The 43,350-nt window shown below is 38.8% G+C and carries 32 protein-coding genes (1 of these 32 running past the window's edge); 20 read left to right on the forward strand and 12 right to left on the reverse strand.

Annotated features, from left to right (window positions below; genetic code table 11):
- From ACFSKV_RS07600 to ACFSKV_RS07635, 8 genes are all read left to right on the forward strand, one after another.
- Positions 1–2,170, forward strand: the 3' portion of a protein-coding gene (locus ACFSKV_RS07600) for a YfhO family protein (protein WP_380801344.1). The gene continues 263 nt to the left of window position 1, outside the view; the window shows 2,170 of its 2,433 coding nt (coding positions 264–2,433); its start codon lies beyond the left edge, outside the window; the stop codon is at positions 2,168–2,170.
- On the forward strand, positions 2,167–3,210 hold the full coding sequence (locus ACFSKV_RS07605) for a glycosyltransferase family 4 protein (protein ID WP_380801345.1): 1,044 nt from the start codon (positions 2,167–2,169) through the stop codon (positions 3,208–3,210). The genes ACFSKV_RS07600 and ACFSKV_RS07605 overlap by 4 nt, the downstream gene beginning before the upstream one ends.
- Before the next feature lie 19 nt (positions 3,211–3,229).
- A complete protein-coding gene (locus tag ACFSKV_RS07610) occupies positions 3,230–4,069 on the forward strand; it encodes an FkbM family methyltransferase (protein WP_380801346.1) in 840 nt (279 codons plus the stop codon).
- 11 nt (positions 4,070–4,080) lie between these two features.
- Positions 4,081–5,559, forward strand: coding sequence for a lipopolysaccharide biosynthesis protein (locus tag ACFSKV_RS07615; RefSeq protein ID WP_380801347.1), 1,479 nt, complete (start codon positions 4,081–4,083; stop codon positions 5,557–5,559).
- A 583-nt stretch (positions 5,560–6,142) separates the two neighbouring features.
- Positions 6,143–7,066: a universal stress protein gene (locus ACFSKV_RS07620; protein WP_380801348.1), complete on the forward strand. Its 924-nt coding sequence runs from the start codon at positions 6,143–6,145 to the stop codon at positions 7,064–7,066.
- A gap of 98 nt (positions 7,067–7,164) precedes the next feature.
- Positions 7,165–7,713: an RNA polymerase sigma factor gene (locus ACFSKV_RS07625; RefSeq protein ID WP_380801349.1), complete on the forward strand. Its 549-nt coding sequence runs from the start codon at positions 7,165–7,167 to the stop codon at positions 7,711–7,713.
- Positions 7,714–7,748: 35 nt separating this feature from the next.
- Positions 7,749–8,123 (forward strand): hypothetical protein, encoded by a 375-nt coding sequence (locus tag ACFSKV_RS07630; RefSeq protein ID WP_380801350.1) that lies wholly within the window; start codon positions 7,749–7,751, stop codon positions 8,121–8,123.
- Between the two features lie 11 nt (positions 8,124–8,134).
- Positions 8,135–8,584, forward strand: coding sequence for a Spy/CpxP family protein refolding chaperone (locus ACFSKV_RS07635; protein WP_380801351.1), 450 nt, complete (start codon positions 8,135–8,137; stop codon positions 8,582–8,584).
- 25 nt (positions 8,585–8,609) lie between these two features.
- On the opposite strand, the gene mscL is transcribed toward ACFSKV_RS07635, so the two are convergent.
- On the reverse strand, positions 8,610–9,026 hold the full coding sequence (gene mscL / locus ACFSKV_RS07640; RefSeq protein ID WP_380801352.1) for a large-conductance mechanosensitive channel protein MscL: 417 nt from the start codon (positions 9,024–9,026) through the stop codon (positions 8,610–8,612).
- Between the two features lie 226 nt (positions 9,027–9,252).
- Between mscL and ACFSKV_RS07645 the strand changes: the two genes are divergently transcribed.
- Positions 9,253–9,627, forward strand: a complete 375-nt coding sequence (locus ACFSKV_RS07645; RefSeq protein WP_380801353.1) for a methylglyoxal synthase — start codon at positions 9,253–9,255, stop codon at positions 9,625–9,627.
- Positions 9,627–10,613: a 6-phosphofructokinase gene (pfkA, locus tag ACFSKV_RS07650; protein ID WP_380801354.1), complete on the forward strand. Its 987-nt coding sequence runs from the start codon at positions 9,627–9,629 to the stop codon at positions 10,611–10,613. The genes ACFSKV_RS07645 and pfkA overlap by 1 nt, the downstream gene beginning before the upstream one ends.
- A 26-nt stretch (positions 10,614–10,639) precedes the next feature.
- On the opposite strand, the gene ACFSKV_RS07655 is transcribed toward pfkA, so the two are convergent.
- The 4 genes from ACFSKV_RS07655 to ACFSKV_RS07670 form a co-directional block, all read right to left on the reverse strand.
- Positions 10,640–12,193 (reverse strand): alpha-amylase family glycosyl hydrolase, encoded by a 1,554-nt coding sequence (locus tag ACFSKV_RS07655; protein WP_380801355.1) that lies wholly within the window; start codon positions 12,191–12,193, stop codon positions 10,640–10,642.
- Between the two features lie 69 nt (positions 12,194–12,262).
- Positions 12,263–13,324: a class II fructose-bisphosphate aldolase gene (fbaA, locus tag ACFSKV_RS07660; protein WP_380801356.1), complete on the reverse strand. Its 1,062-nt coding sequence runs from the start codon at positions 13,322–13,324 to the stop codon at positions 12,263–12,265.
- Positions 13,325–13,341: 17 nt separating this feature from the next.
- A complete protein-coding gene (locus ACFSKV_RS07665) occupies positions 13,342–16,131 on the reverse strand; it encodes a DUF4961 domain-containing protein (RefSeq protein WP_380801357.1) in 2,790 nt (929 codons plus the stop codon).
- Positions 16,132–16,208: 77 nt separating this feature from the next.
- The gene (locus ACFSKV_RS07670) at positions 16,209–17,276 is read right to left on the reverse strand and encodes a SusE domain-containing protein (RefSeq protein ID WP_380801358.1); all 1,068 of its coding nucleotides are present in this window, start codon (positions 17,274–17,276) and stop codon (positions 16,209–16,211) included.
- A 352-nt stretch (positions 17,277–17,628) separates the two neighbouring features.
- On the opposite strand from ACFSKV_RS07670, the gene ACFSKV_RS07675 reads away from it, so the two are divergent.
- The 4 genes from ACFSKV_RS07675 (at position 17,629) to ACFSKV_RS07690 (ending at position 23,595) form a co-directional block, all read left to right on the forward strand.
- Entirely contained in the window at positions 17,629–18,666 is a 1,038-nt protein-coding gene (locus ACFSKV_RS07675; RefSeq protein WP_380801359.1) for a LacI family DNA-binding transcriptional regulator, read from the forward strand.
- A 205-nt stretch (positions 18,667–18,871) separates the two neighbouring features.
- The gene (locus ACFSKV_RS07680) at positions 18,872–21,298 is read left to right on the forward strand and encodes a glycoside hydrolase family 31 protein (protein WP_380801360.1); all 2,427 of its coding nucleotides are present in this window, start codon (positions 18,872–18,874) and stop codon (positions 21,296–21,298) included.
- A gap of 26 nt (positions 21,299–21,324) precedes the next feature.
- Positions 21,325–22,659: an MFS transporter gene (locus ACFSKV_RS07685; RefSeq protein WP_380801361.1), complete on the forward strand. Its 1,335-nt coding sequence runs from the start codon at positions 21,325–21,327 to the stop codon at positions 22,657–22,659.
- Positions 22,660–22,722: 63 nt separating this feature from the next.
- Positions 22,723–23,595 carry a substrate-binding domain-containing protein gene (locus ACFSKV_RS07690; RefSeq protein WP_380801362.1) on the forward strand — a complete coding sequence of 291 codons (873 nt, stop codon included), beginning with the start codon at positions 22,723–22,725 and terminating at the stop codon, positions 23,593–23,595.
- Here ACFSKV_RS07690 and ACFSKV_RS07695 read toward each other — a convergent pair.
- From ACFSKV_RS07695 to dnaG, 6 genes are all read right to left on the reverse strand, one after another.
- Positions 23,549–25,525 (reverse strand): tetratricopeptide repeat-containing sensor histidine kinase, encoded by a 1,977-nt coding sequence (locus tag ACFSKV_RS07695; RefSeq protein ID WP_380801363.1) that lies wholly within the window; start codon positions 25,523–25,525, stop codon positions 23,549–23,551. The two genes, ACFSKV_RS07690 and ACFSKV_RS07695, sit on opposite strands and share 47 nt — an antisense overlap.
- Positions 25,526–25,556: 31 nt before the next feature.
- Positions 25,557–26,816, reverse strand: a complete 1,260-nt coding sequence (locus ACFSKV_RS07700) for a S8 family serine peptidase (RefSeq protein WP_380801364.1) — start codon at positions 26,814–26,816, stop codon at positions 25,557–25,559.
- Positions 26,817–26,948: 132 nt separating this feature from the next.
- Positions 26,949–27,734 carry a 5'/3'-nucleotidase SurE gene (surE, locus tag ACFSKV_RS07705; protein ID WP_380801365.1) on the reverse strand — a complete coding sequence of 262 codons (786 nt, stop codon included), beginning with the start codon at positions 27,732–27,734 and terminating at the stop codon, positions 26,949–26,951.
- 5 nt (positions 27,735–27,739) lie between these two features.
- A complete protein-coding gene (locus ACFSKV_RS07710; protein WP_380801366.1) occupies positions 27,740–28,378 on the reverse strand; it encodes a hypothetical protein in 639 nt (212 codons plus the stop codon).
- A 117-nt stretch (positions 28,379–28,495) separates the two neighbouring features.
- Positions 28,496–29,713, reverse strand: coding sequence for a bifunctional 3,4-dihydroxy-2-butanone-4-phosphate synthase/GTP cyclohydrolase II (locus tag ACFSKV_RS07715; RefSeq protein WP_380801367.1), 1,218 nt, complete (start codon positions 29,711–29,713; stop codon positions 28,496–28,498).
- 85 nt (positions 29,714–29,798) lie between these two features.
- Positions 29,799–31,736: a DNA primase gene (gene dnaG, locus ACFSKV_RS07720; protein ID WP_380801368.1), complete on the reverse strand. Its 1,938-nt coding sequence runs from the start codon at positions 31,734–31,736 to the stop codon at positions 29,799–29,801.
- Between the two features lie 331 nt (positions 31,737–32,067).
- Here dnaG and ACFSKV_RS07725 point away from each other — a divergent pair, with 331 nt between their 5' ends.
- The 6 genes from ACFSKV_RS07725 to ACFSKV_RS07750 all read left to right on the forward strand — a co-directional run bounded on the left by ACFSKV_RS07725 (position 32,068) and on the right by ACFSKV_RS07750 (position 39,571).
- Positions 32,068–33,162, forward strand: a complete 1,095-nt coding sequence (locus ACFSKV_RS07725; RefSeq protein WP_380801369.1) for an Mrp/NBP35 family ATP-binding protein — start codon at positions 32,068–32,070, stop codon at positions 33,160–33,162.
- A 9-nt stretch (positions 33,163–33,171) separates the two neighbouring features.
- The gene (locus tag ACFSKV_RS07730) at positions 33,172–33,420 is read left to right on the forward strand and encodes a NifU family protein (protein ID WP_380801370.1); all 249 of its coding nucleotides are present in this window, start codon (positions 33,172–33,174) and stop codon (positions 33,418–33,420) included.
- Between the two features lie 10 nt (positions 33,421–33,430).
- A complete protein-coding gene (locus ACFSKV_RS07735) occupies positions 33,431–36,478 on the forward strand; it encodes a choice-of-anchor J domain-containing protein (protein ID WP_380801371.1) in 3,048 nt (1,015 codons plus the stop codon).
- A 171-nt stretch (positions 36,479–36,649) separates the two neighbouring features.
- Complete coding sequence (locus tag ACFSKV_RS07740) at positions 36,650–37,414, forward strand: PASTA domain-containing protein (protein ID WP_380801372.1); 765 nt, start codon at positions 36,650–36,652, stop codon at positions 37,412–37,414.
- A 43-nt stretch (positions 37,415–37,457) separates the two neighbouring features.
- The gene (locus ACFSKV_RS07745; protein ID WP_380801373.1) at positions 37,458–39,254 is read left to right on the forward strand and encodes a T9SS type A sorting domain-containing protein; all 1,797 of its coding nucleotides are present in this window, start codon (positions 37,458–37,460) and stop codon (positions 39,252–39,254) included.
- Positions 39,255–39,259: 5 nt separating this feature from the next.
- Complete coding sequence (locus ACFSKV_RS07750; RefSeq protein WP_380801374.1) at positions 39,260–39,571, forward strand: rhodanese-like domain-containing protein; 312 nt, start codon at positions 39,260–39,262, stop codon at positions 39,569–39,571.
- A 106-nt stretch (positions 39,572–39,677) separates the two neighbouring features.
- Here ACFSKV_RS07750 and ACFSKV_RS07755 read toward each other — a convergent pair.
- The coding region (locus tag ACFSKV_RS07755; protein ID WP_380801375.1) for an HYR domain-containing protein at positions 39,678–43,350 on the reverse strand (3,673 nt) is incomplete at its 5' end.

Consider the following 43,350-nt stretch of genomic DNA (forward strand, 5'->3'; position numbering starts at 1 on the left):
TCTATTGACTAAAATCATCACGCTGGGACTCCCACATCCTGTCAATTCACTTTTTTTTGGCATGGTATCCATGTATATCCTTTTGCTGAGTTTTAAAGTCCGACCTGAATTTTCTATAGGCGGTGCCATTGCCTTTGCATTCAATTCTTTTCATATCATCAGCCTGGAAGCAGGGCACAATGCAAAAATCTGGGCAATTTGTCTCATTCCATTGATTTTGGCTGGAATTCATCTCGCTTTTCAAAGAAAATACCTCCTTGGCTTGGCCTTGTTTACCTTTGGATTGATGCTGCAGCTCAAATTCAACCATCTCCAAATTACCTATTATACCGTAATTATAGTGGTGATTTATGGATTAGGGGAATTGATCTCCACTTTTAAATCCAAAGGATTTGTATATTTTGGAAAAGCGGCATTGGTTCTTATACTTGGCTTACTGCTGGCTGTGGGAGCAAATCTAAGCAGGTTCTTATCTGTTTTGGAATATAGCCCTTTCTCCACCAGGGGTCCTTCCAACATCAGCTCAGTTGAAAAATCCCAAGGAGGATTGGACAAAGATTATGCCTTCAATTGGTCACAGGGCAAATTAGAAACACTTACCCTTTTGGTGCCCTACCTATATGGTGGGGGAAGCACAGAACAATTGCCCAAAGATTCAAACACAGAAAATGCACTGAGAGCAAATGGAATTGATGCCAATCAAAGCAGGGATTTCATTTCCAATGCCAGAACCTATTGGGGGGATCAACCTGGTACAGGTGGCCCTATTTATGGTGGTGCTGTGATGCTTTTTGCATTAGTAGTGGGAATTATATTTGCACCCAGAAAATTAAAAATAGTATTTCTGACCATTACACTTCTTTCAATTCTGCTTGCATGGGGAAAAAATCTGGAATGGTTCAATTATACTATTTTCGACCATTTACCAGGCTATAACAAGTTCAGGGCAGTAACAATGGGATTGGCAATGGCCCTATTCTCCATCCCTGTGCTGGGTAGTTTGGGAATGGAGTATTTGTTCAGAACACGGCAAAAAGATCAGATCAATAGGGGATTATTTATCGCTTTGGGCTGTACTGCCGGACTAGCTGCCCTGATTTGGCTCTTTGCGGGCATGTTCAGTTTCAGGGCACCTGTTGATTCCAATTTTCCAAACTGGTTGGCAGAGGCCTTGATGGATGACCGAAAATCCATGTTGAAAAACAGCGCATTAAAAAGCCTGATATTCATCACTTTAGCGGCAGCTGCTGTTTGGGCAGCACTTAAAAACAAAATATCCACTGAATTGGCAGGAGCCACAATAGCTTTGCTGTTGATCATTGATCTTTGGAACGTCAACCGAAGATACCTAAATGAAGAATCTTTTAAATATAATCCATCAGAGCAATTTTTTACCAAAAGCCCTGCAGATGAAAAAATATTGTCCGACAAGGATTATTACAGGGTGTTGAATTTGGACAATCCTTTCAATGAGGCCAGGACAAGTTATTACCACAACAGCATTGGAGGGTATCATGGGGCCAAAATGAAAAGGTACCAGGAATTGATCGAAAATGTTCTGGGACCTGAAATGCAGGTTTTCATCCAAAAAGCCCAGGAAGGGGAATTTGACTGGGAAAGCCTGAAAGGATTGAATATGCTCAACACCAAATATATTCTGGCAGGCAGAGGCGAAAATGCAGTATTCCAAAACCCGGAGGCCAATGGGGTGGCCTGGTTTCCAACTTCAATTCAACCTGTGATGACCAATGATGATGAGTTGAAGCAGATTTCAAATTTAGATACCAAAACAATAGCCACTGTAAATGAATCTGAGTTTGGGAAACAAACAGTAGGCTCTGGTAAAGTGACCTTAAGTCAAAGGGAACCCTATGAATTGGCTTACCAAGTAGATGCAGAAAAAGGTGGATTGGTGGTGTTTTCAGAAATTTACTATCCAAAAGGCTGGAAGGCCTTTGTAAACGGAGAAGAAGTACCCATCCTCAGAACCAATTATTTATTGCGGGGAATTCAGGTTCCTGACGGTAAATCTACAATTATCATGAGATTCGAACCTTCAAGTTATCTGAAGACAAAGAATATCGTGGTAATAATTCAATATTTGATCAGTCTATTGTTAATTGGAGCTATCAGTATTACCCTCTTAAAAAACAATAATCCTAAGAAATGACCAAGCCAAAAATATTATTGGTCACTCCCTCATTCCAAACCTTTATCCTACAGGATATTGCTGTTTTATCAGAAAAATATGAGCTGATAATCAATACCTACAATTGGAAAGTTAAAGAGTTTGCACCAATCTATATGGTCATGCAATTTTTCCATATTTTGGCACATATCAATCAGGTCAGTTTTGTATTGGTTCACTTTGGTGGATATTGGTCCTTCTTCCCAAGTTTGCTTGGAAAGATCTTCAGAAAGCCTGTTTATATCGTACTCCATGGCACTGATTGTGCTTCAATTCCTGAATTGAATTATGGAAGTCTTAGAATACCTTTGTTGAAATGGTTTTGTGAAAGATCATATGATTGGGCCAGTATGTTGCTTCCAGTGAGTGATTCTTTGGTCAATTCCAGTAACGATTTTTATCAGCCCGGCAAACAATTGCCCAATGGTTTTCTTTATCATTTCCCTTTTATAAAAACTCCTTACCGGGTTATTCCTAACGGATTTGATGAATCCTTTTGGAAACCGGATGGGTCCATTCTTAAAAATGGAAAAACATTTATGGCGGTCATGTCGGCTGAACAGTATATTTTAAAAGGTGGGGATATGATCACTGAATTGGCAAAAAGATTTCAGGATTGCAATTTTTTCATCGCAGGGATGGACAAACCTAATGGTCTTCAAATTCCGGACAACCTGAAATTTTTGGGAAAAATAAAACCCCAGGAAATCAAAACTTATTATCAAAAGAGTGACTATTATTTTCAATTATCCATTTTTGAAGGATTTGGTTGTGCCCTCTGTGAAGCTATGCTTTGCGGTTGTCAGCCCATTGGTAGCGACGTCAATAACATTCCAAAAATAATTGGGGACACAGGAATACTTTTAAAGAAAAGAGATGTGAATCTATTGGAAAAAAACATCAAATCAATAATGGAATTGGCCAAGGGAGGACATATGGATTTAAATCCCAGAGAAAGGATTATTCAAAATTACAGTTTAGAAAACCGAAAAAAATTACTCTTTTCAGTCCTTCCTGATTAATATTGATGCAATTGATTCTATGGAAATATTAGCGGCCACCATTTCAAGATACCTTTATATAATCCCTGGAGGTTATTTTTTGGTACAGGTATTGAAAAAACTGTTTTCAAAAAAATATGAAAATCCTGAATGGAGAACTTTTTCCTTTAGAGGTATTACTATGAAAGTGGATATCTCAAAAAGTATGGGTTTGGCTATTTATTGGAGGGGCGCCCACGACTGGAGACCAATTTTTGCTATGGAAAAATTATTACAGAAGGGAAATACCGTGGTGGATATTGGGGCAAATCAGGGGGAGTATAGTCTTTGGTCTGCCAGAATAGTGGGAAAAGAAGGGAAAGTTTATGCATTTGAACCCCTTTCATCCATTTTTGGTAGGCTACAAGAAAACATTGCATTGAATCCGGATTTACAGAAAACCATAATTCCGGTACATTTGGGGCTTTCTGATAAAAAAGGAACCCTAAAATTATACTCATCTGATCTATCCAATGAAGGTGTCAATACGCTTTATAAAGAGGAAGGAAGTGTATTCCTGGAGGACATTGAATTAAGCACCTTGGATCAGGAATGGGAAAAAATTGGAAATCCAAAGTTGGACTTGCTTAAAATTGATGTGGAGGGAGCAGAGTTACCAGTTTTATTGGGAGCGGAAAAAACCATTGCTAAATTTTTACCGATCATCTTTCTTGAAATTAACCAAGAAGCTTGTAAAGCAGCAGGATATAAGGCAAGCGATATTTTAGAGTTTTTGACCAAATTCGGATATTCATTTGAGCTGATCGGCTTAAGGGGAAAAACCACGAAGGTTATCTCAGAAAAACTACCGGGTTTTTGCAATATCATTGCCAAAAAATAAAAATTTGTGACATGAAACCAATTGCCCGTCAAAGTGTCCTCACCACCATTTCATCCTATCTGGGAGTTTTGATCGGGTATTTCAATGTTCTATGGCTTCTCCCCTATGCCTTGGATCCTGAGCAAATCGGCCTTTTCAGAACCATTCAGGACCTGGCACTTCTTTTGGTTCCCTTCGCCCAATTGGGTCTTGGAAACGGAATTACAAGATTTTATCCTCAGGTAAAAGAAAAGCAGTTTTCTTTTTTCAGTTTAAGTTTGTTGCTGAGTCTTCTGGGCTTTTTATTGGTTTCTATTTTGTTTTTTGTTTTCAGGGAATATCTTGTTTCAGCATTTGCACAAAATTCTCCTGAAGTAATTGACTTTTTTGGGGTGGTGTTGTTAATCACATTGTTTTCAGTCATAAACACCATTTTGGATTCCTTTTGCCGCTCTTTTTTAAAAGTGGCAATTCCAACTTTTTTTAGGGAAGTTCTACTACGCTTATTGGTCTCCATTTTAGTGCTGCTTTATTTTCTCAAATGGATTGTGTTTATACAGCTTATGTGGGGCCTGTCCCTTGTTTACCTTTTGGCCCTTCTGGGCATGATAATTTATATGAAGAAAATTGGGATTTTTAAAATTGAGCTAAATTTCAAATCTTTTCCTGAATTCTTTCTAAGGGATTTTATCAAATACAGTCTGATCACATTATTGGGAACTACGGGTTCCCTTTTAATTATGAAGATCGACAGTTTAATGGTCTCTTCCATGGTGGGACTGGATGCCAATGCCATCTATTCCATTGCCTTTGCCATAGCCATTGTAATAGAAATGCCTCGAAGGGCAGTTTCCCAAGTGGTGATGCCGGTGATAGCGGAACATTTTGCCCGGAACCAGCCTGAAAAAATCAATGTATTGTACAAACAGGTCGCTGTACACCAATTGTTGATTTGCCTCTTACTTTTTTTGGGTATTTGGTCCAATGTCGACAACCTCTACCATTTTGTCCCTAACAATGCAGTATATGAAGCGGGAAAATGGGTTGTTTTATGGATTGGATTGGGAAAAGTGATTGATATTCTATTTTCGGTAAATGGAGAAATCATTGTCTATTCCAAATATTATATATTTAACATAACGGCTACCTTAATTATGAGCATCACTGTCATTCTGCTAAACCTGTTGCTTATTCCGCTTTATGGTATCGAGGGTGCTGCCATCGCATCCCTATTGGCTATGGGGCTCTATAATATTATAAAATATATTTATGTAAAATTAAGGTTGGATTTGGATCCATTTTCATGGGATGTGGCAAAAATAATTCTTTTAGGTATCGCGGTGTATGTCATTCAATATGTAGTTCTGCTAAAAATGGAATCAGGCTTAACGGACTTAATCATCCGTTCAATTTTAATTTCTGCTATCTATTTAGCCGGAATATATTTTCTTAAAATTGCAGAAAAAAGCCAGAAGGAATTAATCCAAAAAGTAAAAGGACTCAGGCCTTAGAGTGTTACCAAACCTCTTTATTGACAAGATTTGAGCTGCCTGGATTCCGCAAACTTCCACTGTTATCCTGAATCCGAAGAGACGAGGTCTCTCCCAATTGGTTTCGGGAGGGATGAGGCCTGTTTTTGGAAAGGGCTTCACTCGGGATTGTTTTTAAATTGTGAAGTCGGAACATGTCAGCGACCTGAGCCTTTTGACAAATATACGGATAATGAAATGAATGGTTGGTTAAATTTTCGGATCATTTTTAAGGTTTGAAAATTTTAAGATGCCGGAATTTGAATTTTATCCCAAATTTGAATCTCAGGAAAAACGAGTCTTTCCCGATAAAAGAATAATTCTAATCAGAAATTATTTTGTAAAGGTTAAGATTTCGCTATTTTTAGTAAGTAAACTGTAGGGGTATAAGATGGAAAATCTCCCTTCCTTACATTAGGGGAAACTTGAAAAAATAAGGGGTTTTCAAAATAAAAAATTGGTTTTTAGAAAATAAAACGCAACCTTACAAAATAATATTCTAAGTTTATCAACTTTTCAATCCCATAATCGTTAATTTTGCATTACGAAAAAGCGCTATAGAAAAATGTATCAAATTAAAAAGCTTATCGTTTGTCTGGACCAAAGTTCTCTTGATGAAACTCTTGTAAAATTTGCTTCATTTATTGCCAAAGCGAATCAAACCAAGAAAATTTATTTTACCAATATCATAAGGAATCTCAATATTCCAAAAGAAGTTTTGGCTGAATTTCCAAACCTGATTGAAAATATGGTGGAAGAAAGAAAAGCACAAATGAAAGAGGTGGTGGAAAATAACTTCACAAAACATGACGATGTTGAGTTTTCCTATGTGGTAAAAGAGGGGCAGTTATCCAAGAAAGTCCTCAAGCTTGCCCATGAAAAATCTGCCGATATGATTCTCGTAGGTAGAAAGGTTTCCTTACCTGGCACGGGAGTAATTTCCCAAAGATTGGCAAGAAGGGCAAGTTGTTCGCTATTGATCATCCCTGAAAATTCCAATCCTAAAATCAATAGGTTATTGGTTCCTTCAGATTTTTCCGACTATTCAAAAGATGCAATGGAAGAGGCTATCCTTATCGCTGAAAAATATGGGAAAAAAACCGAAATAGTCTGTCAAAACGTATTTACTGTACCTTCAGGATACCACTTTACAGGTAAAAGTTACGAGGAATTCACTTCCATCATGCAAATGCATGCTGAAATTAATTTTAAGAAATTTATAAGGAAAATAGATACCAAAAACATCCAGATCACTCCCGTATACACCCAGGATGAGGATGATGATCCAGTGGAGGATATCCTGGCCAAGGCAAAAGAAATAAACGCTGATGCTATCATCATAGGTGCAAAAGGAAGGACTGCCGCAACTGCTTTATTTATAGGGAGTATGGCAGAACGTCTTATCCAGTTAAATGATGAATTTCCCCTACTGGTTACCAGGCCAAAAGGTAAAAATGCAGGTATTCTGGATTATATTCTTGAAATTTAAATTTCATGAGTAAAAGGGCTTAAGGCCCTTTTTTTCTTTGGTAAAAAGTTTCAGGAAAGAATTTAAACCTCTTATGGACTAAACTGTCTAAGGTCTGAATGATGTCATTAAGTGATTTAGAACTTTTAGGTTTAATCCGGGATCCTAACTCTAAAGAGAAAGGATTTCGTTTTTTGGTTGAAATGTATCAGAAAAGAGTTTACGGCTTGATCAGAAAAATGGTCATTATTCATGAAGATGCAGATGACCTTACCCAAATGACCTTCATCAAGGCTTTCAAAAACATCCATAAATTTCAGGGGAATTCCTCCATATTTACCTGGCTATACCGGATTGCCACGAATGAAAGCTTGAATTTTTTGGAAAAAAAGAAGAAAAGGTTCTTTTTTAACATCCAAGATCATGAAGAGGTATTGGTCAATTACCTGAATTCATCTTCACTCATCAGTGGAGATGAAATTGAAAAAAAGCTTCAAAAAGCCCTGATTGGTCTTCCTGATAAACAAAGGTTGGTCTTTAACCTTAAATATTTCGAAGACATGGGATATGAAGATATCAGTAATATCACAGGCACATCAATAGGGGCACTTAAGGCTTCCTATCATCATGCGGTAAAAAAAATTGAAATCGAATTAAAAGATGAATAAACCATTGGTAATGAATCTTGTCTAACCATTGAATCATGAAAAATTTATCAAATAAAGAAATTTTCAAAACCCCAACAGGATATTTTGAGGAATTGCCCCAAAAAACCCTCTTGAGGTATGAAAATGAAAAATCAAGATCCTTATCCCTTATCCGAAAAATTGCAGCAGCTGCTGTAATTGTAATCGGCTTAGGCATTTATTCCTTTTATAAAAACAACCAGGAGGAACTGCAACTTGAGGCTAATCTAAACAATGAAATAGATTTATACATCAATTCCGATCATTGGCAGGCAGAAGATATTTTGATTCTATCTGAGAACCCCAATTCAATTCTTGATGAGATCTTACTGGCAGAATGGGAAACGTTGGATATGGATGAAAATGATGATGAAGTAGATCAATGGTTCTAATCAAAAGAAAAATGAAACAATTTATATTGATATTATTTTATTTCACCTTCACTCTTGCTACTTATGCCCAGGATAGGGAACAGCAATATGATAAGGAAAAACTTGACGCTGCAAGGATAGCATTTATTACAAATCGTTTGGACCTTAAACCTCCACAGGCTGAAAAATTCTGGCCTATTTTTAATCAATATCAGGAAGACAGAAAAGCTTTAATGGAGGAAATGTCTACTTTGAACAAATCATTTATGCAAGAGACTGATAATGATCGGGCTCTAGAGAAAATTGGTAAGCGATTTGAAATACAACAAAAATTATTGGACAGAGAAAAAGTCTTCATGAATGAGATCATATCAGCAATTACACCTGTTCAGGCTTTAAAATTAAATGGGGTAAACAGGGAATTTACCAGGCAGGTTTACCGAATGCAACAGGGCAGGGAAAGAGGAAACCGAAATAATTAAAAAAGCAGCCTTCTGGCTGCTTTTTTTAACTCTTTTTCAGAAGATCCCTGATTTCTTCCAATAAAACCTCTGATTTTGGAGGAGCTGGTGGAGGGGCCGGGGCTTCTGCTTCTTTCTTTTTAAACTGGTTCATTCCTTTAATTGCCATAAATATTACAAAGGCGATGATCAAAAAGTCAACCACATTCTGAATGAAATTACCATAACTCAAAACAACAGCAGCCATTTCAACACCTTCATCTGTAGTAAAAGGTTCCCGAAGGGTGACAGCAAGATCTTTAAAATCAACTCCTCCAAGTAATACTCCTAGAGGAGGCATGACAATGTCATTTACAAATGAGGAAACGATTTTTCCGAATGCTCCTCCAATGATAACTGCAACAGCCAGATCGACAACATTGCCTTTGACCGCAAATTCTTTGAATTCCTTTAATAAGCCCATATGGTATGATTTAAAATGAAGTATTAAACATTTTACTAAAATAGGTAAGTATTTAAAAAATCATAATATAATTCCATAATTTATGTTTAAATGTAAACATTATTTCCTTTTTGAGTTATTTAAACTTTATATGTTTTTTGAGGCCAGAAAAATATTATAAGAGATATTTTCAATGGAAATCTATAAAAATTCCTAACTTTCGACTGCAAACCTATTGAACAATACCATGAAAATAGCCTTAATAGCCCATGATGGAAAAAAGGCCGATATGGTCCACTTTTTGAGTGGATTTAAGGACGAACTGAAACATGTGAATATCGATTTGGTCGCTACAGGGACTACTGGTCTTCATATTGAAAGAGCGGGTTTTAAAGTTCAAAGATTGTTATCTGGACCGCTGGGAGGTGATGCCCAAATTGCGGCCATGGCTGCTGAAAAACAGTTGGAAATGGTGATTTTTTTTAGGGACCCTCTTGACAAGCACCCTCATGAACCGGATGTACAGATGCTTATGAGAATTTGTGATGTGCACAATATCCCTCTTGCAACAAATCCAGCCGCTGCCAGTTTGATGTTTCAACAATTAACCTCAAGATTTTAATGGAAGTAAAAACTATAAAGAAAATTGCTGTATTGACTTCCGGTGGTGACGCGCCAGGGATGAATGCAGCTATTCGTGCAACCGTAAGAACCGGATTTTATTATAACCTGGAAATGTATGGAGTTTACAGGGGATATGAGGGGATGATACAAAATGATATCAAAAAACTCGAATCCAAACACATAAGCCATATTCTGGAAAGAGGGGGTACGTTCCTTAAATCTGCCAGAAGTCAGGATTTCCGTACAACTGAGGGAAGAAAAAAGGCGTATGAAAACCTAGTCCAGCATGGAATAGATGCTTTGGTGGTAATTGGGGGTGATGGCTCCCTTACAGGTGCCCACCTTTTTTACAAAGAATTCGGAATCCCGGCAATCGGGATTCCAGGAACAATTGATAATGACTTGGCCGGAACCGATCTAACAGTTGGCTTCGATACTGCCTGCAACACAGCCATAGAAGCTATTGACAAAATAAGGGATACCGCTACTTCACATGACAGGCTTTTCTTTGTGGAAGTAATGGGAAGGGATGCAGGTTTTATCGCTATCAATGCCGGCATTGGTAGTGCAGCAGCTGCTACATTGATCCCAGAAAAGAAAATGCCCATTGAAAGATTGGTTGAGCGCTTAAAAGCCCGAACAAAAGCAAAGAAACAATCCAATATAGTGATTGTAGCGGAGGGCGGAAAAAGTGGCGGTGCTGCAGAAATTGCTGATAAAATCAAGAAGCAACTTCCTTACTATGACATTAAGGTGACAATTTTAGGCCATCTTCAACGTGGAGGAGCTCCTTCTTCTCTTGATAGGGTTTTGGCAAGTAAATTGGGAGTTGCAGCCGTGGAAGGACTTCTTCAAGGAAAATATGATGTAATGGCAGGAATAATCAATAATAAAGTGGTTTATACCCCCATTGCTAAGGCCATTGTTGGCGACAAAGAAGTGGATGAAGATGATTTCAGGGTAGTGAAAATCCTTTCAACATAAAAAAGGAGGTTTAAAAACCTCCTTTTTTAATTTGTACCGATCACTATGCTGGAATACGCCGGCAATCTTACTTTTTCCATTTCAAAATCTGCCATTCCATAAGTGTAAATTACCTTGTTGTATTCATCAGGTATTTCAATACTATGCTCAATATCGCTGAGGTTATGGACAACGATAACATTCTGGTCTTTGTGCAATCTGAAATAGGCCATAACGGGATTTGGCAATTCTCCTTCATAAAGCTCTAAACTACCTAAAGCTAAGGCTCTATTGGTATTCCGCAACTTAATGATGTCTTTATAATGATTGAAGTAACTTGTACTCATTGATTTCTGGATAGCCAAAGGGGTAACCGTTTCATCAATGGAATAAATCGGATCTATCCAAGTGGCCCTTCCTTTATCATTTGCTTTGATATCCCAAAGGAAAGGCTCTCTGATCTGTTCATCCGGTTTTTTGCCCAACATCCCGATCTCTTCACCATAATATAGATAGGGTGCTCCGGGCATTGTCATCAAAATAATAATTGCCTGTTTTAATTTCCGTGGATTTTCATCCAATGAATTCAATAACCTAGGTTGGTCATGGTTTGATGAAAAAGTAGCATCTGTGAAGTCCTTTGTAATACCTTGGTAGAAATCAATTACCTCTTTTTGTTTTTTTGCAAGTAACATCCCATCCTCTTTTTGAAAGGCTTCAATCAGGGTATAATGGAAATCAAAATTGAATAAGGTAGGTAAGCCTGGAAGGTAAGGGGCTACTATTTCCTTTTTATCATAAACTTCTCCAACCAGATAAACATCTGATTTTATTTCTTTCATTTTACTCCTGAATTCCTTCCAGAATTCATGGTTATCCTCTGGTCTATCATCAGGGTAAATATGTTTGGCCGCATCCAATCTAAATCCATCCACTCCTACTTCTTCCAGCCAAAATCTACCTATTTCATAAATCTCTTCTCTTACTTTGGGATTGTCATAATTCAGGTCGGGCATACCTCCGATAAAAAAACCATAATAGAAATCCTCACCGGATCCAGGGTCATGCCACTGTCTGATATTATCAGAGTCCAAAGTAATGGTCTTCTTGTTAATGTAATCTGCAATGGTATCTTTTTGTGCCCACACATAATAATCCCTGTATGGATTGTCTCTGCCCTTCTTAGCTTCAATAAACCAGGGATGTTCGCTACTGGTATGATTGATAATCAAATCGATTACAATTTTGATGTCTTTTTTGTGAGCTTCCTCTATCAGTAACTTAAAATCATCCATGGTTCCGTAATCAGGATGGATGTTTTTATAATCTGTTACATCATATTTATGATAACTGGGTGAAGGCATTATGGGCATAAACCAAATGGCATTTGCTCCCAACTCTTTCACATGCTCCAGCTTTTTTGTCACACCATTGATATCACCTATACCATCCCCATTGGAGTCATAGAAAGATTGAATGAAAATTTCATAGGTAATTCCTGCATGTGGCCAGTGATTTTCTATGGTACCACTTTTTTGACCAGTACAGGCAAATGTTAAAGTCAAAACCAATAAAATAAATTGAGATAAATATTGTTTCATTCGTATTCGTTTAATTAAATGGAAAAAGTCACTAAAAAGTGACTTTTTATTCAATTCAATAAGTCTGTATTAATTTCTGCCCACAGCGTTGAGCATCTCAAATGCAAGTTCCAATCTTTTAATAAAAGACTCCTCTCCTTTCCTCAACCATACCCTTGGGTCATAGTACTTTTTGTTCGGGCTATCCGGTCCTTCAGGATTTCCCAATTGACTTTGGAGATAAGCTTCATTGGATTTATAATAATTTTTCACTCCTTCCCAAAATGCCCATTGCTGATCAGTATCAATATTCATTTTTATAGAACCATAGCTGTTGGCCTCCCGAATTTCGGCCTCAGATGAGCCAGATCCTCCATGGAAAACGAAATAAACCGGTTTTGACCCTGTATTGAATTTCTTGGCTATATAATCCTGGGAGTTTTTCAGGATTTTAGGTTTTAGACTCACATTTCCAGGCTTATACACCCCGTGAACATTCCCAAATGAGGCGGCAACAGTAAACAAATCACCTACTTGTTTTAGGTGTTCATAAGCATATGCTACTTCTTCAGGCTGGGTATATAATTTGGAACTGTCCACATCAGAATTGTCCACTCCGTCCTCTTCCCCACCTGTTATACCCAATTCAATTTCAATTGCCATTTCAAGCGCTTTGAATTTTTTGAAGTATTCTACTGATATCTCAATATTTTCATGAACCGGTTCTTCTGAAAGATCAAGCATATGAGAACTGAACAATGGTTTTTTATAAGCCGCATAAAAGGCTTTTCCTTCTTCAAGCACACCATCTATCCACGGCAGTAATTTCTTGGCACAGTGGTCAGTATGCAAAATAACCGGAACACCATAAGCCTCTGCCATTCTGTGAACATGCAGTGCTCCTGAAATGGAACCTAATATGGCACCTTTTTGATTTTCATTTCCTGCACCCTTTCCAGCATAGAATTGCGCTCCTCCATTAGAAAACTGAATAATTACCGGTGAGTTAACCTTTTTGGCTGTCTCCAATACCGCATTTACCGTGCTGGTGTTGATCACGTTTACTGCCGGCATGGCAAATTCACTCTCTTTAGCATAGTCCAATAGGTCTTTGAGCTCTTCACCGTACTTTACTCCTGGTTTGAATTTCATGATATTTTAATAGGTTGTTATTGCTTTATAAATTTTTTTCTAAGTACCTGACGGTTATCAAAGATTTCAAAGATATAAAGACCTGCTTTAAATTCCGCTATATCCAATTGCAAAATATTATTTACTGTTATCGAATTCCCCTCTTTCATGATTTTCCCGGAGACATCTGTAATTCTAAAATTAGAGCTTAAGAGTGCTTCAGGAACAACTATATTTAACCTCGATTGGGATGGAACTGGGTATATAGCAAATTCTGAAATATCAATTTTCTCTTTATCAATAGAGGTAATCAAGTCTTCCATCAGAATATCTCCTTCAGGTGTTGGCAATTTTCTGTTTATAAATAACATAAACTCATTGGCACGCAATCTAAAAGCCATGGAATTTCCGGTTACATTGATTTCCTCTCCGGTAAAGTAATTGTACCAGGTACCAGGATTGGGAAATGAAAGCGACGCATTGTTCAGATCGGTCAATCCAAAATTCCCATGCAGTACAACCTGAAAATCCCCATCGATCAATCTGATCGTTTTTAAAGTCTGAGTAAGATTTAAAATAGCATTTTGTGGTCTATTGAAAGCATTATGCTCATTTTTAAGTTCAATCATCGCCTTATACAACCTCCAAAGTCTCTGTCTTTCAGGGTCATCCAAATATTCCCAACGTGTGGGTTTAATCCCCAAACGGTCATTGTTCAATTCAAGATCATAACCGAATTCTTCAAATTGCCAAAGCATTTTGGGACCTGGAATGGCAAAAAAGAAAGCAGCAAGCAATTGATTTCTATTGACTGCGTTTTTCAGTTGTCGGATATTCAAAGGAGAGGTTTGGCCCCAGGTCAAAGATTCCCACATGGTCCTTTCTTCATCATGACTTTCCATGTAGCTTACGAGGTTGTTTTTGGACCAGCCTCTTGTCTCATAATATCCCCAATCAAAATTTCTGGAACCTCCCTTGGCCATTTCCCTGAAATCAAAATTCATATTTCCCCAGAACATCAAGCCATAATCAGCCAATTCCCTTTCTTCTGAATTATCGGCAAAATGTTCTAATATCACATATGCATCAGGATGGTTCTTTTTGATCTGATCATGGATATTTTTCCAGATGGCAATTCTGGTTTCATCTCTCTGACTCCATAAACCAACATTATCGCCCGAATTTACCTGAGTAAACCCTTTGCTTAAATCAAACCTGTAACCATCCACTTTATATTCTGTCAACCAATAATTATTCACAGAGTCTACAAATGCTTGGGTGTAAATGCTTTCATGATTAAAATCATAACCCACATTGAAAGGATGTTTTGCCTGTCGGTTCAACCATGGATTATCCAATGTAGGTGCTCCATAATCTCCATCATTATATAATCGGACAAATGGATTTTGGCCAAAGGCATGGTTCAATACCATATCCAGGATGACTACAATATTCCGCTTATGGGCTTCATCAATCAATTCTTTCAGATGGTTTTTTGGACCATAAAACTTATCTACCGCAAAAAAGAAAGAGGGATTATAGCCCCATGAAAGGTTACCCTCAAATTCTTTTATCGGCATCAATTCAATGGCATTAATCCCCATATCTTTTAAATAATCCAACCTCTCTATCACCGCTTTAAAAGTCCTTCTTTCGTCAAAATCTCTTACCAAAAGTTCATAAACTACCAACTCTTCAATTGCCGGTTTTTCATAGTCAAGGTATTTCCATTGGTATGCTTCCTGGGCAGTCTGAAGAAAGGTTGCCTGAAACTCAGTTTTCCCATGGGGATAAGGTTTCAAACCTGGGTAACGGTTTTGCTGTATGATTTCTTCATCATGAAAGGGATCTGAAACTTTGTCTGCATAGGGATCCCCTATTCTCAGACTACCATCAATCAAATATTGAAAAATATATTCTTCTCCGGGTGTTAATCCCGAGAGACGATACCAAAACATTTCTCCATCATAGGTTTGGTTCATCTGGTACTCAGGTAAAACATTCCAGTCATTGAAATCCCCGATAACAAATGCATTCTTTTTGTTGGGTGCTTCCAAAACCAATACCACTTCAGTATTGGAAATATAATTGATCCCTTTTCTCACCCCTTGTGGTAAATCGGCTTTTGGACTCGGTCCTACCACATTAATATTGATTTCATTTTTTGATTCCTCTTCCCCTCTTTTTGCCAGCGCTGTGATTTTAAAATTCCCTTCGGTTAGGGCCTGAAAAGTATAACTCAGGTCTTCTGTATTGGAAGCAGCAGCAACTTCTAAATCATTCACTAAAATAGATAGATCTGCTTGTTCTGAAGCTACTATTATGATTTCCTGAGATTCACCAATCTCCAATAAGGTTGAGTTGGTACTTGGATTTTGAAAAACTACCTGAAAACCCTGACTGATTTCAATGAAAAAATCCTGATTGGTATCTGTTTTTCCCTCCTTGCTTCCATCAACATTTCTAAATACCACTCCTAACCTGTAGATAGTCTGGTTAGGCTGTGGATTAAAAAAATCATTTGGGGTCAATTCCCATTCCCAAATATCAGTTTCTCCTTCAACTTTGGTCATTTTAGCCTTCGGGTCATCTACTCCCCAGTTTGTTGGAACTATTGCCCAAGCGGTTGAGGTAGGTCCGGCTACCACAGCGCCAATGTGGATATAAACCTGGTCTACACCCTGAAGCCCTGAAGTTCCTTTTGTGGCATCATATATGATTTTAATATTCTGATCTGCCCTTGGAAATCCTGGAACAGTAGTAATTTGGGAAAATGAATAAGTCCAGAAAGCAAAAAAGCAAAACAGGAAATTAAGTAATTTTTTCATGGAGTTTACTGAAAATGAAAGTATCAATGAAAAGGGCTACTTTTTCAAGCAGCCCTTTTCATCTTATGGCAATTTCTTTAATTTTCGATGAGAATATACCTTCCATCCAAGGAATTGAACCAGATATTGTAAGTTCCTGCTGAAACAGGAATATTTGGCCCATCCTGCGTTCCAATACCACTTATTTCTGTATTGGAACCCCAGTTTACATCCCATGCATCATTTGCTCTGAATTTCATTTCTCCATCACTTAAGGTGGCGGTAATGTTCCATATATGTCCATCAAATTGTAGGGCAGTCATTGCTGTACTGGCATCCCAACCTTCTGCTGTTCCACTTCCAATAATTCCTACCGTAGTGAAAGTGATTGTTTCTGCTTCCAAAGGTTCAAGGTTGAAAGTATTAGTAGATAGGTCAAAAGTAAAAGTATAGTATCCATTGCTTGGAACGTTGAACACATCCGGATCGCTACCTCCACCTGGATTTACAGCAATTGTTGATCCGTCATTGGTCCCGTATTGGGGTTGCCATTGTCCCAATACTTCCAAAACCTTAAATCCACCTGCATTAAAAAAGCCGGTATACACATACAGGTCCTCGTTTTCAGGATCCCTAAACAGTGGTGGATTGTTATTATTGTTATCCCATCCTCTGGCAGTTGCCTCTCCTACTAAAAACAAATTCCTCAAAACTTCTGCATCAGCAAAAGTAGCAACTGTGATTGAAACGGGTTCTCCAACCAAAGCGGATAAAGTTCTGCCTGGAACAGATCTAACCCTAAACTCCATAGGACCACTCTCCCCTCCAATAATTCCTTTAGAAATTGCCCGACCGTTCAACTCTACGGCATCAACTTCAATGGTGGTATTCGTGGAAGAACCTAAATCAACAGGATTTGCAAAATTATTTCCAGGTCTATCCATTTGAAGTATGTAAGTGACATCCATCTCTGTTCCAAAGTCCGCAGGAGATACAGAGAAAACAATTACTTCTTCCGGATCTTCTCCAGTTAGGGTAATAGTAGATGGAGGTGAAACTAAAGATGCCGGTGTTTGGCTGATAATCGGTGGTTGTTCCATTTCACCACAAGCTATAACTAATGGCAGCAAAAAAGCCAGCCAGGTTATTTTAGAAAGTAATCTCATAATTGATTGATTTGGTATTTATTGTACTGGTTAATTATTGTTTGTTTTTTAATATTTTATATTTATAAAATCATAACTATAGCCAATCATTCAATAAAGATATTGGGCGAGTTTTATTGATCGATTATTTAATTTAATTAAGGCATATTAATAAATCAAAGGCTTTTTCACTCAAAACTAAATAAATCTTTATGCAAACGTCACCGCAAACGTTTTCCATAGCGTAAAAATTTCCTGTTTTTATTAAATAAATTCAGGAAAAATTTGAGCAATTCATCAAATATTTCGTTTTAACTATGAATTATTGTATCAAAATCAGTTAATTTTAAAATCTTAGAAAAATATAATTTTTATGAAGCTAGGACAAGCAACAATAAAGGATATTGCCAGAGACCTTAATGTGTCTTCTTCCACAGTTTCCAGAGCCTTGAAGGATTATCCAGGAATTAGTGATGAAACTAAAAAAAGGGTAAAAGAACTTGCTGAAAAATTAAATTACCGGCCCAATGCTGTTGCCTTGAGTTTAAGGAAAAGTAAGTCATTCACGATTGGGGTCATCATTCCGGAGGTTGTTCATTTTTTCTTTTCCACAGTAATCAGTGGTGTGGAAGAGGTAGCTTCTGCAAATGGGTATAATGTGATACTTTGCCAGACGAATGAAAATTTGAACAGAGAAAAAAGCAGTATTGAAACCTTGGTTTCCAATCAAATAGACGGTCTTTTGGTAAGCTATTCTAAAGAGACCAAGGATTTTGGGCATTTTACCAAATTAATGGAATTGGAATTTCCTATCGTTTTTTTTGATAGGTTACCAGAAATTGAAAACACGGTAAATGTCACCGTGGATGATTTCAATGGGGCTTATCAGGCAGTTAAGCATTTGGTTCAACAAGGTTATACAAAAATTGCCCATCTGGCGGGTCCGAACAACCTGGCAATCAGCAAAAAAAGGAAGGCCGGATATATGGCAGCTTTAGAAGATTCGGGGATTCAGGTAGATGAAAATTTGATTATTGAATGCCCCAGCGGCACCGAAAAAGAAAGCTATGAAGTTGCTTTAAAATTATTTAAAGATGAGAAAAATAGACCGGACGCCCTATTTGCCCATCATGATATCGTAGCCGCAGGGGCGATGATGGCCATAAAATCCCTGGACCTGAGAATTCCGGAAGACGTTGGGGTTGTGGGTTATTCCAATTGGCAATTTTCTTCCATGATAGACCCACCCTTATCAACCGTTTCCCAACCAGGTTCCAAAATAGGAAAAAAGGCAACTGAATTATTATTGGAAATGATCAATGGCAAAAAAAGAAACAGTAATTCTTCCGATTTAGAAAATGTGATTTTAAAGACAGAACTACTTATTAGAAAATCATCCGTAAGGATTTAATTTTTTTGGAAATATTTTAAAAAATTTGTGCAAACGTTTGAATTTGGTCAAATTTTTAGCATTTGGGCCAAAAAAGACATAGGTAATAGGTGTAGGCTTTGGATAACAGAATCTGAATCATTTTTTCCTTTCATTTTACTTTTTAAATTAGCTTGCGAACAACATATCAATTCGAAAAAATTTTATTTTATTCAAACCTATTCCGATGACCCTTACTTCAAAAAAGACAAAAGAAAACCAAAATGTTAACATAGGCAAAGTAGTATTTTGGGAGAAAAGTCTTTACGGTATCAGTGGAAAAACTGAAACTGCTTCATTTTCAATTAAAGTTTATGACCATTCTGTAATCAGAATTCAGGTCAGCAGGGATGAAAGCTTTTCACCTAACCCTTATTCGGTAATTGCAATACCCAAAAGAGTTGAATTAGAGATAATTGAGAATAATAAGGAAATTATAATTGAAACTTCAAAAATTCATCTTAAGATAAGATTAAACCCTTTTTGTCTTACTTTTTTAACGGTTGATGGTCAAGTAATTAATCAGGACGATCCGTCTTTCTCAGTATCATGGCTGGGTACTGAAGTGAGTAATTATAAAAAAATTCAGGAGGATGAAAAGTTTATTGGCCTTGGTGAAAAAACCGGAAACCTAAACAGGGCAGGTCGGGCTTACACCAATTGGAATACGGATTATTTTGCATATGGGGTAAATGATGATCCCCTTTATATGTCCATCCCATTTTTTATTGGACTTCATAACCAGTTGAGCTATGGGATTTTCTTTGACAATACCCACAAAACTGTTTTTAATTTTGGGGCATCAAACAATAGATTTATCTATTATTCTGCTGATGATGGGGATTTGGATTATTATTTTTTCCATGATGAAAATGTGGGACAGATTATCACTGCCTATACCGAATTAACAGGAAAAATGGACATGCCTCCTCTTTGGTCTTTAGGATTTCAACAATGTAGATATTCATATTATCCTGATTCAGAGGTAATTACATTAGCGAGTACTTTTAGGGACAAAAAAATACCTGCGGATGTCATTTATCTGGACATTCATCATATGGAAAAATACAAGGTGTTTACTTTTGATGAAGAAAAATTCCCTGATCCAAAAGCCATGATTGAAAGATTAAGAGAGAAAGGTTTTAAGGTGGTCGTTATTATGGATCCAGGAATTAAAACAGATAAAGGTTATCTCCCCTATGATGAGGGGAAAGAAAAAGAGCTTTTTGTAACCTATCCGGATGGTGAAATTTATGAGGGGCAGGTTTGGCCCGGATGGTGCGCATTTCCTGATTTTACCAAAGCTGAGGTCAGAAATTGGTGGGGAGAGAAAATGTCATTTTACAAGGATGCCGGGGTTCATGGTTATTGGACAGATATGAATGAACCTGCTTCCTGGGGGCAGTTCACCCCAAATTTGATTAATTTTCATTATGAAGGAGAAGAAGTAAGTCATCGAAAAGCCAGAAATGTATATGGTTTTCAAATGGCAAGGAGTGCCATGGAGGGTAGTCTTATGCAGAATCCTGAAGAAAGGCCCTTTGTCTTGACAAGATCTGGTTATTCTGGCATCCAAAGGTACGCAGCTGCTTGGACAGGAGATAATGTATCCAGCGAAGAACATATGCTTGCCGGAATCAGACTGATCAACAGCCTAGGCCTGAGTGGCATTTCTTTCGCAGGATATGATGTGGGAGGTTTCGCGGGAGAAGCAAGCAAAAGCCTGTTTGCAAGATGGATGAGCATTGCGGTTTTTGCACCCCTGTTGAGGGCACACTCCATGATCAACAGTAACGATGCAGAACCATGGGCTTTCGGAGAAGAGGTTGAGGAGATTTCAAGAAATTATATAAAACTGAGATACAGGTTATTGCCTACTATTTATGCAAGTTTTTATAAAAGCACTGAAACAGGTTTGCCTTTAGCAAGAAGCCTTGCCGTGGACTACTCCCATGACAATAAAATTTTTGAAACATTGTTCCAAAACCAATATATTTTCTGCGATTCTTTTCTGATAGCACCTGTGGAAAGTTCAAAAGAGATCATGAAAGTATATCTTCCGGAAGGAGACTGGTATTATCTTTTCGACAGTAAGCTGCACCATGGCAATCAGGTTATTTATCAGGATTGCCCTATCAATTATCTTCCGGTATTTATCAAAGCAAGCTCCCTTATTGCCATGCAATCTGATGTATCCCACACTGGAGAGCAACATGATGGGGTGTTAAGGCTCCATCTCTATGTCGGAAAAAACAAGACTTCTTACCTTCATTATGAAGATGACGGACATAGTATGAATTATAAAAATGGACAGTTGTTAAAAAGGGAAATTTTATGGGATGGAGAAAACAACCGACTTGAATTCTTACCGATTGAAGGAAGCTTTAAAAGTAAGTTTTCAAGCATTAAACTTTATGTTCATGGAAAGAAGATTAAAAGTATAAAGGTTGATGGAAAAGAAAGGTCCATTCATAAAGAAAACATCGCCTTTTTAGAGAAACTTACTGATTTTGATCCTTTACCGGACAACACCCTACCCTATCTGGAGTCAAAAGATGTTCCCTATACGGTATTTGATCACTTCAGAAACCATTTCATCATAGAAATGGATTAAACCCATCATTCCCACAACCCAAAATAATGCAAAAGGAAAAAAATAAACCAAGACTCAGTTTTTGGCAAATCTGGAACATGAGTTTCGGATTCTTAGGTATACAGTTTGGATTTGCCTTACAGGGTGGATTTATGTCAAGAATTTTCCAAACATTAGGGGCAGATAAAGATGCCATACCCTTGCTATGGATTGCCGCACCCTTAACGGGGTTGATTATCCAGCCTATTGTAGGGTACCTAAGCGATAGAACCTGGCATCCCAGATTTGGAAGAAGAAGGCCCTTCTTTTTAGTAGGCGCCATTTTAAGTACCATTGCCCTGTTTTTTGCCCCCTACTCCAGTGCCCTCTGGATGGCCGCCGGATCTCTTTGGATTTTGGATGCATCCATCAATATCAGCATGGAACCATTCAGAGCTTTGGTGGCAGATAAACTTCCTGATAGCCAGCGTTCCTATGGTTTTGTAGTCCAAACCTTAATAATAGGAATTGGAACTTGGATTGCCAGTAATCTGCCCTGGTTCATGACCCAGATTGGAATTCCTAATACAGCAGCACCGGGAGTTGTACCGGATTCTGTTAAATTTGCATTTGCTGTTGGAGCAGTGGTTCTTTTTTGTTCAATATTGTTTACAATACTCACTACAGATGAATACCCTCCGGAAGATCTGGAATCATTCAACAAGGAAAAAGAAGAAAATAGAGGTATTTTCAATGGTGTGAAGGAAATATTCAAGAATATTGCAGGAATGCCTGAGGTGATGAAAAAACTTGGGCTAGTCCAGTTTTTTTCGTGGTTTGCTTTTTTTACAATGTGGAGTTTTGCCACTCCGGCTATTACTGAACATGTTTTTAAAGCTACTGATACGAGTTCCTTGGCATACAACAATGCTGCGGACAGTGTGGGAAACTATCTGGGAACCTACGGTTTGGTTTCCATGTTTTTTGCTTTGATTTTGGCCTTTGTAACCAGCAAAGTCAGGATAAACAGAAAAATGGTCCATATGCTGAGTTTGATAGTAGGAGGATTAGGTTTCATTTTGATTTATTATATATCTGAACCATGGATGCTTCATATTTGCTTTGCTCTGGTCGGAATTGCCTGGGCCAGTATTTTATCAATGCCATATGCAATGCTCTCGAGTACTGTGAACCCCAAACAAATGGGCGTATACATGGGTATTTTCAATATGTTTATAGTCATTCCCCAAATCGTTGCTGCTGTGGGAGGGATCAACTTCATGTATAAACTACTTTTTGGGGAAGAAGTGATATTTACTATGGTGTTGGCAGGTAGCTCTTTAATCATTGCCGGTTTGGCAAATCTTATGATAACCGATAGAAGTGCAACGCATGACGGTTAATTTTTGGCAGATTTAAGAAATAACCAAAAATCAGTCTGCATTTAATCTAATGAAACTTTAAAAATGGAGAAATTAAGAATTGTTGGTGTTCCGGAACATTTTAATTTTCCTTGGGTAGAAGTCGTCAATTCCCAGCCTTTTTTGGAGGAAGGAACGATATTGGAATGGAAAGACGAACCTAAAGGTTCGGGTGCGATGAATAAAGACCTTAGGGAAGGAAAAGCTGATTTAGCTATTATTCTTACCGAAAGTTTCATAAAAGATAAAGCAGAGGGCAATCCCGCACGAATAGTTGGATGGCATGTTAAAAGTCCACTAATCTGGGGGATTCATATTTCTTCAAAGGCAAACGAAGAGAATTTAAATCAAGTGAAGAATTCCCCCTTCTTGATCAGCAGATTCGGTTCAGGTTCCCATTTGATGGCCTTCTTACTTGCCCAAAGGGAGGGATGGAACAAATCTGACCTAAAGTTTGAAGTAATCGGTGATTTGGGAGGTGCCAAACAGGCATTTGAAAGTTCTGTTCCCAAAATATTTCTCTGGGAAAAGTTTACCACCAAGCCTTTGGTTGACCAAGGGCTATTTAAGAGAATCGGAGAGATACCAACCCCTTGGCCCTGTTTTGTGATTGTTGCTTCTGATGAGATTTTGAACAAAAATCCGGAACTCATCAAAAAATTAAGGGATCTGGTATATCAAAAATCCAAGACTCTGATGCAAAATGATGCTATGCTTAAATCTATCAGCAAAAAATATGGCCTTCAAATTGAGGACATCAAGGCATGGAGAAAGCAAACTGAGTGGTGTACCGATGAAATTATTCAGGCCGAAACATTGGAAAATACTATGGCAATTTTAAATCAATTGGGATTACTTTCAAAATCAGAAATTACACCGAAACAGCTTGTTGAAGAGCGTTTAGTGAACCTGCAATAACCTGTACCCTTTTGAATTTTAAAGACACGGTGGTTCCTCTTTCTTTTTCGCTTTCGAATTCAATATCCCCGCCCATCATTTGGGTAAATTCCTTGCAGAGATTTAGCCCAAGTCCTGTACCTCTTTCATTTTCCGTACCTATGCTTGATTCAAGTAAAGAAAATTTAGCGGACCTTACTTCTTCCAATTTTTTCTGATTCATCCCAACCCCGTAATCCCGGATCATTAATGATACAGAATTGGAATCAGATTGCGTGAAAACATCAATTTTTGAATTTTTTCTTGAATATTTGATCGCATTACTGATTACATTTCTGATCACAATCGTGATCAAATCCTGGTCAACCCATACTTTTAAATCGTTTTCAATTTTTAAATTGAATGATATATCTTTTGCTTTAGCCTGTTGATCCAAAAACTCTAAACATTGGTTGATTGTGCTTTTATAGCTAACTGGACTCAAATGAACTTTGAATCCCTCCATCTGTGATCTCGACCAGCTTAGGATGTTTTCCAATGCGATATAAAGACCATCTACATTTCTTTTAAGTACATGTGAGATTTCATAAAATTCCTCTTTGGATAGATCTTTATTCTGTAAAAGACCCAATACCCCCTGTAATTGCGCAACCGGGGATTTCAGGTCATGTCCCAAGATTGAAAAAATTCTGTCTTTAAGTTTATTGGAAAGGTTTAATTCCCTGGATTGTTTTTCCAGAGCTATTTTTTGTTGATTGACTTTTTCTTGTTGAACAAAGAGGTGGGCATTGGTAGAGATTGATTTTTTATGTAGGGAAAACAGCCAGACCAAAAGAAATCCCAAAACCAAAGCTCCGAAAGTTACCATGATGCTCAGCATTTTGAAATTGTTTACCTGGACTTGCTGAAGTTCATTTTCAGCCTTCAGCATTTTCACTTCCGCATCTGTTTTTTCTACTTCAAACATTCCTGAAATCAGCGCTAACCTATCCTTATCCACACGCTCGCCAATGATCTCCACCAGATTATTGTATGCCTTTTGATTTTGGTATGCCAATGCAATATTATTCATAGATTCATATACTAATGCAAGAACCTTCAGTGTTTGGGCCAAATCATCCTGAAAATTGTTTGCAATAGCCACTTCTTTTGCCTCTTCCAATACGGCAATCGCTTTTTTTGATTCTCCTTTCAACCAATAAGCTTTGCCCAATCTGTGATTGATAGAGGTTTCAAAGTTATTTGATCTTTGATGACTACTGACTGACAGTGCATATTCATAGGTAGAAATGGCTTCATCAATTTGATTTTTCTCCATCTGAACATCCCCGATCACCCTGTAGGTAAAGCTTTTGAAAAAATTCGTACCTGCTATTTCATTATATCCCAATGCTTTATGGGCATATAACAAAGCGGAATCCAGTTGGTTTGACCTGCTGTAATTTAGGGCTATATTATTGACACTTCTTACAATCAAATAGGTATCCTCCAACTCAATCCCAATCGTATATGCCTCTTTGAATTTTTTGATTGCATCATCAAAATTCCTTTGTTGATAATAAATGGATCCAAGATTATTGAGTGACATGGCCAGTTCTTTTCTGTCATTCTTTTTTAACCCAATTAAATAGGCATCTCTTGAATTACGAAAAGCCTTTTCCCAAACTCCTGCCCGATAATAAATCCAGCCGAGATTACTTTTTGCTCTACCTAAAGCAAGGCTGTCATTCAGCGCCAAGGCAAGTTTTTCAGCTTCATTACCATATTCAAAGGCCTGGGTAATATCCAATTCTCTAAGTAAAAAAGTAATCCTATTAAGGGCATTTAATTTTTCTGATTTTTCCAAAGAGGGAACAATGGCCTTCAAACTATCCAGTTCGTAATAATCCTGGGCATAAATCCCAACATGTAGGTTAAGGAATATCAAAAAAAACAAAACTCTTTTCATCATTATTCTTGTTCAAAAGTATTTTCCAGTGCAATCAATTTGATTTTCTGAAAGCAATTGGATCTGGGTTGGGAGTAGGATAATTAAGTACAAAACCATTTGTATCTATTTCTCCAAGAACCCTTAATGCTGCAACATGGGGAGCAGCCATAGAAGTTCCGGACTCATTTCTATATCGGTTATTCGTCCAGGTGGACAAAACACCAACTCCAGGTGCTGCATATTTAATCGGGGGACCATAATGTGAGAAACCTGCAAAAAAATCACCTTGTCGGATAGCAGAAACCGTAATAGTATAGGAACCATTTACTCTTGCAGGGCTAAAGGAATACGCTGGCAATTTACTGTTTCCGGACGCAATCACCATCCATACCCTTCTTTTGTTGGAGACATTGAGCACAGCATCATCCAAAACCTGACTTGCATCAAAGCCACCAAAACTCAGATTGGCTACATCACCTGGAATTCCCCTAACACCAATATGCTCGATCCCGGCTACCAAGCCTGAATAAGTATAGGCAGCTCTTGGACCAAAGAAAACCTTAACCGGAACTACGGGCACTCCAGCTGCAACCCCAACTACACCAAAATGATTGTCCAGGGCTCCGATTGTTCCTGCCACATGGGTTCCATGCCCGTGTTCATCATTAAGGTTCCAATCCTTTCTTTTTTGATTATATGGATCAAAACCTTTATCCAAATCCACATTTAAATCCAAATGAAGAAGATCTATTCCTGTATCCACCACAAAAACACTATGACGCCCCTGGTATTTAAAAGGTCCACCTACTCTGTTTATTCCCCAAGGAACTATCTGAGTATTTTCCATCTCCTCTTCCACTTCTTTATCATTGGTCTTACTGATTCCAATTCCAAGCTCCCCTTTTCGGTCCTGCTCAATATATTTCACTTTTGGGTCATTGATAATATCATTTACTTTTGATTGATCTATCCTTGCAGAAAATCCAGATAAAGCCATAGAATAAATGTATTCAATACCATTTGGATCAATTCTATGTTTACTTAAAAAATCAGCCGCCTCCTTTCTCATTAAGGCCTGGGTACCCTCATAATCTTCCAGGTTAACTTTAAAGGAGATTTGATCTTCATTAAAAACAATTATAAATTGATTTTCTATCAGTTCTGTTTGATAATTAGGGAATGTCAATAAATTTTTCTCTTCTGGATTCAATAAATCCAAAGACTCATCATCGGCACAGGATATCAAAAAAAAGCATGATGAAATAATATAAATGCTTTTTACGATGATTTGAGCTAAAAACCTGTATTTCATAGTAATTAAGAATTAAAAACGAAGATTTAAATCTAACCAAAAAGTAAAAATATTTATTAAAAAAACGAAAAAAATTATTCAGAAATAAAGATTTTTTTTAACAAAACTTGGCAATAAAAAGTCTTAACACCATCAAAGTTCATCCCAATTCCAATCTTGGTTGATCTGGTTTATAGCATGGTGTGCAGTCAAGTCATACTGACATGGAACGATGGAAACATAATTATTGGCAATGGCCCATTCATCATTATCTTCTCCCTTATCAAAGTTTACAAAATTTCCTGCCATCCAAAAATACTTCCTTCCATTAGGATCAAACCTTTCTGAAAATTCTTCCTGCCATTTGGCATGCGCTTGCCGGCATACTTTTACTCCTTTGATGGACTCATTCCTTTTTGGGGGAAAATTAACATTAAGGGCTACCCCTTTTGCCAGTCCATTATCAAGTACTTGCTTTGAAATTTTGTAAACATATTCTTCAACATGGCTAAAATCTGCTTTTGAAGAGTAATCGCAAAGACTAAAGCCAATCGAAGGTAGTCCTTCCAGTGCCCCTTCAATAGCTGCAGACATAGTACCGGAATAAAGAACTGAAATGGAAGTATTACTTCCATGATTAATACCTGAAACCACCAAATCGGGTTGTCTGTCTTTTAATACATAATGTTTGGCCAATTTTACACAATCGGCAGGGGTTCCGCTTGATTTATAAGCCTGCACCCCTTCAAAGATATCTTCCTCGTACAACCTGAGCGTTTCACCTATGGTAATGGCATGTCCCATCCCTGATTGAGGGCTGTCTGGAGCAACAACAACAACTTCACCTATTTGCTTCATGATATTGACCAATACCCTAATTCCTTTAGAGGTAATGCCATCATCATTAGAAACCAAAATCAATGGTTTTTTTTTGGGCATAAAAATTATTTGATTTGATTGTAATAGGCCGTAATCCTCAATAAGTCTCCCCTTTTATCATGCGAGAGCCTGTTTTTTCTCATAAACAGATCTATTTCATCAGATCTATCCCCTAAAATATCGAGGAGCTCCTTTTTCTTAAGGGAATATTTTTGGATTTTTCCATCTAAAATAAAGTAATAATTAAATGCAAGTTTGTAAGCACCGCCAGTCTGAGGCCCCCATAGTGGATTCATAGTCATAGGTCCATACATCCCCATACCCCGGTTATCCAGTACTATATGCTCTCTACATAAAAGTACAATTTCATCTCCTTCAGTCAATATTTCAAAAAACACAGGAGTTTCGTAATCCCCTGTCAAAGCATAAGGCAAAGTAAAAAAAGTCCTCATTCCTCCATAAGTCTCATCAAAAATTTCAAAATGGGAAACGTTTGATGCACCAAAGGTATCAATGCTCTGATCCTGTAGCTGAACTACATTGTTTTCCAAATCGTACTTAACCAAACCCTGATAAACCTGACCATTCACAGTTACAATCTGGCCCTTATGCCATACTTGAGACGGAAATTGATTGGATTGGGCCTGGACGGTCAAGCCAAGGAGTACAAACAGGGAAGTGATATAGAATATGTGTTTAATCATCTGTCTCTTTATTCTTGAACTATATATGATAACGTCAAGAAAAGAAATTTGGTTGATATATTATTGATATTCTTTGTTGAATTTCTTAGGTCAAAATAGGAAATTTTATTTGAAAAATCACTTCTTTAGAATAGAATGTCCCAATTTGTCCCTTTTGGTCATCAGGTATTTTTCATTATGAGGATTAGGAGTAATCTCGATTGGAACCTGATCCACGATTTCAAGACCATATCCAATAAGACCGACTCTTTTTGTAGGATTATTGGAAATCAGCCTGATTTTTGATACACCAAGATCTCTTAATATCTGGGCCCCTACCCCATAATCACGTTTATCCATTGGAAATCCCAAAGCAATATTGGCCTGTACGGTATCCATACCTTGTTCCTGCAATTTGTAGGCTTTCAATTTATTGACCAGCCCTATACCCCTGCCTTCCTGATTCATATAAAGGACAATTCCTTTTCCCTCTTTTTCAACCATCTTCATGGCCTGGTGAAGCTGTGGACCACAATCACATCTACAGGAACCAAAAATATCTCCGGTAACACAGGAAGAATGAACACGCACCAGAATAGGTTCATCTTTCTCCCAGGTTCCCTTAATCAAAGCCATATGGATTTCATCCGTATTGGTCTGCCTGTAGGCAATAAGATCAAAATCCCCCCAGGTGGTAGGCATTTCAACACCGATTTCCCTTTTTATCAAGGATTCATTTTTGAGCCTGTAGGCAATTAAATCTTTGATTGAAACCAATTTCAGTTGAAATCTTTCGGCCACTTTGATCAAATCAGGTAGTCTTGCCATTGAACCGTCTTCGTTCATGATTTCTACTAAAACGCCGGCAGGATAAAAACCTGCCAGCCTTGCAAAATCTATGGCTGCTTCTGTATGTCCTGCCCTCCTCAAGACACCGCCCTTTTTTGCTTTCAAGGGAAAAATATGACCGGGTTTCCCCAATTCATGAGGATGGATTGAATCATCCACCAATGCCCTGATGGTCTTTGCTCTATCACTTGCTGAAATCCCAGTGGTACAACCATGACCTATTAAATCAACAGATACCGTAAAGGGAGTTTCATAAACTGCTGTATTATTGCCTACCATTAACTCCAGTCCCAACTGTTCACACCTGTCTTCAATCAATGGTGCGCAAATAAGACCCCTTCCATGGGTCGCCATAAAGTTGATAATTTCAGGAGTTACCGTTTCAGCAGCACAGATAAAATCCCCTTCATTTTCCCGGTCTTCGTCATCTACCACTATGATTACTTCCCCTCTTTTAATGGCTTCGACTGCATCCTCAATAGGATCAAGCTTTATTTCCTGAGACATTACTTCTTCTATTTTTCTTATTTTTGACGATGTAAAATTACATCCTTTATTGAGGAAAACAGTATTTCACAGATTAAAGTTTGGTTTAAAAACTGATCACTATCCCAAGCTGCTTGTCGATTTCTACCTGGTACTTTTTTAATTCCATGTAAATGCCCAGTCTTTCGGTGACAATATTTTCATCTGCATTTTCCTGTTCGGCTTCTTTTATTTTAACTTTGGCCTCTTCCAGCATTTTTTTGATAACTTTTTTCTTCAAATGCAGAATACTGTCATAAACGGTTTTTGCAAGATCATCAGCTTCATGATGGGTAAAAATCTGATACCTGCTCTCCCATAAAGTTGATAATTCATATTTCCTGGTGATCATATTGATCACTTCCTTTTTGACTTCTGAATCTTGATGCTGAAGGAAATATTCAGGCTGGGGCAAAACACCTTCAGCAAGGGCTGTTTTATAGATTCCCAGAATTTTGTCATAAATGGGGGTCTGAAAAGTTAAATCTACAGTCTCCTGAAGCAGGTACTGGCATACATTCAGCTCATCCGAAACCATCTCAAAGCCATAATTCACCAAAAGTCTTAACATTTCTCTTTCCTGCAATTCGATCAGAAAAGATTGGGATGTAGGTTCTTCCTTTGAAGGAATCAAGTCTTCCACAAACGTTTCTTCCTGTCTCCTTTGCTCCTTGAAAAATTGATCTTTTTGGCCTTTCAAGTAGATCTTGTTCAGCTCAGCCTGAATGATTTCTTCATCAATTTCCAATAAATGGGCTGATTGCCTGATATAAACAGACCTGATGACTGGATCAGGAATTTTGGAAATACTCTGGACCACCTGTTTGATAAGGTCTGCCTGCTTGATGGGATCATTTGCTGCTTCCTCAGCATAAAGTCCAATTTTAAAAGAAATAAAATCCTGGGCATTTTTTTCTAAATAAGAGGAAAAGGCAGAAGAACCCACTTTCCGGGCATAGCTATCGGGATCTTCCCCCTCCGGGAATACCACTGCCTTGACATTCAGCCCACCTTCCAAAATCATATCAATTCCCCTTAAAGAAGCTCTTATACCTGCCGAATCCCCATCATAAAGGACAGTCACATTGTCTGTAAATCTTTTGATCAGTTTGATCTGGTTTTCAGTCAAAGAGGTTCCGGAAGAGGCCACCACATTCTCAATCCCGGACAAATGAAGCGATATCACGTCCGTATACCCTTCTACCAGGTAACAGTTATCCTTTTCCCGGATGGATTTTTTGGCCTGAAAAATCCCGTACAGAATGTCACTCTTATGGTAAACTTCTGTTTCAGGAGAATTGATATACTTGGGTTGTTTTTTATCCTGGGTAAGGATTCTTGCGCCAAATCCTATTGGTTTTCCTCCAAGATTATGGATTGTAAAAGTAACCCTGCCCCTGAAACGGTCATAAAATCTATTGGCATCCCCTTCTTTTTGTAGGATCAGCCCTGCTTTAAGTAAAAGCTCCTCGGAATATCCTGCTGCTTTGGCTGCTTTGTGCAAGTGATCCCATCCTTCCAATGCATACCCAAGGTCAAATTTTTCAATGATGGACTGGTTAAAACCTCTTTCTTTAAAATAACTTAGCCCAATGGACTTTCCTTCTTCTGAATTCAGGTTTTGGACAAAAAAATCTTTGGCAAAATTCAAAACTATATATAGGCTTTCCCTTTCATTGAAGGCCTGTAAATCCTCTTGGCTACCTATATTGTCTTCCTCTATTTCAATCCCATATTTTTGGGCAAGATGCCGAATGGCTTCATTAAAACCTATTCCCTCTATGTCCATTACAAATTGAATAGGGTCTCCTGCTTTGCCACATCCAAAGCATTTGTAGATCTGCTTGGCAGGTGATACAGAAAAAGACGGAGATTTCTCATTGTGGAATGGACAACAGGCCCAAAGATTCTGACCCTTTTTTTTCAATGGCACATAATCATTCACGACCTCTTCAATGTCGGCCCTTTCCTTCACTTTCTCAGTTGTCGCTCTACTTATTGCCATAAAATATTACTTCCAGTCCCAAAGATAAAAAGTATTGTCTCAAAACATAAGTGTAAAAAGTTCTGAAACTATTTAGCCAAACTACAAGTTAAAGATTGTGTTGCAGTTTTTGATAAGGACATAAATGAAACTAGAATAATTTCTAAAGGGTATGTCATTTAGGATTGGTATTTTCATTTTCAGTAAGAAGTTTCAATTTGCTCTTACAACTCTTAAATAAAAACTTATTTCAAAATTGCACACATTCTGAATATTTGGTCTTAATCTTTAGAAAAGCCCTTTTTATTTAGAATATTTATAAACTAAATTGCGGGCAGGTAAAAAGGAAAAAATGGTTATCAATAAAGAAGATGTTTTAAAAGCCTTATCCAAAGTAGATGACCCTGACCTCAAAAAGGACCTGGTTACACTGGGAATGATTCAGGGTTTAAAAATTGAAGGCAATAAAATCAGTTTTAAAGTAGTTTTGACAACGCCTGCCTGCCCATTAAAGGAGGTTATTAAGAACAACTGTGTTGAAGCACTTGAGGAGGATTTAGGGAAAGGTATTGAACTGGATATTTTTATGACTTCGAACGTCACCACGGCCAGAGATAATGCCCCTCTTTTACCTAAAGTAAAAAATATTATCGCCATTGCTTCAGGGAAAGGTGGTGTTGGAAAATCCACTACTGCCAGTAATTTGGCCGTTGCGCTAGCCTCTGCAGGTGCCAAAGTGGGTTTGATTGACGCTGATATTTCAGGTCCTTCCATACCTACCATGTTCAATGTAGAAGCAGAGCAGCCGATGGTAAAACAGGAGAACGGTAAAAATGTCATTCTTCCTATCGAACAATATGGAGTAAAATTAATGTCCATAGGATTTCTTACTCCTGCAGATTCTGCGGTAGTATGGAGAGGTCCCATGGCCAGTTCTGCGTTAAAGCAGTTTATAGGTGATGTGGATTGGGGAGACCTGGACTATCTATTGATTGACCTACCTCCAGGAACATCTGACATCCACCTTACAATGGTTCAAACAGTACCAGTGACCGGGGCAGTAATTGTTACAACACCCCAGAAAGTTGCTCTTGCAGATGCCACAAAAGGACTGAGCATGTTTAAACAACCTCAAATTAATGTACCAGTTTTAGGTGTTGTTGAAAATATGGCCTATTTTACCCCAGAAGAATTACCAAACAATAAATATTACTTATTTGGTAAGGAAGGGGGGCAAAAGTTGGCAGAGAAGTTTGGAGTTCCTTTTTTAGGAGAAATTCCAATCGTTCAGAGCATTAGAGAAAGCGGTGACACCGGCTACCCTGCGGTACTTAAATCCGGTATAACCAAAGAGTCATTTTCACTATTAGCTGAAAATATTGCAAGGCAGGTTGCTATTAGAAATGCGGAAAAAAGTAAAACCGAGGTCGTTCAGGTTAATATATAAGAAACAGCAATGGAAGAACAATTTAGAGAAAGAGTAGAAAAAGCACTGGATAATATTAGGCCTTATCTTGAGGCCGATGGAGGGAATGTTAAAGTCGTTGAATTGACTTCTGACATGATTTTAAGATTGGAACTTACCGGTACCTGTAGTTCCTGTCCCATGTCCACCATGACCCTGAAAGCCGGTGTTGAGGAAGCAATCAAGAGAGATATACCAGAAATTATCAAAGTAGAGGCTGTTAATGTAGCCCTTGCTTAATGAAGTAATAATGAGAGATTCCATTTCCAAAAAAAGGATAAGTTTCAGCTTATCCTTTTTCTTGTTTTTAATTTCAAATTTTTCCATTTCCCAAACATTCTTCGGGAGAGATTTTCAGCATATCCATGATGAAAAGTGTGCTGCAGTCCATTTGGAACAAATGCAGGAAGAGGAATTGGGAATCTATGGATCTAAAGATTATTTCGAATCCTGGATTCAGGGTAAAATCAGGGAATCCAGAGAAAAACCCAAAAGTTATTTAAGGACTGCTGAAGAGGTTAGGTTAATTCCCGTGGTAGTCCATGTCATACATACCGGCACACCAATTGGGCAGGGACCAAATATTTCAAAGGAACAGATAGAATCCCAGATAAGATCTTTGAATGAAGATTATAGAAGACTTAATCCTGATGCAGCTCAAACTCCAGATGAATTTCTCAATGTAGCAGCAGATGCCCGAATTGAATTTGTTTTGGCCAAACAGGATCCCAGAGGTCTGCCTACTGACGGAATTAACAGGGTCTTGGGCCCAAAAACTTCCTATGACCCGAATGATGCTGGATTAATAGGTCAGATTGCCTTATGGCCACCGGAAGAATACATGAATATTTGGGTAGTACCTTTGGTTTCACCTCTTATTGGCTACGCTACCTTTCCTATTTCAGACCTTCCAGGTTTAAATTTTCCACCCACTGCAAGGGAAAGGGATGGGGTTACGGTTGATTACAGGTATTTTGGGTCAGGTGGGGCGGCAGTGGCCGGTTCAAAAGGAAGAACACTTACCCATGAAGTAGGGCATTTTTTTGGACTTAGACATATTTGGGGAGATGGAGACTGCTCGGTGGATGATTTTGTAGAAGATACCCCTGACCAGGACGGGCCTAATACCATCTGTCGGACGGCTCCAAGAGTGACATGTAATACCAGAGATATGGTGGAAAACTTTATGGATTATACTACAGATATATGTATGAATCTTTTCACCATTGGTCAGATAGAAAGATTTGATGCTGTCCTGGCAAATAGTCCGAGAAGGGCTTCTTTGGTCAATGGTAGAGCGACCTTAGAACCTGTTCTTCAACCCAATGATTTAAGCTTTGACCGGATCATCAATCCCCAGGATTTTCTGTGTGATCTGAATATTGTTCCTGAGATTATTGTCTTCAATGCCGGTGTAAATCAAATCACATCAGCAAGAGTTGAAATCAGAAATAACAATACTGTTTTACAGACTCTAGACTTTGCTTTAGATCTTGCTACAGGTGATCTAGACACATTAAGGTTCAATCCTATTGTATTAAATGCTGGAACAAACAGTTTTCAAGCCAACATTCTTTTGGTCAACAATAGTTCAGATCCGGTTCAGGGAAACAATTCAATTGCTTCCAATCCTCTTCTCCAACCTGAATTAAATCTTCCTTATGCATTAAATTTAAGTGAATTTGGAAATTCCTGGATAGTAGATAATCCAGACGGCTTATTGACTTGGGAAAGGTCTTCAATTAGCATTAATGGTCAAACCCAAGAGGCTATTCGGGTTCAAAATTATGAATATGATGCAGCTGGTGAACTGGATTATTTTATTTCTCCGCAGATAAATTTAACTGAATTTCCAAATGCACAATTAACTTTTAAAATGGCGCATGCACCTTATAATGCACAGGGATTCGGCGATTTCCTGTATGTGGCCATTTCTACGGATTGTGGAAACACATTTGAAATCATCAATGCACCATACAACAAAGACAGAACGTTCCTAACAACTTCAGAACCCACCCTCAATGAGTTTATTCCAACCCAAGAGGAAGAATTTAGGCGGGAAATCGTGAATTTGGCACCTTTTTCGGAATTTGGTAATGTGAGAATAGCATTTATCAACAGGAATGGTTACGGAAATAATATTTATATAAAGGATGTTGAAATCCTTACAGAGGAAACCTATAATTATAGTGTAAAACTCACCCAATTAGTTAGCCCAACTCCAATTTCGAATGGGTTAAATGAGCAAGAATCTATTGAAATCCTAAACACAGGTAACCTTCCGGTTTCAGGATTCATTTTCAGGAGAAGACGGGGAAATAGTCCTGCGCAATCTTTTGTGGCAAGAGGTACTGCTTTAAATCCTGGAGAAACCACTTTAGTGAACTTGCCAAGATCTACCAATACTGGGCTAAATCAATTGACCTATATTCTGGATTTTCCAAATTTTGACCAAAACCCAAAAACCGGGAATCAATTAACTGAATTTGTGCTGGTCAACGATGAAACCATAAGGGCTCCTTGGCGCCAATATTTTGAAAACATGATTAATATAGCCCCATGGCAAACAATTAATCCTGAAAACAACAGGACAGCTTGGGAATTATTACCCCTTCAGACCGGATCAACTTCAAGCAATGCCATCAGGCTTGCCCCAAGTTCAGGAGAAAATTCATTCTGGCTTGGATCTCCGATCTTCGATATGAGGGTAAGCACCCAGGGCGCCCTATTTTTTGACAGGGCCGCAGGATTTGTTTCTGAAAATACAATCATGAAAGTGTTGGCGTCTGCTGATGGGGGGGTAAATTATCAGGAAGTTTTCAGAAAATCTGGAAATGAACTGACTACTGTTCAATCTGAAGAAGCCAATCCAAACAATCCTGCTGAATTTGTTAGGGAATATGTGAATTTGACTGATTTTGCAGGAGAAGGGAAATCCGTTGTCAGAGTAGCTATTGTAGTTGAAGGCGGATCAGAGTCTAACAGTTCTATTTATTTGGATAATCTAGAACTGTTTTTATCCGCTAATCCTGAACCGGTCAATCCAGGGGAAAACAACACCCTTATTTATCCAAATCCATCAAGAGGTTTATTCAACGTTGCATTCAATTTGGAACGGTTTGAAACTGTTAATATCCAGATAATTTCTTCTACAGGAGCCTTGCTCCATGATATGGATTATCCCAACACCCTTAACCAAACTTACACCTTCAGTCCGGAAGTGTTCTCTAAGGGATTTTTCTTCATGAAAATAACGAGTCAATCCATTTCTCAAACCAAAAAACTGATCATCAATTGATCAATTCCTTAATAAATCCAAAAAGCCATGGAAAAAAATACCAAACCCATGGCTTTTTGGATTTTTAATTAGATTTTGGCCAATTCTTTGAGAGCATTTATCCAGATTTGATGTTTGCAAACAAATTAATTCTAACTTTATACGTTTAAGTAAAAAACACATCAGTAATTCATGAGTGACTTTAAAACCGCTGCCAAGAAAATTGGAATTCATTTGGTTTTGGTAATCGCAACAATACTTTTATTATCATTTTTGTTTTTAAAAGTATTTCTTCCCTCTTACACCAATCACGGTCAAACAGTAACTGTCCCGGATTTAGAAGGATATGAATACCATCAATTAGAATCATTTCTTTCAGCAAGGGATTTACAGTTTGAGGTAACCCCTGATAGTGGATATAACGCAGAATTGAAACCTTTCACTGTGCTGAAACAAAACCCAAGTGCAGGAAACAAGGTCAAGCAGGGCAGAAAAATTTATGTGACCCTGAATGCCAAAAACGCACCTCTTATCAAGATGCCAAATTTGGTGAATAGCCTTTTGAAAAATGCTCAGGAAACCCTAGGAAATGTGGGTTTGGTCAGGGGAGAAATAATTTATGTTCCTGATGTGGGCATCAACGTAGTTTTGGAGCAAAAATACCGGGGCAGAAATATTCCTGAAGGTTTTGAAATACCCAAAGGATCTCAGATAGATCTGGTTGTTGGTGATGGACTGGGCAATCAAATTCTGGATGTTCCCAATTTGATAGGAATGGATGAAGTAGATGCAGAATTTCTTATCTTAGGTTCGGGTCTAAGGATGGGGAGAATAAATTATGTTGAGACTGATACCGTACCAAAGGGAACCATTGTCAGACAATTGCCACCTGCCGGGGCTGAGGTAAAAACAGGTGAACCTATTGATTTATGGATATCTGAAATAAATAAAAACTGATTTGTCAATGTCAGTCAACAGAAATTCGATAATTATTTTTTTAATGATTTTGCTGTTTCAAGCAAATATTAGAATTTCTTTTGCTCAATTTCAACTCTTGCCCACTCCGGTTCCGGAAAAAAAATTAAAGGATATTTCCAAACAAGCAAGAATAAATCAGACTCCTGTTCCCCTCCCTTTTTGGGATGATTTTTCAATGGCCGGAATAGATACCAGCAAATGGATCAATGAAGGTGCTACCCAATCCTTTACGGTAGGTATTGCCCCACCAAGCTATGGCGTCCTGTTATTGGATGGGGTTGATGAAAGAGGAAGACCTTATTCGAATGTTTTGGTAGAGCAGGGAATTACAGATAAAATCTCCTCAGTTCCAATTGACCTTTCAGGTTTAAGTGATGATGAAAAAAACACGGTCTTTCTCAGTTTTTTCTGGCAGTCAGGAGGTAGAGGAGAAATGCCTGATTTCAATGATGACATCAGTTTATACTTTTTAGATACTGCCAATACCTGGATCAGTGTATGGAATACTTTTCCTGAAGAAATAATTGAATTTACTCCTGAAATCATTCCAATAACAGAACGCTTCCAACATGAAAATTTTCAATTCCGGTTTCAAATCAGTGGAAGGGCTTCGGGTCCATTTGACTCCTGGATTTTGGATTATGTTTATCTCAATAAAAACAGGAATTTAAACGACCTTTCCTTTCCAGATAGGGCATTAACGAAAAACAATGCAAGGCCATTAGGGAAATTTTCGGCTATTCCTTTATTTGAATTGAGACAAGCTACAGGCGAGATTTGGGGCAACACCGGCAATGAATTCAAAAATCTTGAAAACAGATTCCGGGCAATGGAATTTAGTGTTCTTTTAAGGGATTTGGCAAACAACTCTATAGTACGGACAATTAATAGCAATACGCCTTTCAATCCGGTACCACTTGCTAATGAACGCCGTGAATTCGACAGCAATAGTTTCAATGACATTGAATTACCTGCTCAGGAAACTGACTACGAACTCATTACTTACTTGACCTCAGGAGATAAAAATCTCTTTCAGATCATCAATGGGGATACGGTATTTTTCGAAAATTTTGATCTCAAAATAAATGATACTGTAAAAACAGTGATCCCAATCAGAGATTTTTTTGCTTATGATGATGGAAATGTGGATTATTCTGCTGGCATCAATCAAAGGAATGGGATGCTGGCCAACAGATTTGAAGTGAGCAATAGGGTATTTGTGAAAGGTATAAGCATCAATTTTACCAATTTCACTCAAGCCAATTCTATTATAGACCTTACGATTTGGAGAAATTTAGATGAAAACCCAATATATGTCAAAGAGGTGTTTATACCTGAAAAATCTAGTCTCAGTGAGTTTTCCTATTTTGAACTGGAGGAAAACATTCAGGTTGAAGATATTTTCTTTGTGGGTTTTACCCAGTTTACCAATGATTTTGTCTATGTGGGACTGGATAAAACATTCGATAATGGAAGGGAAGTTTTCTTCAATGTAACCGGTTCCTGGCAGCAAAATGAAATTGTGGAAGGATCCCTGATGATCAGGGTTCATTTGAGTGAAAGTCCAATTTTAGAACCGGAAGCCGAGATAGAATCCGGGTATAAATTGTTCCCTAACCCGGTAAACGATTGGCTGCAAATAGAAGGTGAGATTGATGGTTACACCATTTATGACCCTTATGGTCGCCAATTAAATTTACCATCGGAGACCATTGGGAAAGGTAAAATGATTAATTTTGCGGGACTTCAAAAAGGGGTATATCTGGTCAATATAATCCAGAACAATGAATCAAAATCAATTCGGGTATTAGTTCAATAAAAATTATGGAAGATATTAACGTTTCAGAGCTTCGGGAAAAATTACAGAATAAGGAAGATTTTATTTTCATAGATGTCCGCGAGGAATGGGAATATGAAGAAGATAACCTTGGGGCACAGAATATCCCATTAGGCCAATTGCCTTATCAATTGGATGAATTTGAGGAATATAAAGATAAAGAAATAGTGCTTCAATGCAGATCCGGTGCCAGAAGTGGAAATGCCAAAAAATTCATGGAAACAAGGGGCTTTACCAAAGTCAGAAACCTCTTAGGCGGCATCTTGGCTTACAGGCAAATGGAGGAAGATGAACTCTGAAATTAACATTCTTAAAACCTAAGGTCACCTACATCTTGCCTTTAGATTAGTAAAAACCCACCCCTTTCCGGAGTGGGTTTTTACTATGAAAAGATCTAGTTTTTAACTATTGCTTGACCAATCTACCCTGTAGGTACTGGTTATTGACTTTTACCACTACGTTATAGAGGCCGTTGCTGAGTTGATCCAGATCGATATTGCGAGCGAAACTTTCTTTCTGGAAGGATTCCTCGGTAAAGACCAGTCTGCCCGCAGCATCAAAGATCCGTATTTCCACATTGGATTCCTGTGCCAGGTTGACCAGAATATTGGTTTCCCTGTTGGCAGGATTCGGATAGATCAGTATGCTGTTTGGTGTAATCTCCCTGAAGAGGCTTATCTCACGGCTGATGGTCTGCCCTACCCTGTCGGTACTGTATACTTTCACCGAAGCAGTGGCCGGTGGCATTCCCTTCCCTTTCCAGATCAGGGCATTTCCTTCCAGATGGAGTTCAGGATGTTCCTCCATGCGGTAAATATGGATATCATCCAATGGATCCAGAGTATTGAACCTTCCAATCACAGAACCTGAATCAAGTTCAGCTAACAGGATATTATTGCTTAAGCTGATATCCAATGGCAGGGATTTCTCTTCCACCCTCACTTTGAATTCATTGACCTGAGCTTTTGCCTGGGCATAGTAATATTTCACGGTATAGATTCCTGGTTGTATTGGGTCATAATCCGATTTGTCAAAGACAACTTCAAGTTCATCCATTACCTTCTTGCCCACTTCTTTACGCTGCAACCTTATTACTACTTCGAATTCGGTATTCCAAGGAACAGTCAAATCATTCAGTTCAATAGGTTCAAATCTGCCTCTGCCAGGCCTGTTGTTGTTTATCCTTATGGTCAGATTGACAGTCCTTTCCCCAATATTTTCGCTCTGATCAGTGGCACGCAATACGATGGGATAAGTTCCTGCAGTACTGTAAACCGTTCCCGGATCAGGAATCTGGATATATTCAGCTACCGAACAGTTGTCTGTGGCCGGCGCAGTTGACCTAAAATCAGGCAAGATATAAGTCTGTCCTCCATTAAGGGTTACATTGATTCTTGAAATGTTTCCAATGCTTGGAGCTGTCTGATCTAGAACTGTAACTTTGAATTGGGCTTCCCCTACATTTCCATTTCCGTCCGTAACTCTGAAGGTAACCATCTGTTCTCCTAAATCCTCACAGCCGAAGCTTATTTTATCGACCTCTATGGTACTAATCCTATTGGAACAATTGGAGAAAGAACCGTCATCTACTTGGTTCACGCTAAGGGTAGCATTTCCATTCCGATCAAGAACCAGAACCACATCCCTTGCCCTAGCTACCACGCATTCCGGAGCTGACAATACAACCACAGTAATGATGGCTGAACCTGAACTTTGGTTACCGGCAATGTCGGTGACAGTAAGGATTACCGTATTTTCCCCTTCGTCTGCATCGGAGAACAAAGTTTGGCTCAGCGTTCTGGAAGCAATTCCGCAATTGTCGCTCGAGCCGTTGTCTACTTCATCCAGGGTCAAGGTGTAGGTACTTCCAGCTTCTATTTCAATCAGTACATTTCTGGTCTGTACATTTGGAACTTCATTATCACTTACGATTACCTCAAAGCTGCAGGTTGCTGTATTTCCTGCCGCATCGGTAGCAGTATAGGTTACCACTGTGGTGCCCACAGGGAAGAAGCTTCCCGGCTCAAAATTGCTGGTGAGGTTAACCAAACCGCTGTTGTCGGTTGCAGTCGGTGCTGTCCAGTTCACGATGGCCCCGCAGCTTCCCGCATCGTTGGATACGGAGATATTCGCAGGACAATTGCTGATGACCGGATCTTCGGTATCGGCACTTTCGGTCACGGTCACCGTGAAGCTGCAGTCGGCGGTATTGCCCGAAGGGTCGGTGGCCCTGTAGGTCACAGTCGTGGTACCCAACGGGAACACCGCTCCGCTGACAGGTCCACTGATCAACTGTACGCTAGGCGTGCCGCAGTTGTCGGTGGCAATAGGCAGAGCATAGCTCACCGCTGTTCCGCTTTCCCCGAAGGCGACGGTGGTGCTGATATTGGCAGGACAGGTGATCACCGGAGCTTCGGTGTCGGTTACGGTGACGGTCTGGGTTACTTCCGTGGCTGCATTGCCATTCACATCACTCACATTCCATTTAATCGTGGTTACACCCACAGGATACGGATCGGTCAATGGCAGTCCGTCACTTCGTACTCCTACCGGATCACCCACCGAACAGTTGTCCGTTGCACTAGCGGTTACTTCCAAAATTGCAGAGCAAAGTCCTGTTTCTGCATCCACATTTTTATCGCCATTGGTTGTAATCACCGGAGCTTGGGTATCGGTCACCGTAATTGTCTGAACCACCTCATCGGCCGCATTGCCATTAACATCACTCACATTCCAAGTAATCGTGGTCACACCCACAGGATATGGATTTGTCAGAGCTAGGCCGTCACTTCGTACTCCTACCGGATCACCCACCGAACAGTTGTCCGTTGCACTGGCGGTTACTTCTACAATTGCAGAGCAAAGTCCTGCTTCGGCATCGATGTTCTGGTTGCCGTTGGTGGTTATCACCGGAACCTGAGTATCAGTTACCCTGATAGTTTGAGTTACCTCTGCGGCTGCATTGCCATTCACATCACTCACATTCCATGTAATCGTAGTCTCGCCCACAGGATATGGATCGGTCAGAGCCAGACCATCACTTCGTACTCCCGTTGGTTCTCCCACAGAACAGTTGTCAGTCGCAGTGGCAGTTACTTCTACAATTGCAGAGCAAAGTCCTGTTTCAGCATCCACAGCTTGATCGCCATTGGTTGTAATCACCGGAGCTTGGGTATCCGCTACCGTAATTGTTTGAACCACTTCAGCTGCCGCATTGCCATTCACATCAGTTACATTCCAAGTAATCGTGGTGATACCCACAGGATATGGATCGGTCAATTCCAAACCGTCACTTCGGACTCCTGTTGGTTCTCCCACCGAACAGTTGTCAGTAGCACTGGCGGTTACTTCTACAATTGCAGAGCAAAGTCCTGCTTCAGCATCCACAGCCTGATCGCCATTGGTTGTAATCTCTGGAACTTGCGTTTCAGTTACTGTAATGGTCTGAACCACCTCAGCGGCTGCATTGCCATTCACATCGGTTACGTTCCAAGTAATCGTGGTTACACCCACAGGATACGGATCAGTCAATGGCAGTCCGTCACTTCTTATTCCTGTTGGTTCTCCCACCGAACAGTTGTCGGTTGCAATGGCAGTAACTTCCACTGTTGCTTCGCACAAGCCTTCAGCTGCATCCACAGCTTGATCGCCGTTGCTTGTAATCAATGGAGCTTGGGTATCAGTCACCGTAATGGTCTGGACCACCTCAGCAGCTGCAATGCCATTAACATCAGATACGTTCCATTTTATCGTGGTCACGCCCACAGGATACGGATCGGTCAATGTCAAGCCGTCACTTCTTATTCCTGTTGGTTCTTCAACCGAACAGTTGTCAGTAGCATTGGCAGACACTTCCACTATGGCTTCGCATAAGCCTTCGGCTGCATCCACAGCCTGATCGCCATTGGTTGTAATCTCTGGAACTTGCGTATCAGTCACTGTAATGGTCTGAACCACCTCAGCGGCTGCATTGCCATTCACATCTGTTACGTTCCAAGTAATCGTGGTTACACCCACAGAATACGGATCGGTCAATGCCAAGCCGTCACTTCTTATTCCTGTTGGTTCTCCAACCGAA

Source organism: Shivajiella indica, from assembly GCF_042683085.1.
In the GTDB taxonomy this organism is placed as follows: domain Bacteria; phylum Bacteroidota; class Bacteroidia; order Cytophagales; family Cyclobacteriaceae; genus Shivajiella; species Shivajiella indica.

Bases quoted from the DNA above. Each gene is read 5' to 3' on its own strand.
- ACFSKV_RS07630 (WP_380801350.1), top strand. From the start codon at position 7,749: ATGAAAAATTTATCAAATAAAGAAATTTTCAAAACCCCAACAGGATAT.
- fbaA (WP_380801356.1), bottom strand. From the start codon at position 13,324: ATGAAATTCAAACCAGGAGTAAAGTACGGTGAAGAGCTCAAAGACCTA.
- ACFSKV_RS07690 (WP_380801362.1), top strand. From the start codon at position 22,723: ATGGAGAAATTAAGAATTGTTGGTGTTCCGGAACATTTTAATTTTCCT.
- ACFSKV_RS07635 (WP_380801351.1), top strand. From the start codon at position 8,135: ATGAAACAATTTATATTGATATTATTTTATTTCACCTTCACTCTTGCT.
- ACFSKV_RS07620 (WP_380801348.1), top strand. From the start codon at position 6,143: ATGTATCAAATTAAAAAGCTTATCGTTTGTCTGGACCAAAGTTCTCTT.
- ACFSKV_RS07700 (WP_380801364.1), bottom strand. From the start codon at position 26,816: ATGAAATACAGGTTTTTAGCTCAAATCATCGTAAAAAGCATTTATATT.
- ACFSKV_RS07625 (WP_380801349.1), top strand. From the start codon at position 7,165: ATGATGTCATTAAGTGATTTAGAACTTTTAGGTTTAATCCGGGATCCT.
- ACFSKV_RS07740 (WP_380801372.1), top strand. From the start codon at position 36,650: ATGAGTGACTTTAAAACCGCTGCCAAGAAAATTGGAATTCATTTGGTT.
- ACFSKV_RS07670 (WP_380801358.1), bottom strand. From the start codon at position 17,276: ATGAGATTACTTTCTAAAATAACCTGGCTGGCTTTTTTGCTGCCATTA.
- ACFSKV_RS07695 (WP_380801363.1), bottom strand. From the start codon at position 25,525: ATGATGAAAAGAGTTTTGTTTTTTTTGATATTCCTTAACCTACATGTT.
- ACFSKV_RS07655 (WP_380801355.1), bottom strand. From the start codon at position 12,193: ATGAAACAATATTTATCTCAATTTATTTTATTGGTTTTGACTTTAACA.
- ACFSKV_RS07675 (WP_380801359.1), top strand. From the start codon at position 17,629: ATGAAGCTAGGACAAGCAACAATAAAGGATATTGCCAGAGACCTTAAT.
- ACFSKV_RS07745 (WP_380801373.1), top strand. From the start codon at position 37,458: ATGATTTTGCTGTTTCAAGCAAATATTAGAATTTCTTTTGCTCAATTT.
- ACFSKV_RS07685 (WP_380801361.1), top strand. From the start codon at position 21,325: ATGCAAAAGGAAAAAAATAAACCAAGACTCAGTTTTTGGCAAATCTGG.
- surE (WP_380801365.1), bottom strand. From the start codon at position 27,734: ATGCCCAAAAAAAAACCATTGATTTTGGTTTCTAATGATGATGGCATT.
- dnaG (WP_380801368.1), bottom strand. From the start codon at position 31,736: ATGGCAATAAGTAGAGCGACAACTGAGAAAGTGAAGGAAAGGGCCGAC.
- ACFSKV_RS07615 (WP_380801347.1), top strand. From the start codon at position 4,081: ATGAAACCAATTGCCCGTCAAAGTGTCCTCACCACCATTTCATCCTAT.
- mscL (WP_380801352.1), bottom strand. From the start codon at position 9,026: ATGGGCTTATTAAAGGAATTCAAAGAATTTGCGGTCAAAGGCAATGTT.
- ACFSKV_RS07730 (WP_380801370.1), top strand. From the start codon at position 33,172: ATGGAAGAACAATTTAGAGAAAGAGTAGAAAAAGCACTGGATAATATT.
- ACFSKV_RS07680 (WP_380801360.1), top strand. From the start codon at position 18,872: ATGACCCTTACTTCAAAAAAGACAAAAGAAAACCAAAATGTTAACATA.
- ACFSKV_RS07645 (WP_380801353.1), top strand. From the start codon at position 9,253: ATGAAAATAGCCTTAATAGCCCATGATGGAAAAAAGGCCGATATGGTC.
- ACFSKV_RS07735 (WP_380801371.1), top strand. From the start codon at position 33,431: ATGAGAGATTCCATTTCCAAAAAAAGGATAAGTTTCAGCTTATCCTTT.
- pfkA (WP_380801354.1), top strand. From the start codon at position 9,627: ATGGAAGTAAAAACTATAAAGAAAATTGCTGTATTGACTTCCGGTGGT.
- ACFSKV_RS07605 (WP_380801345.1), top strand. From the start codon at position 2,167: ATGACCAAGCCAAAAATATTATTGGTCACTCCCTCATTCCAAACCTTT.
- ACFSKV_RS07665 (WP_380801357.1), bottom strand. From the start codon at position 16,131: ATGAAAAAATTACTTAATTTCCTGTTTTGCTTTTTTGCTTTCTGGACT.
- ACFSKV_RS07750 (WP_380801374.1), top strand. From the start codon at position 39,260: ATGGAAGATATTAACGTTTCAGAGCTTCGGGAAAAATTACAGAATAAG.
- ACFSKV_RS07610 (WP_380801346.1), top strand. From the start codon at position 3,230: ATGGAAATATTAGCGGCCACCATTTCAAGATACCTTTATATAATCCCT.
- ACFSKV_RS07725 (WP_380801369.1), top strand. From the start codon at position 32,068: ATGGTTATCAATAAAGAAGATGTTTTAAAAGCCTTATCCAAAGTAGAT.
- ACFSKV_RS07715 (WP_380801367.1), bottom strand. From the start codon at position 29,713: ATGTCTCAGGAAATAAAGCTTGATCCTATTGAGGATGCAGTCGAAGCC.
- ACFSKV_RS07710 (WP_380801366.1), bottom strand. From the start codon at position 28,378: ATGATTAAACACATATTCTATATCACTTCCCTGTTTGTACTCCTTGGC.